The organism is Prevotella melaninogenica (assembly GCF_018127925.1).
In the GTDB taxonomy this organism is placed as follows: Bacteria; Bacteroidota; Bacteroidia; order Bacteroidales; family Bacteroidaceae; genus Prevotella; species Prevotella melaninogenica_C.
In genome coordinates this window covers 1,328,942-1,386,612 of record NZ_CP072347.1, presented here as the reverse complement: position 1 = coordinate 1,386,612, position 57,671 = coordinate 1,328,942, and the positions used below count along the sequence as shown (strand labels likewise).

The following is a 57,671-nucleotide window of genomic DNA, read 5'->3' as shown; positions in this document are numbered from 1 at the left end:
ACATTAAGGTTGATCGGGATATTCCTTGAGGATAGAGAGAGGGGAGTGAGGTCGTGGATTGAAAGGATAAGTATAGGAAATAGTTATAAATTATTATATATAAATTTTTATTATAATATATAATATAATTATATTATATATTATAATAAACTATTAGAATTCCTCCTCCTCTCCGCACCCTGCGTGGGGCTTAATGTAATTTGTAATTTGTAATTTGTAATTTTCAAAAGGGTAGAGTAGGAGAGTTGGGTATAGATTATTCCGTTAGGAAAAGAGGCGTTTTGCTTACCATTGCTTGCTTGTATTGCTTTCGCTATAACGTGGTCGTAGTTTCTTAACATGTTGTAAAATAGTGCGTTAGGTGCGGTTTTGCAAAATTTAACACAGTGTATTTTTGCTTTCCCTCTTGCTGTTGATTAACTTTGCAAACAGAAAAGCCCCACCCGACCTCCCCGAAAGGGGAGGAGGGAGCCTCACCCCCAACCCCTCTCCGAGTGGAGAGGGGAGTGAAAAGCGAGATACCCCTATCGGGATGATAGCAGTTCTTAAACGCAAAGGTAAGCGCTCTTAAACGTAAAGATTAGTGCTCTCAAACTTATAGTATAGCGTTCTTTGTTAATTCTGAATAATTCGGACAGCGTTTTCATCAGTAGGTTACAATTCAAAAATTGTGATTGCTAAATGGGGCGGGACGAGAAAAAGAAAAAGCGTAACCGCATACGTTAATGCTGGGATAACACGGTGTTTACTCCCCTCCCTACGGGGGAGGGGCGAGGGGGAGGGGCTGGCTGTTTGTTATTTGTTGTTCTATTAATTTCATTCAAAGTTAAAATACTATGATTCATTACAAAATTTATCAGGACAAGCGTAAGACCAGTAAGCGTAAGGGATATTGGTATGCGCGTGCGGTGGTCGATCAGACCTACGATTTGGAGAAGTTGGCGGAGTATATGTCTGCCCATAACACGCCTTATTCTAAGGGTGCTATTGCTGGTGTGCTGACCGATATGGTGGCTTGCATCCGCGAGTTGGTGCTGGAGGGTGTGGCAGTGAAAATCCCCGACTTGGCTATCTTCTCGGCAGGCATTCGCAGTCAGGGTGTGGAGAAGTTGGAGGACTTTACTCCGGCAAGGGATATCTATCAGCCTCACTTGCGTGCTCGTGCTTCTGGTTCGCTGATGACGGCTCGCTTGAAGCATTCTGTGCGCCTGCGTGAGTACGATAAGTACGACCAGTCGCTTAAGGATAGCAGGAAGGGTAATAAGAAGGGTAAGCACCCAGCCAGTGGGGCTACGCCTTCGGGACCTGAGCCTGGCGAGTCTACGGCGACGAGTGAGGGTGGACATGCGTAAAGCCCCTCCCGACCTCCCCGAAAGGGGAGGAGCAGCCTCACCCCCAACCCCTCTCCGAAGGGCGAGGGGAGTGATTAGCGAGATACCCCTAAAGTTCTATTCAAGGGTCAAAGGGGGATTACGAATTACTTAGCAATAATTTTAGCGTAATTAGAGAAATTCGTAGTCGCAAATCATAAAGTTCAAACCTCAAAGTTCAAACCTCAAAGTTCGAAGTTAATATTTGAAATCATAAAGTTCAAAGTTAATAGTTCAAAGTTAATAGTTCAAATCATAAAGTTCAAATTTCAAAGTTAAAAGCCTTATGAAACACGAAAAATGGAAAACAATCATTAATGTGATTATCTCTGTGCTCACTGCCATTGCTACAACGCTGGGTATGTCGAGCTGTTTGTAAAGCCTCCCCCGCCCCCTCCGAAGGGAGGGGAGGCAAGTTTGCAAGTATTTCGCAGAAATTATCTGAGAAAGAGCCCTGAGTCATTATCCCTCGTGTGCGCATAGGCACTCCCCTCCCTTCGGAGGGGCTGGGGGAGGCTCCTCCTCCCCCTTCGGGGAGGTTGGGTGGGGCTTCTCCTCCTCTTTTGGGGAGGTTGGGTGGGGCTTTTTCTCTTTATATAAAAAATATAACTAAAAACGCTTGCATAATCGGTTGGAAAATAGTAACTTTGCACGCGTTTAGCGAATTTAAACACATTAAAATAGTTGAATGAAGAATGACAAAATGAAAATGAAGTACCGCGTGAACGAGCAGATTCGCGTTCGGGAAGTACGTGTGGTAAGTGATGATGGAGCTGAGGTTATGCCTACGCGAAAGGCGTTGGAATTGGCTCAGAAAGAGGGAGTTGACCTTGTGGAGATTTCTCCTAACGCACAGCCACCGGTTTGTCGTATCATCGACTATTCTAAGTTCCTCTACCAGCAGAAGAAGCATCAGAAGGAGATGAAGCAGAAGCAGGTTAAGCAGGAGGTGAAGGAGATTCGTTTCGGTCCTCAGACGGATGAGCACGACTATAAGTTTAAGCTCAAGCATGCGCAGGAGTTCCTCAATGCAGGTAATAAGGTACGCGCATACGTGTTCTTCCGTGGTCGTTCGATTCTGTTTAAGGAGCAGGGCGAGGTGTTATTGCTTCGTTTCGCTAACGATCTTGAGGAGCTTGCAAAGGTAGAGCAGCTTCCGAAACTTGAAGGCAAGAAGATGTTCCTCTATCTTGCACCTAAGAAGGCAGGTGTTGCCAAGAAGAGTCAGCAGAAGCGCGACCGTGAGGAGGCAGAGGCTGGTGCGAAGGCTGGTGCTGAGGGCGTCAGCGAGGAGCCAAAGACGGATGGCGGTTTGTTTGCCAACGCTAAGAATGGTGCTGACGCATTGAAGAAACTGAATATTGACTAACGCCCGTTGGGTGTCTCCTCGTTATGAGGGGCGACATGGGCAACCTGTGCGTAACGTCCTGGTATATACGTTGCCACAGATGAATATAAATAACAATTTTAAATTTTACAAAAATGCCAAAACAGAAGACAAATTCCGGCGCAAAGAAGAGATTCACGTTCACCGGTACTGGTAAGATTAAACGTCATCACGCTTACCACAGTCACATTCTGACTAAGAAGACAAAGAAACAGAAGAGAAATCTTGTTCACCAGACGCTCGTGGATGGTACAAACTTGAAGCAGGTACGCGACTTGCTCAGACTTCGTTAATTCATTAGTCAAACAAATTAAAAGGAAAGAAAAACTATGCCAAGATCAGTCAATCATGTTGCTTCAAAAGCAAAGAGAACAAGAATTCTGAAGCAGACTAAGGGTTACTATGGTGCCCGTAAAAATGTTTGGACGGTAGCAAAGAATACCTATGAGAAGGGTTTGACTTATGCTTATCGTGACCGTCGTAACAAGAAGCGTAACTTCCGCGCATTGTGGATTCAGCGTATCAACGCTGCTGCTCGTCTTTATGATATGAGCTACAGCCAGTTGATGGGTGCATTGCACAAGGCTGGTATCGAGATCAACCGTAAGGTGCTCGCTGACCTCGCTGTTAACAATCAGGAAGCTTTTAAGGCTATTGTTGACAAAGTAAAGTAAATTAATGACGCTCACGGACGTGGGCACTCGTTATAACGGAATGGAAGCTGTCGCCTGAAAGGGTGGCAGCTTTTTTAAGCACAACAACAACTGGCCCCTCCCCCTTGCCCCTCCCCCAAAGGGAGGGGAGTGAACAGCGTGTTATCCCTATATAATTAGATGATTCTGTGGTAAAAATGAAAAAAGCAAAGAAGAAGTCCCTGAACATAGGGGTATCTCGCTATTTACTCCCCTCTCCTTTCGGAGAGGGGCTGGGGGTGAGGCTGGGGGTGTCTCAGTGCTTACTCCCCCTCTGCATTACCTTTCTTCGGTCAGTGACCGTTGGTTCGGAGAAGGGGGTGGGGCTCTTGTTCAGATACATTGTGGCGATTCTGCTGCTCGTTGTAGGAGTGGGGCAGGAGGCACATGCGCAATATGTGATGACGAAAGAGACTGCGAGGTGTCTGACGAAGCAGGATTCTTTGTTGTCGGATAATTTTGGGCAGAAAGTTGATGGGCAGCTTAAGAGTTCTTATCGTGCTGATACTGTAAGTCTTATTGATAAATACTTTCGTAGGGGTATGTCGAGAAGGGGCATACTGATGATTCCTAAGGGTAAGCGACCTGCACCCGAAATCTATTTGAAACGAAGATATATAAGGCGACATCTGAAGAATTTTAAGGCAGGTGCATCGTGTATCGTTTCGAAAGAATTGTTAGAACGATATCATGGCGACTCTATCGGTAAGGCTGATAATAGTCAGTTTATCATGATGAAGTCGGAGATGGATAGTGTATTGATGAGAAGTCATGGCGACTTGTCGCGCATCGAACATGAATTGGGAATCCCTGCAGGTGCGTGGAAACATCGGGTATTAGTAAGGGTTGACGTCCCCAAACCAAAGAAACTCAAGTTGAGGATGCCGTCGGGTAACGAAATCGGAGCGAATGTGTTATGGCTTCCAGGTGGACTTCTACCTACTGGATATAAAGAGGCGGTGATAGATAGGATTCCGAAAGGAAAATATAAAGCCTCGCTGATTGAGATTGTCAAATGATAATATAGAAAGAATCTTAAAATTAAAGGTTGTTGCTTATACTTTTTCTGATTTAAATGTAGTAAATGGTGAATACTAATATGAAATAAAAGCTTAGTAAATTAGACCTATTCGCCAAAGAGTTTTTATTGCTAAAATGGTTATAAGAAGGCAAAAGATGCCTGCAATTATATAGGATACTTTGCGTTGTTCCCAATAGTAGGTATTATTATTAACGAGTGTAATGGGTCTTGATTTCATTTTTATTGTGAGATTTTGATAGCTTAGGTTGTCTTCCTTGTCACCATTTTGTAGGTTGAAGATGAAGTAGTTTCCATCAGCCCCTTTTCCTATGACAGAGTCTCCAACCACTTGTATATGTGTAATCCCATCAATAAGGTTTTCTTTCAACAGATCGTTTCTGCGATTGATGTTAGCATATTCGGGCGTATCAACTGAGGTAAGTTCATAACCATTCTTTAGTGGCATAGACCAGCCATCACCTATACCAATGTCAGAACCAAGAATGATAGCAATGATAAGCATACACACAAAACTACTTGCAGCGTATATCCCAATAAATATTCCTGGTGTGAGGAATGATAGAACCATCTTCCTCTTCCTTTGCCTTTTGCAAAGAAAGTAAGAGAAAGGTAACGTTATCAGTCCTAATATGAGGGATAGGATTATAAGAGCGATTGCCCAGAAAATAAGAACAAAAAGCATTCCCATAGATTTCATTGATTATTTTAAAGGGAGGAGATATATCTTCCCTTGATATACTTAAAAATAAGGTGTATTGCTGTTGAGAGGATGTATATGAGGTTAAGCACAAGAAGATAAAACCACCATGTGAGACCTGCTCCATATTCTGAATGAAAGAAGAAGAGGTAATAGAGTGGGAGAGAGTAACCTAATAATACAATAGCTGATAAGATACCTGCTCTTTTCTGGCGATTGAATATCTGATAGATTGTGAGGAGTGCGCAGATAATAGAGCTGATGTATAGTAATATATCTTCATCCATATTATAGAGCTTATTACTAACTGTTGGGAGTTGTTAATTGTTATGGCTTTTGATGTTTTACCATGTTCAGTCTGCATAGCGTAAGTGCTTCCTCAGCTCGCCCATCCATCATATAGGCAGGGAAGGAGTAGAGGGCGCTGATAGTCTTGAGGTTATACTCCATAGTCTTGCGTTTTATCCATGAAGATTCGTTTGCGATAACCTTTTCAGGGTCTTTCATCTGAATGGTTATCAACCTGTTACCTTTAAAACGTATTAGGGAGAAGTCGGCAATCTCGTTCCATAATATTTCCTCAGCTCCGCAGATAGAGATACCTCTATCGGTAAATTCTATTTCTTTCTTATGGTTTATGAGGAGCTTTATCTTTTTATAAGCCATAAACAAACCGCCACCACCAAAGAAGATGATGGAGAGGATGCCAGCAACTCTTATCTCCCAAAGCGAGTTTGTTGTGGTGGAGTCTTCTACGGTAAGGAGCCATACGCCCAAGGCGGTAAACGCGATACAACCTAAGTACGCAAGGATTTTCTTTGTCTGATTCATTTGTTTTATTGTTTTATATTCTTCATACTCAATGCGATACGTTTGCGACGCATATCGACTTCGACGACACGGACGCGAACGTGCTGGTGGAGGCGTACGACTTGTGTGGGGTTGGTGACAAAGCGGTCGGAGAGTTGAGAGATGTGGACAAGACCGTCTTGATGGACACCGATGTCAACGAAGGCTCCGAAGTTGGTGATATTCGTCACGATGCCAGGGAGTTCCATTCCTACGATGAGGTCGGCGAGGGTGTGGACATTCTTGTCGAATTCGAATACTTCAACCTCTCCACGGGGGTCACGGCCAGGCTTCTCAAGTTCGGTGAGGATGTCGTGGAGGGTAGGAGCCCCACCCGACCTCCCCGAAAGGGGAGGAGACAAACTTGCAGATACTTCGCTGAGGTGTTGGGGAAGATTTAAAGCGCCCTTATCCTCTCGTGTGCGCATAGGCACTCCTCCCCTTTCGGGGAGGTTGGGTGGGGCTCCTCCCCTCCTTTCGGAGGGGTTGGGGGAGGCTTCTCTCCCCCTCTCTGAAGGAGAGGGGGTAAGGGGGGCGAGGCTGGTTGGGGTGAGGTACCTTTTGATATCAATTTCTGCCAAGAGTTTCTTATTGCCAATGAGATCCTTTATCGTACATTTCAAGTCCTTCGCCATCTGCTCAACGATGTAATAGCTCTCGGGATGAACGGCGGAGTTATCGAGTGGGTTCTTGGCATTGGGAATGCGGAGGAAGCCTGCGCACTGCTGGAAGGCTGTATCACCCAAACGTTTCACCTTCTTGAGCTGGGCACGTGAGGTGAAAGGACCGTGCTCACGTCGGTAATCAATGATATTGCGGGCAAGGGCAGGACCGAGTCCGCTGACGTAGGTGAGTAGGTGGAGGGAAGCCGTGTTGAGGTTGACTCCCACCTGATTGACACAACTCATCACTGTCTGGTCGAGTGAATGCTTAAGTTTTGATTGGTCGACATCGTGCTGATATTGCCCAACACCGATACTCTTCGGGTCAATCTTCACGAGTTCAGCGAGTGGGTCCATCAGTCGTCTACCGATAGATATGGCTCCACGTGTGGTTACATCCTCGTTGGGGAACTCTTCGCGAGCCACTGGAGAAGCAGAATAGATAGAGGCGCCGTCTTCACTTACCACATATTTTAAGATATTTCCAAAGTTATTTGCCGAATTTTGGAGAATATTACTAATGAATGTTTCAGACTCCCTGCTTGCCGTACCATTACCAATGGTGATAGCCTCAATCTTATATGTGCGTATCATCCTCTGGAGGGCTTCCGTGGCTTGTCTTACCTGATTGCGTGGTGGATGCGGATAGATAATCTCGTGATGAAGGAGGTTACCTTGTTCGTCAAGGCAAGCAATCTTGCATCCGTTGGCAAAACCGGGGTCGAGGGCGAGGACACGCTTCTGACCGAGTGGGGGAGAGAGGAGAAGCTGGCGGAGGTTTTCGGTAAAGACTTTGATTGCCTCTTCGTCGGCACGCTCCTTACTCAAGGTAGCAAATTCGTTTTCAATGCTCGGATTGATAAGACGTTTGAAGGAGTCTTCAACGGCTTGGCTGACGAGGGTCTGACAGACTCCGTGTCCACGTACAAATTGTCGGATGAGGCGTGCGATACATTCTTCACCGTCAATCATGATGCTTACACGTAGGATGCCCTGTGCCTCTCCACGACGCATAGCAAGCAGTCGGTGACTATTGCAACGGCGGAGAGGTTCGGAGAAGTCAAAGTAATCAGCGAACTTCTGCGCCTCCTCGGTATCTTTCATCTTCTTGATTACCTTCGACGTAATGACAGCCCCACGCTGATAAGCTGTGCGGACAGTATTGCGTGCTTGCTGGTTCTCGGAGACAATCTCGGCGATGATGTCCAAAGCCAAAGCCTCCCCCGACCCCTCCGAAGGGAGGGGAGACAAACTTGCAAATACTTTGCTGAGGTGTTGGGGAAGATTCAAAGTGCCCTTATTCTCTCGTGTGCGTATAGGCACTCCTCCCCCTTCGGGGAGGTCGGGTGGGGCTTCTCCCCTCCTTTCGGAGGGGTTGGGGGAGGCCCCTTTCATTATCGCCAACGCTAACGGCTCCAATCCCTGTTCACGAGCAATCTGCGTACGTGTACGGCGTTTGGGTTTATATGGTAGGTAGATGTCCTCTAACTCTGTGGAATCCATACAAGCTCGGATTCTTACTTCTAATTCCGTTGTAAGTTTCTCTTGCTCGCGGATAGTCTTGAGTATGGTCTCCTTACGTTTGCCGAGTTCCTTCAGACTGTCATAAAGTTCGCTGATATCAGTTATCTGAACCTCATCAAGCCCCCCTGTTCGCTCCTTACGATAGCGGGAAATGAAGGGAATTGTACAGCCCTCATTTAGTAAGGTGATAACTGCCGATACACTTTGGAGGGGAAGGGATAGCGAGTGGGAGATGAAGGAAGCGTTAGAAGCCCCCTCCGGCTCCCCCGGACCAACGGTCACTGACCGAAGGGAAGTAAAGGGTGGGAGAGCCCTATTTGCTGAGTGTTCGCTCTTATTCTTAGGCTCGTTGTCTTTGCTGTATGGTGTTTGTCTAATCATTTGTTAGATACTGATTTATGTCTTGTCTTTGTGGAATCGACATACTCCACTTTCATTTACTTTTCCTCACATTGCTTTTTCGGTTAGTTCCCTTTGGCTTTGGAAGGGGCTGCACATTTTGTCTTGATTACGATTGTCGGATGTTTCTCTTGCCGTGGATCGTTTATATAAGTAAGGATGTCGGCAGAGAGGATGTCGGTGGGTTTGATACCCCTTGGCAAAGCCTCTGTTATAAGCTGGGGTGAGAGTTTGTAATCAATGATAGTCAGCTTCTTTCGTGGTTTCTTTAGTTTCCCGTTTATTACCCATTGTAGTTCTGCAAGCGAGTTGGTTCGTATGATGATAATATCTGCGGGTGATTTACAGAATGTGATGTTCTTCCTTTGCTTTATTTGTTCTTCTGCTGAGAAAATCTGTATGGACTCGATGGCGTAGGGCGGAATAAGTCCCAGTCTTTTTGCCACAATCTGTTTAGCCGAATCCGACCGCATCTCGTCGATGGTGACGTCCAGGAGGGAGTCGGGAAGGGGTGTGCCGTCAATGACGCATAAGGTCTGGGCACGTGTGGTGAGAGTAAAGAAGAAGATAAAAAAGAGAAGAAGAGAGAGCGCCCCTCTCCCTTGCCTCTTCCCCGAATCAACGGTCACTGACCGAAGGAAAGTAATGGAGAGGGGAGTGATATGTCCTGTTGATTGTGGTTTGCTCTTCATTGCTGTTTTTATTTTTTTGCAAGTGTCGGTAATCACTCCCCTCTCCATTCGGAGAGGGGGCGGGGGTGAGGCATTACATCCCCCTCGCCTTGAGCAATCCCTTTGTATCGGGTGCTTTGAGACCAGTGAAGTCAGAGAAGATCTGCATCAAGTCGCGGGTATTACCACGTGAGAGAATCTTCTGGCGGAAGTCATCACCCACCTTACGTGTCAGTGCCCCGTGAGCCTCGAAGTAGTCAGCGATGTTAGCGGCCAGCACCTCACTCCACAGGTAGCTGTAATAACCAGCTGCGTATCCTCCGCCCCAGATGTGGTTGAAGTAAGAGGTAGAGTAGCGTGGAGGAATCTGATTGTTAAGCAAACCCATGTCAGCCAGCACCTTCTTCTCAAAAGCTGGAGCCTTCTCAGCTGTCGGAACCTCAGAAGGTGAGAGGCAATGCCAAGCCAAATCCACAGAGGTAGCAGCAAGGTTCTCGCCTAATGCGTAAGCCGAAAGGAAGTTGAGCGAACCCAACATCTTCTCACGCAGGGCATCTGGCATCGGTTCGTTGGTCTTGTAATGGCGTGCATAGTGGTTGAAAACCTCTGGTATGCTTGCAAACGACTCATTGAACTGTGACGGCATCTCCACGAAGTCACGTGAAACAGCAGTACCGCTCAGTGTGTTATACTTACAGTTAGAAAGCATACCGTGCAGAGCGTGTCCGAACTCGTGGAACATCGTCTGAGTCTCATCCCAAGTAAGGAGCGTTGGCTGACCTTCTGGAGCCTTGGCATAGTTACATACGTTGAAGATGAGCGGTTTCTGCTGACGGTCGCTACTCTGCTTAAGGAAGGCACTCATCCACGCACCACCACGCTTTGTTGGACGGCGGAAGTAATCACAGTAGAACAGCGCCAGCTGCTTGCCGTCAGCATCCATCACGTCAAACACCTTCATGTCTTTATGATAGGTAGGGATATCCTTACGCTCGCGGAAGCTAAGTCCATAGACACGATGAGCGGCATAGAAGATACCATTTACGAGTACGGAATCAAGATTGAAGTAAGGCTTCACGTCATCATCTGAGAAGCTATACTGGTCCTTCTTCATCTTAGCCGAATAATAGAAGCGATCGTAGGGCTGGAGAGCTGTAAACGAGTTGACAGGTTGACTTGTAGACGAGTTATTTGCGTTAAGTTGTTCACCTGTTAACTTGTCTACTTGTCCACTTGTTAACTTGTTAACTTGTTTATTCATATACTCTTCAATCGCCTTTGTCTGAGCCTCTGACTTAGGTTTGTAAGCCTCAATCATCTGATGCAAGAAGGCATAGACGTTATCCGTATTCTTTGCCATCGTCTTTGAGAGCGAGTAAGAAGCATAGTTCTTGTAACCCATCAGTTGAGCCTTCTCCGCACGCAAGCGAGCTATCTTCACGATGACAGGGAAGGTATTGTAAGCACCTGTACCGTCTGTGCGATGAATAGAAGCGTTGTAGACACGCTCACGCAAGCCACGGTTTTCAAGACTTGCAAGGATAGGCTGTTGAGTGGTATTCGTAATCACGATACAGTAAGGTGCCTTTCCACCACGGCTCTCAGCATCTTTCTTACACTGAGCGATATCCGTCTCGCTGAGTCCTGCTAATTCCTTCACGTCGCTGACCCATACGGTAGCCTCATTGGCAGCCTTAGGAAGCATATCGCCAAACTCCTGCTGAAGCTTTGCCAACTCCTTGTTAATTTCCTGCATACGTGCCATCTTCTCTTTTGGAAGTAAGGCACCAGCGTGGGTGAAGTCTTTGTAAACCACCTCTAACAGCTTCTTATCCTCGCCCTTGAGCGTCTTGTACTCATGGTCATAGACATATTTGATACGCTGGAAGAACTTCTGGTTGAATTTTATTTCATTCTCAAACTCCGTCATCAGTGGTACGATACTTCCCTGTGCCTTCTCAATCTCAGGAGTCTTGTCAGCCGATACCAGCGCATAGAAGATGTTTGAGATACGTTCCAAGTCCTTTCCGCTCCGCTCGTAAGCTAAGATGGTATTGGCGAAGGTAGGTTTCTGTTTATTGTCTGTAATCTTCTTTATCTCAGCTCTCTGCTCAGCGATAGCCGCTTTGATAGCAGGGAGATAGTCTTCACCCTTGATACGGCTGAAATCAGGGGCGTTGAAAGGTAATGTACTCTGTTTCATAAGCGAATTGCTGACCGTCTGTGTGGTCTTAGGTCTTGCTTTCTGTGCCTGACCTGTAAGTGCTGTGCAGGCGAGTCCTGCGGCAAGCACAACATTTTTAAGATTCTGTTTCATGTTCATAATATTGGTGGGTGATAGGTGTTGGGTGTTGATGGTGTGTAGATTATAGTAATCATCAACACCTATCATCTAACACCTCTCACCCCTCACCTATTTTACCGCAAACTTACATAAAAAAACGAGATTATGAAATTAATGGGGTGGGAAATGATGGGTGTTGAATGTTGGGTGTTGAATGTTGGGTGATGGTGATGTGTGGATTTACAATGAACTTTATAGAAACCATTAACACCCACCACTCAACACCCAGCACCCCTCGAAATATATTGACAAAAATGCAAAGGAAACGTGGGGAAATGGGTGAAAAAACGATTTGATTAAGGACCTGCGTAAGTTCTTTGTTATCAAATAGTTGTAGATGCGGTTTTTAAAAGGTGCTTTGTAAGGGTTCAAAAGGGCGTTACTAAGGCGCTTAAAGGGCATCTTTTGCAATCCAAAAGGGCGTTGTTTGCAAGCCGTTTGGTGGTCTTTACAAAATCAGTATGTGAAAAAATAAGACAAAAAAAGTACTTTCAGAAGTTTGAAATTAATAAGTTTTACCTTTTGCATTTAGGATCTTAAAAATGTCGGTTGACAATTACCTACGCTGAATAATTACGTAAATGATAACAGGGGCACCGATGAGTGGGGTGACAGCATTAAGTGGGATTATACCTGATTCGCCAGGAAGATAACAAATAAAGTTGCAAAGTAAAGCGATTACAGCACCGCTCAACACTGTTCCTGGAAGAAGTATCTGATGATTCTCAGTACGGAATAAGAGGCGGGCTATATGTGGAATAGCTAACCCGATAAATGAAATAGGACCACAGAAAGCGGTTGTGATGGCTGTTAGCTGACCTACAACTACTAATAGTATATTGCGAATCTGGCGTGTGCTAATCCCTAAACTCTCTGCATATTGTGGTCCTAAGAGTAGGATGTTCAGTGGCTTCACCAATAGAAATGATGCAATAATACCTATTAAACAAAGAATAGAAAACAGAGGGATATGATTCATTGATACACCTCCAAAATTACCCATTCCCCATACCATATAGCTTTTCACACCTTCTTCTGATGCAAAGAAATTCAAAAGAGAAACAGCAGAAGAGGAAACATATCCCACCATGATACCCACTATCAGTAATAAAACACTGTTGCGCACTAAAGTGGAAAGGAACAAGATGAGTGCTGTTACGGCGATTGCTCCAATGAAAGCTGCGGTAAGAATGGCAAGAAAGCCTGAAACAGTAAAGATAGAAGTAGAGACAGTCCCACCCAATAGTAGCATCACCAAGGCAACACCTAACCCTGCACCAGAACTGATACCAAATACATCTGGACCTGCTAAAGGATTGCGAAAGGCTGTTTGAAGCATTAAACCACAAACTGACAACGATGCTCCACAGAGTATGGCAGTGAGTGTTTGAGGGAGTCGGTTCTCTAAAATAATATATTCCCAGCTTTCTTTTCCCGCAAAACGATCACACAGAATATCCAACACATCAGCAAAGGGTATCTGAACAGAACCTGTTGTAAGGTTCAATCCAAACAGAAGTAGGATACTTGTTGCTAAGCATATAAAAAGAAGAATATTCCGTTTCATTATCTTATCGTTTCGGTTCTATCAATCTTCTAACTTCTGATAGTAACGTAGTGGGGCAATCTTCAAGTCGGGATGGAAAAGTTGAATCAAGTCTGAGAGCAACCAATCGGGACGCCAGCTGACCTCCTCAAAGTAGGGTTTACTATCTACCTTACAGCCATATATTTCCTTTGTTTGATAAGGTTTTAGCTTTGCGTAACCTTGATATTCAGACAATAAGACTCGGCGATTGAAGTTACCATTATAACTTAATATCCAAAAATCACTTTGTGCGAACTTATCCAAGATTGTTTCAAAAGGCATTGCAAGACTTCCACTATGCTTATCATTTGAATAAGCATAACGTCCATGTGCATCTTTATATAGTAAACCCACACTGCTCTCGCCACCCGGTAGATACCACACGGCACCCACTTTTCTGTCAGGTAAGACACTGCGAGTAATCTTACTTTGACTTGCCTTTTGGCTTAAAGACTTATAGTTTTGTTTAACAATAGCAAATAAGGAGTCGGCTTCTTGCTCCCGCCCAAAGAGAATACCATAAAACTTCATCCATTCAGCACGCCCTAAAGCAGAACGTTCCATGTAGTCGGCACATTCAATGATGGGTACTCCTATCTGTTCTAAACGACCATAACCACCATTGTTTTCAAAGGGAGAAAGTAGTATTGCATCTGCATTTAGATCTATAATTTGCTCTACATCAGGCTTCATCGCATCACCACAGTCAACAATACCACCCTTTATTCTTGCGCGTTTCTGAATATCAGGGATAATCATATACTTCAAATCAGCAACACCAGCAATCGCTTTCTGTGCCTGAAGCATCTCAACAAGGTTTGCATGGGCTGTCGTGAAGATAACACTCTTGCGAAGGGGAATGACAACTTTTGTTCCGTCGTCAGGAATGTTTACATCCTTTCCGCGTTCAATAAGGTAGTAAGTATGTAGAACGGTTCCCGCTTTCCAAGGATTCAACAAACGTACAACCACATAATCTTTCGTACGTTCGATTGTAATATTTCGAGCATACTGTAGTTCTATTTTCTCTCCTTTCTCTCTTTTCTCGCTTTTATCAGCCACTTGCTTTTGATGATTACCACACGATAAAAACAATAAAATGGAGAGGGTAAATACTAATAACTGCCGCATAAACAAAGATTTATCATGCAAAAATACAAAAAAAGAAAGATTCTTTTGCTTGATAAGAATATTTTTTATACTTTAGCCCACAAATCTATTAATTAAACAATCTAAATCTATTAAACTAAACAACTAACACCATGGCAGAAGAAAAGACTAACGAACTTGGTAATCACATTGAGATGAAAAAAGTCTGGGAACTTTTGGCTATCTTCGTGGTTACAGCTATCATTTGGAATCTTCCCACAAGTAGCTTTGGCATTGATGGGTTGACCGTAGTACAGCAACGCATTATTGCAATCTTCGTGTTTGCCACCTTGTCGTGGCTAACAGAGTGTATCCCTGCATGGGCAACGTCGCTGAGTATCATGTCTATCATGTGCGTCACTGTATCCAAGAATGCTTTTGGGGTATTCAAAGGTGACGGGATTGGTGAGTTACTTGACTCAAAGGAAATCATGGCATCCTTTGCTGATCCTATCATTATGCTCTTCCTTGCGGGCTTTATCTTAGCGATAGCGGCATCGAAGTCGGGACTTGACACGCTCTTGGCACGTAATCTTATTAAGCCTTTTGGTAATAAGAGTGAGAATGTTCTTTTGGGATTCCTACTTATTACAGGACTCTTCTCTATGTTCATCTCAAATACTGCAACAGCGGCATTGATGCTTACTTTCCTTACTCCAGTCTTTGCAGCGCTACCTGCTAATGGTAAGGGACGTATTGCCTTGACAATGTCTATTCCTATTGCAGCCAATCTCGGTGGTATGGGAACACCGATTGGAACACCTCCTAACCTTATTGCCCTTAAATATCTCAACGACCCAGCTGGTCTTAATATGAATATTGACTTCATGCACTGGATGGCTTTCATGGCACCGCTTGTGATAGTTCTGCTTTTGTTGTCATGGAGAATTATTCTTTATTTCTTCCCATTCACACAGAAGACTATTCATCTGAAGATTGATGGTGAGGTACACCGTGGATGGCGCATGTGGGTTGTTATCGTAACCTTTATTGTAACAATCCTTCTATGGGTAATTCCAAAGGATGTCACAGGTATTGACACTAACACCGTTTCAATGATTCCAATGGCAATCTTCGCTATCACTGGTGTTATCACTGCTAAGGATATGCAGGAGATTAACTGGAGTGTCATCTGGATGGTTGCAGGAGGTTTTGCTATTGGCTTGGGAATGAACGGTTCAGGCTTGGCAGATGCTGCTATTGAGAGTATTCCATTCGGCAATTGGAGTCCTATCGTTATCCTTGCTATCTCTGGTTTGATTTGTTATTTCCTTTCTAACTTCATTTCAAATACAGCAACTGCTGCGTTGTTGGTTCCAATCCTCGCTGTAGTATGTCGTGGTATGGATCATAATCTCGATGGTATTGGCGGTACAAGTACTGTCCTCATCGGTATTGCCATTGCTGCCTCTACTGCAATGTGTCTCCCTATCTCTACACCACCGAATGCGATTGCTTACTCAACAGGACTTGTGAAGCAGAATGATATGCTTAAGGTGGGTCTGACCAGCGGTGTTGTTTCCCTTATCTTGGGTTACATCTTACTTTATTTCATTGGTCAGATACACTTCCTTGGATAAGATCTTTGCTCCCTATAATCATATTTATATCAGAATATTATGAGCAAGTTGTTTAATTACTTAGCACTACTCTTGGTTGTATTACCTTTCGCGAGTTGTCAAGAAAAGAAGGCGGAGGCTAATGTTCCAAAGTGGATTCTTTCTATGGTAAGTGATAGTAAGAACACAAGTGTTGTGGCTGACTTCTCAAATATATTGTCTGACAAGAGCGTTCCTTACATTGGTTATATTGGAACGGACTATCAGAAGTTCTCAATAGACATTCAAAAAGTGCAACGAACGGATGATAATCAATACAATGTCAGCGGTATTACCGTTGTCAAGAACAATCGTTGTAACTTTCGTGGAACCATTGATATCGTTGAGAATAGGGAATTTACACATCCTACGTATGGTGTAGACGACTCTATGAAAGGGCAGTTCAGGCGTCGTGGGTGTAGTATTGCGAAATATAATTTAGAAGAAGAAACCAGCCAAACAGGAAGCGGTGTCTTCACTGGTTATCTGCTGTTCTATTGGTATGAAACCAATGATGGTAAGTTCGTTTATGACGACATTGATAGCCATTCGGACTCCTATTCTAATAACCAATATGCAGGAACATGGAAAAGTAACAAGACTAAAAAGTCTAAACCATGTGCATGGGGGCAATACCGAGTGCCGAACAGCGGAGATCTTGACATAGGGGCAGGGGAGTTCTCTGTCAATCCTAAGTACGCTAAGAACGGCTGGGAAAAGTAGTAAGGGGTAAGTAAGCAAGTCGGAATATTATTCGCTTGGGCTCTACTACAACCAATAAAGCTTGTATAGACGACGTCACACAAAGATAAGACGTCTATCTGTAGATATCCTATCAAAAGGGGGTACACGCTCTGTGTACCCCTTTTTCATTTCTCAGATACACGTTATTTACAGGCTAATTCTTTGTTTTCAGAAAATAAATACGTATGTTTGCAGCAGTTTTCTATAACATTTAGTAAATCCAAGAACATGATAATAGCAGATTTAAGCGCATGCCATCGCTACTTTGGACTACATCCAAGAATGAAGGAAATGCTGGAGTATATCCTCCAACATGATTTCAGCCAACAAGAAGCAGGACGCATATCCCTCGATGCTGACGACCTCTTCATCAATTTAGACGAGGTAGAACTGAAGCGTAAAGAAGCGCAACGATTAGAGTTCCACAAGAACTATATTGATATTCAAGTACCCTTATTACAGGATGAGACAATGGGCTGGACAGCTTTGTCTGACTTAGGTGATCCTGATATTGTCTATAATCTTGAGCGAGATTGCGGCTTTTATACACAAGTTGCAAAGGAATACTTCTGTGTTAAGCCAGGGCAATTCACCATCTTTTTCCCAGAGGATGCCCATGCACCTATCATTGGAGAAGGGAAACAAAGAAAGTTAGTGGGGAAGATTAGGGTGTAGGGGAGCCTCCCCCAACCCCTCCGAACCAAAGGTCACTGACCGAAGGGAAGTAATAGGAGGGGAGTTCAGCTGGATACACGCTGCGCACATGTGGTGCTAAGGCTCATCACACATGGTGTTAAGGCTTAACACGAGTAGTGTTGAGGCTTAATCACATTATTATATAATGTTTATAGAAGAGGATATTGACGTTTGGAAGGGTTTATATTGCCAATAAAAACAATTGACCTACAACTAAAGTGCGAAGATTCATGCGCTTTAATTGTAGGTCAATTACTTTTAAATAAATGGGTTACGAGCTAATGTCTTACATCTATAACCTGCCTATTTGATTTTTCAAAAACAAGGAATGAAATCTTAATAGTCTATACCAAGCCTTGTCCTATTTGCCTCCCCTCCTTTCGGAGGGGTCGGGGGAGGCTTTTTTTCATTAGAAATGCACCCTAAAGTCTACACCCATTTGGAATGGATTACCCATCTGAGCAAAGGTGTAGCGTGTACCAGTAGCAGCACTCTGAACAGCAAAACTGTTGTATTTTGTATCTGTCAGATTACGCACCCAGAGGTTGACATGCAGCGGACCGAAGTCAGCATCGGCATGAGCACCTAAGACAGCATAGAAGTTCTGACCGATAGAGTTCTGTTCATCCCAGTAGGTCTTACCCTGCGCAGAGAGGTTGAGTCCTACCGTGACACTACGCAAATGGAAACGATTTGATGGGTCAAGCAAGGCTGCAGGGTCAACGTCTATACGATAATCAGCATTGGCACCCAGTGTATGCTGTGGCACGAAAGGAACACGCTTATCCTTATAATCAACTGTTCCTACTCCTGCGATAGAGTCCTTATACTCATCAAACTGAGCACTTGTAAAGCCATAGTTAAGACCATAAGTCAGTTTGTTGTCCAAGGCTACACCACGGAGTGTTGCCTCCAAACCACAAGAATGACTGCGGCCTGCATTTGTCATCACACGTCCGAAACCATAGTTGCCAGCCATTACAGAGAGTTGCTGATTGCGAATCTGCATATAATAAGCAGCGAGGTCAAGATGAAGTTGGTTGTTTAAGAGATTGAGATGCGCTCCCACCTCATAGTTCCAGCTTGTCTCTGGCTTATATTCGATTGTCTTTGCAATGCGCTCATAGTAAGCCTCATCATGTGCAATATCCACATCAGCACGTGCCTTATTGGCTGCTTGTGAGGTCTCAGTCTGAAGTACATCAGAGAACATCTCAAAGTTATAACCGCCTGCACGATAGCCCTTTGACCATGTCGCATAGACATTGCTACCATCCTGAAGACGATAAGTCAAACCAAGTTTTGGAAGGAACTGTTTGAAATTATCATGCTCACTATGCTTCAATGCTGAAGTAATAACAGGATTAATGGTTATGCCCATCACACTTTCCTGCAATGCTACACGTGCAGATGTCTCATAGTCAATGCTTACGCGCGAATAATCATAGCGTAAACCCAAGGTTGCCATCAAGCGATCAGTAAGCTCAATATTACTCTCATGGTAAACACCTAAGTTGAGGGTTGGCGTACGGAAGATACCCGGAACAGGGTCCATTGTCATATTTATATTGACACCACCTGCCGCAGCAATTGCTGCAGCCGTGCTTGCACGTGCCGTTTTGTTGGCAAGTTCCTCTGACATTCCACCTGCAATCAATCTCTGTGCCATACCCCTTGCCATTGCATTGAGCATACCATTATAAGCATAGTCGGTAATCTTCTTAGACAGGTAGCTGTTCATGTCTTGATCGAAATAAACAGGAGCCGTCGTCTTCAACCACTGATAAGAACCAAAAGCACCGAAGGTCCAATGCCACTTGCTATTATTACGGCTCTTGATAGAAAGTTCCTCTGTCAACGTATTCCCTAATTGACGCTGTGTAAGGTGCATGAAGTCCTGCGGACGATAGTCTATATCCATGAGCATATAGTCACGGAGGAACTGCCAAGAAGTCATCGAATTGATATCAAATCCGTTTCCTGCATATTTAATACCCAGTCCTGTATTGATGATATTACGGCGGTAATTGCCTTGACGATTTTGGTTAGGCGATTGCGTGCCAGCCTTCAATCCATAAAGCGGTGAGGTGATTGTGGCAGAAGATAGTTCGTCTTCTGTCACCACCTGACCATATGGAAAGCCATTCTGACGAGTATATTGATAGTCAGTAATGAAGTCAAAGTTAAGTCTGTCTGTTGGACGCCAAAGGAAACGGCCCTTACCACCAAACTCATTGATAAGGTCGGCATGTGAGCCATCATATTGATTACGGAAGAATCCATTTTGTCCTCCATAGAAGCCAGCTACCGAGAATGCCATCTTATCATTCAGTTTCTCATAATGACTTGCCTCAATCTGACGATGCAGTTTTGTACCAATCGAGAGTTTTACATCCGTTCCTTGATATTGGAAGGGGTTACGACTATAGAATCGAATCAGTCCACCTTCGGTATTCATACCATAAAGTGTACCCTGCGGACCATGAAGAACGTCGATGCGGTCGATATCATATGTGTGGAAATTAAACGCACTCTTGCTTAAGATTGGCATACCATCTACATAAATACCCACGGCTGGTGAGTAGACACGTGAGCCGATACCGCGCATATATATAGAAGATGTGTAACGGCTTCCGTACTCAGGCATAGAGAATGATGGGACAAACACAGAGAGATTACGAACATCCTGCACATTGAGACTACGAATCAAATCACCATTGAAAGAAGTGCTGCTCAATGGTTGCTGGCGCAGACGGAAAGCCTCCTTTGGTTGGTCTATGACGACAACTTCGTCAATATCATAGACACGGGAAGTATCTCCGCTTTCGATAATGTTGTTAGCTTGCATTCCTATAGGCAAAGATGCCGCCATTAAAAGGGCAATACTAAGTTTAGACTTAATCATATAATCTTATTTCTAATGTTTTTATAAATCGTTAATGATGACAAAGGTAAGCATAAAAAACATAATAAACAATCCTAATTTATTAGGAATATTACAAATATTCTGTTGGGATACAGCCATATAAGTGGGACTGGATAAGAAGTAAGAAAGGGCTTATTCTATCAGCTACTTCATATGAATATGTCAGGATTTTATCATTATGTAAAAATCAATACATGATGAATTGGACTCGAATAGATGCCCTTTAGGCTTCTTAAAGACGCTCTATTGAAGCCTTACTAACGCCCTTTTGAAGTCTAATTAGGCACCTTTTATTTTGCTGTTTTGTAACTGTCTGATTGCTTGCTACTTATAATGGAAATAAAAATAGCCGTTTTTACCCTAAGAATAAGGTAAAAACGGCTATCAAAATGTAAATAAAATTCTAAACTAATGGAGGTCTATTTCTGATGTAATGTCTGTTCAAAGTTCTATCTAATGCGTACTTTTTATTACTCATTCACAGCTCCACAGTGTGGACATCTTCCTTTTCTATGTAGGCGTATACCACAGTTTCCGCAATAATAAGTCTCACTGCTCTTGCGTAGATAGATGCGGAAGGCATAATAGATATAGGCAATGAGAAGTGGATAACCTATATAATATAAAGTGAGTACAGAAAAAATGATGTAATTGACGGCACATACTGCACCTAAACCGCTAAGATAGAGTAGGGCCTCTCCCGACTTCAATAGTCTTCGTACATCGTCAATCGTAGCGATACCGATGATGAGCATAGCCCAGACAAGAACTAAGAAGATATTGAGTAATATGGGTTGTGAGAAGGGATTAAGGGAAGGGTGGAAGTAGAACTCACGCCATGTCTCGGGTGCAAAGAGCTGAATGCTTGCATAGAAGGCTGCAGAAAGCGCCACGATGACGGCTAACAGCGTGGGATAAAACGAACTAATGTCATTAAAATGTACGATGTGTGCGTTCTTCTTCAATATCTTACGTGCTAAATAACCTACAGCCATGATTGAGATAACAATCAAGAATATGAGTAAGTGAATGTTTGAGAACGTAGCGATAAACTGCGAAATCGGGTCTGCTGGGTCTACTTGTTTTAACAGACGAGACTCATGAATCCAGCCAAAGGCATAGTCTTCCGTTGCAATCTGCACCCAAACAGAATCCTGCTTATCAATGGGAAGTATACGAATATCAGCCACAACAACCTCTTTTCCATTCTTCACAGCAAAGGAATCTGTTTCCATCTTGTTTACAGCCTCTTCTGGTTGTTGACGAAGAAGCATCAATGAATCTGCCGTTACAATAAAGTTAAACCCTTGCGAATAATGGTGTTTTACACGAAAAGCCAGGGAGTCTACCTTGCTTCGTGTGCCACTCCATTCTATATCATCACTGTCATTATCTTTCAAAATGGAGTCGCCTTCTGCTTCTATTCGCCGAGAAATCTGTGCCTCTTGAATGCTATCAGGCAAGCGGAAAGACGAAGGAGTCTTCTTATGATAACAGCCTGTAAATAAGAAGCTAAGTAGTAAGAGGAGGATTCCTCCAACGATACCGCAGCGTAGCCCAGCACAGCTGTTAGTCTTCTTTGTTATTGAAGTCTGCGCAGGTTCTTTTCCCTCGGGATTCCATTTATTCGTAATCATGATGATAAACTATGGGTTATGATTTTCATTTACGTAACGTTGCACACATTCATCTGACAGTTCTTACAGTCGAACTCTAAGCGGAAACGACGCTTATCAGGGAGTTCGAGGAAGAGCGGTTCACGCCAAGTAGGTTTCTGTCCACCACGTTTAACACAATAGCCGAGCGAATAACGAATGCAATGACGGCACTGCATTAACAAGTGAGAAACCACTTCTTTATCTCCCTTGATAGAGAATGCCTTGTTTGATGAGTCAGAACCATTGGTGGCACCTGTAGGATATTGAATCTCAAAAGCAGGTTCTGCTTTGGGTAATCCCTGCTGTTCATAGAACTTGCGGGCAGCATCATTGGAGATGTTATACAGATAAGGTAACTGCTGATATTGGGATGGATTCACCATCGATATATGTGGTTTATGGTCAGACACCTTATCCACCGATTTCCGATGAATCGTCACACGCTGCATATTCAGTATCTGTTTGTCAAGTTCCTCTACCACCATACGACGAAGTTCGGCAAGAATACTGCTTGGGATGAAGTATTTATCAGCCCCGTCAACTATCTCTACCTCAGAACATTCATATACCGTATTGCCCAATTTAGTGAGCTGACGTATGATGTTATCACGTTGAGGCTTTTGGGCAAGTTGAAGACCACACCCAGCCCCTCCAAGGGGAGGGGAGAGCCTAACGGGATGTTCGTTGGATATTCGTTCGTTAGATGCTTGATTTGGATTAGCCCTGCCTATCACCTCTGCTTTTGCCCATATTGTCCCATGACTATCTGTTAGGCACTCCCCTCCTTTGGAGGGGTTGGGGGAGGTCCCAAACCAAATCTTAATCGCAATCTTACGTTCAGCAGTTTTCCCACTTAACTCCTTATCAAATGCTTGATCCTGATTACGATACAGTTCCATACCCGGCTTTAATCCTCTTGGCATCTTAAAAGGATAGAGCCTATTCTCAACAGCACGGTTCACACGGAATCCTTCCAAACGTGTTGACTGACTGTCAGTGTCACGTGATAGGAAACACAGACCGTCACCATTGGCAAAGTTTGCAGTACTTGATACGTTAAAACTATCTCGTCTTATCTCCTTTACACGACCAACAAACTCACCCAATGCCTTAGGGGTATCGGGTGAGAAGATATCTGCCTGTCTTCCCTTGAGGAAGTAATTAGTATAACCACGGTTGAAAGTCTTCTTCAAATCAGGTGTAAACGAATAGCGCACACGTCCCAAAGAAGCACGACGGAACTCGCCTGGATGCTTGCTGATAATCTCATCAATGCGCTTACTATAAGCCGAAACGACATTCTTCACATAGTTGATATCCTTCAGTCTTCCCTCTATCTTAAAGGCACAAGCCCCTGAACGCATCAGTGTTTCAAGGTTATCTATCTGACTCATATCCTTCAGTGAGAGAAGATGGCGCTGATGTTCGATGGTTTTTCCATCTGAATCTTTCAAATCAAACGCCAATCGACAGAACTGTGCACACGCACCACGATTGGCTGATCGACCGAAACTATACTGGGAAACATAACATACACCACTATAACTTACGCATAATGCACCGTGTACGAAGGCTTCCAACTCAAGCTCTGGCAAACGCTTATGGATGTCATTTATCTCTTCAGCAGACAGTTCGCGAGCAAGTACGACACGGTCAAAACCCTGCTGACTCAGCCATTGAGCCTTCTCCCATGTGCGTGTATCACATTGTGTACTGGCGTGGAGAGCTACCGTATCAGGCACTATCTCCCTTACCTTACTCATCAAACCCATATCCTGCAGGAGGAAGGCATCTACACCAACGTCCACCAATTCACGTACCAAATCAAGTGTCTCTTCAAACTCATCGTTATAGATAATCGTATTGATGGTCACGTGAACCGTGGCACCATAGCGGTGAGCATACTCACATAGCTTGCCGATATCCTCCACACTATTGCCTGCAGACTGACGTGCTCCGAATCGGGAAGCACCGATATATACGGCATCTGCTCCGTGTTCTATAGCAGCCATTCCACATTCAAGGTTCTTGGCTGGGGCAAGGAGTTCGATTGTGATGGGTGTTGGGTGTTGAGTGTTGGGTGTTGATGATTGCATATTGTTGGGTGATGGGTGTTAATTGTTGGGTGATGATGAAGTGTTTATAGGGTGGTGAGTGTTGGGTGTTAATTGTTGGGTGATGATGAAGTGTTTATAGGATGGTGAGTGGTGAGTGTTAATTGTTGGGTGATGATGATTACATTTTGTTTGAGTGATAGATGCTAAGCAAAACAACTATTCATCACCACCTATCATCCAACACCAAACAGCCAAGACATCACCACCTATCATTCACCACCTACCACCCAATTTACCCAATTCATAAACAGTAAATTAGCGTGTGAACGCCAAGTGACAAGTGGACCTTTCGTTGGATTATCCTCACGGTAATAATACTTCGGGACTTCAACATCGTCACGCTTACCAAGGTCACGGTGATATTCTGTGTCGAGTGTGTTGGGGGCATACTCCAAATGACCTGTAATAAAGAACTCACGTCTACTACGTGACCTTACGATAGAGACTCCACTCTCCTCCGATTCAGCAATGATTTCGAGGTCGTCAACCTGCTCAATGTCCTCACGCCTTACCTCAGTATGACGGCTCTGAGGCATACGGAAGACATCATCAAAGCCACGGAAGAGAGGCTGTTCGGGTTTTAAAGGAATCGTAGGGAAGATACCAAACATCTTCTTAGGCAAAGGATATTTTGGAATATCATAGAAATGATAGAGCCCAGCCTGTGCCGCCCAACAGATGTAAAGCGTTGAACGCACATTATCACGTGTCCAATTGAATATCTCCTGTAGTTCTGTCCAATAGTCTACCTCCTCGAAAGGAATTCCCTCGACAGGAGCACCAGTGACTATCAATCCGTCTATCTTCTCCTCACTGAGTTCTTCAAGCATATGATAGAAACGGTCAATATGTTCCGCAGGCGTATGGCTGGAAGTATGACTCTTGAGCTTCATAAAGCTGATATCCAACAATAGCGGACTATTGGAAAGAATACGTATGAAATCAGTCTCAGTCGTAGCTTTGAACGGCATAAGATTGAGTATGACAATGCGGAGTGGATGCTTATCCTGCATGTACGCATATGAACTATCCACTACAAAAATGTTCTCACGCTTTAATATTTCTATGGCTGGAAGTCCGTCGGGTAATCTTAGAGGCATAATTCCTGTTCTTCTATTAAGAGCTTTCCTACTCCTATATCACTTACAAAAAATCAGATACAAAGATAATGATTAATTACTGATTGAACAAATACATCAAGATAAATCTTGAAACAGAAAGAACAAGAAGCAGAATGACTCTAAGAACATATCTGAGTCTCCAAAATAATGATATATTCCTCAAAGAAAGATTAACAAAAAAGTAGAGACAGACATCCTTGTCTGTCCCTACTTCCATATACTCTATTAGTTACTTCCTCCCTTCGAAAACTAACCATGCTTCAACCTCTCCTAGCAACCTGCGCATATTACTCCCCTTGGAGAATCATTTGTGTTTAGGGTCCCCTCCCTACTGGGTCGGGGTCGGGGGTGGGGCGTTATCCCGCCACTGGTCCTCCTCCTTCTTTCTCTTTCTTTTCCTTTTCCTTTTCCTTCTTCTTCTTATCCTCCTCCTCTTCTTCTTCTTTCTTCCTCAACGATTCATAGGAATTTGCAGTCAGTTCACGTTTCAATTCTGTTCCTGGCGTAAAGACCACACGCGGCTTAATCGTCTCAGTCTTAAAAGCCTTTTCCGATTCCGCCCCTTTGCTCGACAACGTGACACGCATTGAACCGAACTCGCCCAACTGAATACTAAAACCATCACGGAGATAATGGGGCAAACAATCAATGAAGTTATACAACACGTTCGATATATCACCACGTGTCAGCGATGAGCGACCCGAAATGTCACGCGCAATATCATCCAACGTTTTACGGCCCACGTTTACTGGATTAGCATAAAACTTCACTTCCTCCCGCTTCTGCGGATTTTTCTTTGGTACTAAACGAATTTTCATAATTTTTCGTGTTTAAAGTTATAAAATTAGGTTACCGTTTATCATAGTATAGGGCAGCACGCCTCTGCAGCTTCTCTCGGTGCATCTTCATGCTGCCCCATTCTATTTTCTTAATTTATTTTCCTCCTCTCACCGTTTCATTTTTTGCTCTTTCTGTATCCCCCTCCTGTCAGATGCGTATTGCCTTGCTGCCGAATACGTATCTACGTGCTGGTAGATGCGGTGAGCGTTGCTGCTAGATACGTATCTAGCGACTGCGCAATGCGTATCTACGAGTTGCTAGATACGTATCCGCCAGCGTGTAGATACGGTGAGCGCAGCGACGGAATGCGTATTCAGCAGAAATTCTGCCCGTTAGACTCCCTCCCCCTTACTTCCCTTCGGTTAGTGACCGTTGGTTCGGGGAGGTTTGGGGTGGGGCTTTTAGGACTACTCAAACCCGCCGACTCTGAGCCCCCAGAAGCGGGGGTAGCGGTCCAAGCCGATGTTGCTACTGTCGAAGAACAGGAGGTACGCATTGTCGCTGTACCACGGCTCAGCACTAGACGACCAATATTTGGCGTAGCTGCCAACGTCATTCAGTTGACCAGAGTTGTAGTAACCCAAGGCGGGCAGGTAGAAATAATTACCTGCGTCGGCAGCGGAAGGAAGGATATTAGATACGGGCCAGCTATTACCGTGTATATATGTGCGCCAATCGTTGCCGTCAACAGCGGTGTTAGCCTTGAATCCGCTTATCTGTGACTTCTTCTTTAACCATATGCCGCCTTTATATAAATGACCCATTGTTGTCCATAATTCGTCTTTGTCCCAACGGGGATCGCCCTTAGCAGCGTACCACGTCATCTCGTTTACGTTGGGGAGGTCTTTACATGAGGTGTGAGTAGCGGGGTTATCTACGCCATAAGTAAATGCTTCGTTGTACCAACGATTGTTTGGGTCAGTGTTGCTCTGGGCGTAATCACCTGATGTTGTTGCCCCTGTAAGACCTTGGTTGAGGGTTGGCTGGCTGCCACCCTGATTCCATTCGTGACCTTTCCAGTATTGTTCCTGAGCATCCCACATATAGTAATGGTCGCCGTCGTAATCCTTTACGTCAAGTTGTGCGGTCATATCGTAGTAGGTGTTGGAAGCGTATGCTGTGGCAGGAAGAATCTTCGTAATAGTACCCTCTACGTTGGTAGCTACGTCCTTTACCCAGTAACGCACCCTTAAGGTATGAGTGCCTGGCTTAATCACCATGTATGCACCGTTAGTTGTTACGTTAGCTGCGCTGTTAGTCAGTGGGAAGCCGTTTGGATTGCTACTACTGCCCTTTGTTGTCAAAACGATTTGTTTGCGACCTGCTGAGCCTGTAAGGGCACCCGTGCTTGTGTTGACTGTATAAGTCTCGGCAATATCATTGTCAGAGCTTACCTCCACCTTTGTTAAGTAACAGCTTTGCAGAATTGTGTTACTTGTGTAAGGCTGGAAGACAAGGTAAGCTGGCTGATGCTCTAACTGAAAGCTAAAGATGCTACCGCCTACTGCTCCTGTTGCCGTAGCTGTACCATAGTCGCCTGCGGTGCCGAAGTGCTCGGTGTTGTCAGGAGCTGTTTGGCGCTGGTTAGTTGAGATAGTCACAGAACTACCGCTGCTGTTCTTGCCCAAGTAATAAACTTTATAACTTGCACTTGCGCCAAACTTGCCAGGTACTCTATAACGGAACGAAGCTACCTTCTGAGTTGGAGCGTTGCTACTCTTCTGCAATACGCCATCATCATCCTTTACGTAGATATAGTCGCCTGCCTCCCAAGAGAAGTCGCTACTGTTATAATCCAATGACGTGCGAGTCTTTGCCTCGTCGCCTGCTACGAAAGTTGTTAGGTTCTTGTCGTTATCGCCCTCTTTGTTGGTTGGGTTCTGTGCCACCTCTTCCTTAGCACAAGATGCGAAAGTCAAGGCGATGCCGAACACGACAGCCAAAGACTTTAGTTGCGATGCAAATGAATATTGTTTCATTGTTTTCTTCATCATTTATTCGTTTTACTTTGTTCTTTTAGTTAATAACTCTCTATTAGTCTTCCCATGGTGTAGGGGCTTCGTCTTCGAAGTCTTTCTCATCCCATTGACTTGCCTTAGCAGCAGCAGGACCAGTAGCCTTATTTGCCTTCCTGTGCTGGCTAGGGAACGACGTGTCCATCAAATAAGTGGTTTCGCTTACTTGAATTATCATGCAACTTGGTGCAGAATAATTCTTCTTTTCTTGTTTCTTTCTCATTGCTTTTTTGATTTGATTAAAAATAGTTGTTATCTACTCTCTATGTGTGGCTTTATTGCTCACCTTTTATTATATACATCCTGATAACCTTTTCGTCTATCCCTCCTAACCATCTACCCGTTTCCCCTCTACAGGCAGACAGCGCGTTATCGCTGCCTGCCAGAGAAATCAACGAGAGAAAACAAAATATTACTAGAGAATTACAAGTATCTTTTGTGGTAAAATCAATACTTAAAACGTCCTTATTTTTCCTTTTAGACAGCTCGCAAATGGACACAAAAAGCGAACAAAGGAAACTCCGAAAAGTCCTTTGTTTACAGCGTTTGCACGGCACGCCTCGCGCGCGTATGCGAGAAGAAAAAAGTGGGGAGATTAGGCCTGGCCTATATGAGAGAGAGAGAGAGAGAGAGAGAGAGAGAGAGAGAGTACAAAATTATTTGGAACTACCAAAAAATTTGCAATATTTTTTTCGTCTTTTTTGCTCTCAGTACTTAATGATTCAGCTACAGACACACCACAATCAACACCTTTATTATATAAGGCGCTGTTCGTTGTGGTTTTAATATTTATTGTCTGAATCATTGTCACTATTCTCTTTTTCGGCTGCAAAAGTAACAAAAGATATTAATACAGCAAAGAAAACTACAGAGAAAAAGACAGAACGAACTAAAATTATTAAAAGAGAAAGAAGTATTTAAGAAGACAGAATAACAAATAACATGTTTAAAGATACAACGAAGAATATGACATTTAGAAAACATGTCTTTATGTCACTCTGTCTTCAAATAATGTATTGTATTAGTTTACCACAGCTTCAAACGCTCATTCTCAGGAATGAAGAGCTTATCACCCTCCTTCACGCCGAATGCCTTATACCACGCATTGATATGAGGCAGAGCGCCATTCACACGCCACTCGCCAAGAGAGTGAGGATCACTCTTCACACGACTGCGGATTTCAGCCTCAGTGATATTGTTTGCCCATACGCCTGCATAAGCGATGAAGAAACGCTGTTCTGGAGTAAAGCCCATAATGACCTTGCCCTTCTTTGCCTCTGGTGTCTTCTCAAAAGCATTGAAAGCCACCTCAAGACCACCGTGGTCAGCAAGGTTCTCACCCAATGTGAGTTTACCATTTGCATTGAGGTCAGGCAATACCTTGATAGCACTAAAGAAGTCAGCATACTTACCCGTACGTGCCTCGAAATTCTTACCATCCTCTTCTGTCCACCAGTCTGTCATATTACCATCCTTGTCATAATGGCGTCCCTGGTCATCGAATCCATGTGTCATCTCATGACCAATTACCACACCGATGGCACCATAGTTAAAGGCATCATCAGCCTTAGGGTCGAAGAATGGATACTGAAGGATACCAGCAGGGAAGCAAATTTCATTCGTCGTAGGGTTATAATAAGCATTCACCGTCTGAGGAGTCATCAGCCACTTATCCTTGTCTACTGGCTTACCAGCTTTCTCCTTGATAGCATCCTCTGCCCAGAACTTCTGGCAGGTCTGCACATTTTCATAATATGACTTTGAAGGGTCAATCGTAAGCTGGCTCAAGTCCTTCCATTTGTTAGGGTAACCCACCTTTACATAGAAGGTAGAGAGTTTCTCAAGTGCAGCCTTCTTAGTAGCCTCACTCATCCAGTCCTGAGCCTTGATACGTTCAGCAAGACTCACCTCAAGGTTCTTGATGAGGTCTTCCATACGCTTCTTGCTTGTGGCTGGGAAGTAACGCTCACAGTAGATTCTGCCGAGCGCCTCACCCATCTGCTTCTCCACCTGCTGTGTAGCACGCTTCCAACGAGGATAGTCTTCCTTTGTACCACGCATCGTCTTACTGAAGAAGTTGAAGTATTCCGCACGCACATCATCACTCAGATAGTTAGCTGAAGCAAGGATTGCGTTCCATTCCATACGTGCACGGAGTTCGTCAGCAGTCTCTGTAGATGTCAGTTTGTCAACACCTGCAAGGAAGGCTGGCTGACATACAACCATCGTCTGGATATACTCGCTCTTAATACCTTCAGCGTTTGCCAACTGCTCAAGTGGGATATTAGGATACTTCTCCTTAAACTCGCTGAGTGTCATCTTGTTATAGTTAGCCTCCACGTCACGTAACTCCGTACGGCTCTTTGAGATCAAAGCCAACATTGTCTCATAACGCATCACAGCATCACGCTTAGCCGCAGCCTGTGTATCAGAGAAGCCATAGAGGCGGAACATATTAGCAATGAACTGGCGGAAGGCATTACGGATGTCTGTCGTAGCCTTATCATTATCAAGATAGTACTCCTTTTGTCCGAGGCTCAGTCCGTCCTGATAGATAAGGAGGATATTCATCTTCGCATTCTTCTCGTCAGCCTCAAAAGAGTAGCCCATTGGCACACCATAGCCGAAGCTTGCATACTTCAGCTGAAGGGCACGAAGGTCAGACAGAGTCTTTGCATTCTCCATCTCACTGAGCAGAGGCTTAACAGGACTTACGCCTTCCTTGTTACGGCGCACTGAGTCCATAGCGAGCTTATAGAAGTCGCCTAACTTTCTTTCTGTTGACCCTTCCTTACCCTGCTTCTTTAGCAGATCAGTGAGGATTGTGTTGATACGCTTGTTGTTGTTCTCCTGTAGCTGATCGAACGAGCCGAAGCGTGAGAAGGCACCAGGAAGTGGATTGAGTTTCTGCCATCCACCTGTGGCAAACGTGAAGAAATCGTCAGCCGGACGCACCGACTTGTCGAGATTCTCTGCCTTGATACCTGCTTGTCCCTGTGCCATAGCGGTAAAGGGAGCAGATGCAAGGAGCATCATTGGTAAAAGTTTTTTGATACGCATAGTAAAAAATATTTGGTTTAATTCATAATTCAAAATTCAGAATTCATAATTATGATTACCGATGTAGGCAATGTTCAATGTTCAATGTTCAAAGCTCAATGTTCAAAATTCAAAGTTCAAAGTTCAATGTTCAAAGCTCAATGTTCAAAGTTCAAAGTTCAAAGTCTCAAGCTCTTCTGAGAGCACCATCCATCGTTCGTTTTCCTCATCGAGTTCACGCTGAAGGTTGGTATATTCCGTCACGAGTTCCATATTTGAGGCATTTTCGGGAGCCATCAGGAGTTCATCAAGTTCGCTCTTACGTGCTTCCAACTTTGCTATCTTAGCCTCAGACTCGTCCACAGCACGCTGAGCCTTACGAATCTTCTTCTGTAGCTCTTTGCGTTCAGCGTAGGATAGGGCCTCACCCGAAGCCTCCCCCGACCCCTCCGAAGGGAGGGGAGAAACATTTTGGTTATTATTAGATTTTGATGATGTTAGTGAGAGGTTCTCTGCACTCTCCCCCTTTCGGGGGAGTTGGAGGGGGCTCCTCAACCAATCATAGATACCCCCTAAATGCTCTCTCACCTTACCACCACCGAACTCATAGACCTTACTTACCAGTCCATCGAGGAACTCACGGTCGTGGCTCACGATGATTGCCGTACCGTCAAAGGCCTTAATGGCCTCCTTCAACACTTCCTTTGAGGCTATGTCGAGGTGGTTAGTAGGCTCATCAAGGATAAGAAGGTTTACTGGTTCAAGCAATAGCTTAATCATCGCTAAGCGCGAACGCTCACCTCCTGAGAGTACTTTAACATACTTCTCTGACGTCTCTCCACCAAACATAAACGCACCGAGGAGGTCGTTTATCCTCAGACGCATGTCTCCTGTAGCCACCCTATCGATAGTTTCATAGATCGTAAGGTTCTCGTCTAACAGTTGTGCCTGGTTCTGTGCGAAATAACCAATTTGCACGTTATGCCCTATCTTCAGCGTACCATCAAATGGTATCTCACCCATGATACACTTCACGAAGGTAGACTTTCCCTCACCGTTCTTACCGACGAAGGCCACTTTCTCACCTCTTTTAATAATAAGGTCGACACCCTCAAAGACCGTCTGACCCGGTCCGTCACTATGCAGTCTACTTGGATAAGTCTTCCCCAAGCCCTCTGCAATGACTGGATAGTCTCCACTTCTCAGACATGGAGGAAACTTCAGGCGCATAGCCGAATTGTCCACCTCATCCACTTCTATGGGTACTATCTTCTCCAACTGACGGATGCGTTGCTGCACCTGTACGGCTTTCGTAGCCTGATAACGGAACCGTTCGATAAACGCCTTAGTGTCGGCAATCTCCTTCTGTTGGTTCTCATAGGCACGAAGCTGCTGTTCGCGACGTTCTTTCCTAAGGACAAGATACTCGTCATACTTCACCCGATAGTCTTCCACATGGCCACAGGTTATCTCAAGCGTACGGTTCGTTACATTATTAACAAATGCTCGGTCGTGACTAACCAGTACTACAGCCTTAGCACTTTGGGCAAGGAATTGCTCCAACCATTGAATTGACTCAATGTCAAGGTGGTTCGTTGGCTCATCTAATAGGAGTACGTCCGGACGACGGAGAAGAATCTTCGCCAGCTCGATACGCATACGCCATCCGCCAGAGAACTCACGTGTAGGGCGATCGAAGTCATCACGGCTGAATCCGAGACCCGTCAGCGTACGCTCTATCTCAGCCTCATAATTCTCTCCTCCCATCATCATGTATCGTTCATGCTCAGTTGTAAAGCGTTCCACTAACTCTGCGTATCCCTCACTCTCATAGTCAGTTCGCTCAGCCATTTCCTGCTCCATCTTCTTGAGTCTCTCTTCAATCTTCGTCTTGTCAGCGAAAGCCTTACGCGTCTCTTCCTTCACGGTCGTATCGTCAGAAAGCTTCATCACCTGTGGGAGATAACCGATTGTCGTATCGTTCGGTACAGACACAACTCCGCTCGTAGGCTTCTGCATCCCACAGAGAATCTTCAGCATCGTTGACTTTCCCGCACCGTTCTTTCCCACCAAGGCTATCCTGTCTCGTTCATTGATGACGAATGAAACATCCTTAAACAATGGCTTCACACCGAATTCCACCGTTAGTCCGTCTATTGATATCATTTTCTTTTTCTTTCCTAAATGTTCTTTGCAAAGATAATATTTTATTTTTGAATAAGAAAGTTCCTAAACAGCCTTATATCAAAGAATCAAGAACTGTTTTAAACTCCTTACAAACCATATCTTTGGCTTATTTAAGCCAAATCGCTCGTCAGACCACAATATGTATAGGTTCTAATGACTAATGTCGGTTTAAACCTAAGTTTTCTCTGCATTATATGTAATGCACAAAGTTAGTAAAAATAACACAAAGAAGCAATGAAGTTGTGTAATTATCAGCAATATTATTTCTCAAGAATGTTATCATTGCCAAGTTGTTTTCATGAAGACAAATAATTTAATACTTCAAAATTCGGACAAGGCTTTGAAAAAACATTACATAATTTTGAATAAAACCTCTATAAATAGCGGTAAAAATATGTGTAAAAAGCAGGTTTGTAACCTACAGAGAGTCAGTAAGTTATAAAGTAGCGTTGGAAAAGATGCTTAATTGGACTTCAAAAGGGCGTTAGTAAGACTTCAAAAGGGCACCTTTAGCAAGTCAATTAGGCGTCTTTAAGATGCCAAAAGAGCATGTGTTGGTGTCGTGGTGTATGAAAAGAGTTTACAAATAGCGTAATGTGGGGATAAGTTGTTGGTAGAAGGTGGATAGACATCGTGGCTAATTGCATTTCACCTTGTAGTTTATCCCCCCTTTTACGACCATCTAATTTGTGCGTAGTCATACCATGCAAGAGTAAGCCTTGCTTCTATTTTCAAACTACGTATTTAATGGGAGAATCCTTAACCCATATATTTCCCAATAAAACAGATGTTGTTATACTTATCAAGGATGTAATAAAGGAAAGGATGGTCAGCCTTGAAGGTGAACGTAGATGAACTATCCATAGCTGATAATTTGGCGAATAGCATCACTTGAATGGCTTTTGCACTGATTCCTTCCTCGTTAACATTCATGTTTATCTGCTGGAAAACATCGTCAACAGCAAGTGGTTGAGCACTCATTTTACCGAAATCGGCTTCGCGAGAGAATAGATTACCTAAGCCCATCTCACCATAAAGCTGTTTCATAGGAATATTCGCAGAGATGGTAAAGCGTGGAAACAGTACGTTTACATAGTCATACGCTTTGGTGTTTTGAGAGATTTTATGCAATTCTTTGATTGTTAACTTGCGAATGACATCCTGCAAGTTATTCTTCTTTAGAGGTAGGACAGCATAAAAGCTAAAACCGTTTTCTAAAGGCATACGCAGCACTTGATAATCCTTTGTGGTATAACCTTGATACTTTTGCATCGTATCATAGTTTCTCATCATATTGACCTGCTTGCTTTTACCATCCTCAGTGAAGAAAGGCATAGGCTTTGTAATATCTTTATCGAACGGTAACGACCAAGCCGTCTTAAGCGTAACGGCATTGATAAGCTGTGCGGCACGAGGTCCTGTAAGGTTGATAGGTAAGGATTGAATCTCACCTTTGGTGATTGTTTTACAAAGTTTGTTAGCACTTTCTTTGCCCTTCGGAGTGTTGGCAGAGTCGATAATATTGGTAAAATAATAGTGTTCTAATGCTTCTTGAAAATCGGGTAATACCTTTGTTTGCTCGTGTAGCATTAGGAAGTTGGCAGTAATCATATATCCCATCGACTCATTGTTTACGTTCGTCTCCTCCTTTCTCTGACCAATCAGCATTGTTCTGTTAAGTGAGTTAATGGCATCAAGGTCATTAGCCGTATAGCCAAGTGCTTTCGAAATGACCTCTTGTGTCTTTCCGTTTGCACCGTTGTTAATCATGTCCAATGAATAAACGACAGCCATGGGCGATAAAACTATACTCTCCTTACTGTTCTTGTTGGCTAATAGTTGGAACAATTTCAGACTGAACGTGTTTGAACTTGAGACGAACTTTGTCTCCTTTTCAGACAGAACATAATCTGTTTTGGCTTTTTTAGCAGCTTCTTCAAGTGTCAGCTGTGAACTTTTTGTAGCCTCCTTAGCTGTATTTTCAAGTATATGTAGAGCTTTTTTAGATTGTGTGCAACAAACTAATAAAAGTAGGATAGGGACATATAGAAGTTTTCTTGTCATAGCGATTTGTCTGTTTAGATTTAGCCCAAGTTTAACACCCACCTTCGCCTAATTGTTACTGTTACCGTACTTTCCTCGTTTTTCTTATGGGCTCTGTGTCCTACAAATTTTATTCTTTTTGAATGGTGAGTGTTTTAAGTTCAACTTATCGTATATCTGTTTTGCTTGCTTCGAAGGACTACTACATTGGCGCATCTCGATGGTTTCACCTAATGGATTCTTCCCTTTTGTGGTGACGAGCTTTTGAGTGCTCATACGTCGTACTATCTCGGTCCAGTAACAGGATTCTCCTTCTCGTTTTAATTGACAACGGATGGTGTTTACCACCCAGTAGGCTAATAAACCGAAGAAGAGGTGTGCGTCGCTTCGCTCATCTTTCTGATGATAGATAGGACGGAGGTTGAGATCATTCTTTAGTTGTTTGTTCGTACATTCTATCTCACGAATGAGATTGTAGTATTCCCATGTTACACGCTCAGAAAGTGTTCTGACATTGCTGCGGAGGAAATAGACTCCATGCCCAGATTCCATTGCCGAGAGGTCTTTTATCTCCCAGTCTACACGTAGCATCTGCTTGGGTTTCTTCTCGTTTTTTATGTAGCTTATCTGGTAGAACTTCACTATAGAAAGGTACTTCTGTATGGCACGTCCTGTACATTCAACAACCTTTTCATAGGTTTTTGTTCCACCTTTCTTGGAGATTCCTTCGTTTATCCTCTGCAGTTCCATCTCAAAACGCTCTCTCCAGACCCTGTTCATGGACGACTCTGTCATAGCTTTCGAAGGAGATGTTATTTCGAGATAATAATCCTTATCATCTTCTGTCTTAATCTCTTTCAGCGTTATCTTCTGCCGACGGGCATCCATTACTGTAACGCTCTTGTTATCATCACTGAGCGTATAGTCTTTCATTTTCGTACGGGATACGCAGAGATAATTGTAACCCTTTTTCTTTATTAGCTCCAAGTTCTCTTCCGTGGCAACACCTGCATCCATGACAACGAGCGTATCCTTGCTTCGTGATGGATTCCTCTTTGCTAACGTATCAATCATATTGGGTAGAGACTTGGGATCTGCTGTATTACCCTCTAAGATAGAAGAATAACGTATAAAACCTTCTTTATTGATACATAATGCAAGTACAAGTAGCTTACAGTCAGAGCGTTTTTCTTTTGAACGACCGAACTTGGCTTTATCGCTATTACGCTTGCTACCCTCGAAATAGAAGTTGGTTAAGTCGAAGAGCATCAGCTTGTTGTCTATATTAAAGAGATTGTCAGTAACGCTGCACAAATGACGCTCTAACTGTTCCTTTAGTTCATATAACTTGTCAGTGATTTTATACAGAGAATTGATCCCTGGTGTCCAGCCAGGAACTCCACTATAAAGTTCAGCGGCAGCCGAGTTATCGCGCAAATAATAATAAGATGAACGTTCAGAAACAGCATATACCGTGCGAACAATCAATGCTGACAAAGCCGTGTGTATTGCATTTTCCGTCCAGCCGTTTTTGCGCAGGAAACCCTCTAATTGCAGCTTGTCTATTGTCTGCTTGCAGAGCCACTCAGCACCAACATTCCTTGCGTCAGTATAGTTTGCCGTCTCAAGGTCTATGTAGTTCTCATATTTTCTCAGCGACCTCTGCTCTTCCTTATTAAACCGATCGATTCCACCTTCTTTCTCCATACGGCTCCACCATTCGTCAGCCTTTGCCTGTTCAATAGGAGTAAGACCGTCAAGGTATTCTTTGAAAAGCGAGGGTGTACTTCTGTTTTTGAAGCGTTCGGTAAGAGCGTATGCAATTTTTCGAACCTGTACAGCAGTAAGTGAAGGTTCGAACCCGATGTTCAAAAGAATTAGCGAATGTACATGACCCTGCACATCACGATATGACTCCTTGATGCGATAATAAGGAGCCATGTCCCCTGTGGCAGGGTTGAATCGTGTCTGTACATTTGCGTGCATGAGTGCAAAGTAACAAAATAATTTTGATATGACTGTGTCCTACAAATCAGATTTTACTCCTCGTTACAATACCCTATACTTGATTATCAACCATTTATCAAATTGATACTACACAAAACATCCCGAAAATTTATGAAAAATAATTTTGCCGGTTAAACTTGGGTTAGAAAAGATGACTCAAAGATACAAAAAGAATTGCGTTATCATACATAAAGGAACTCTTTTTCTACTTAAAAGTCATTTTTTCTCTTATTTCAACCACAATGACATACATTTTTTATAATTTTGCAAATTGAATGCGTAGCAATACATCTCTGACAAATACCAATAAAAATCATTCTATACATGAGTAATTTACAACTATCGCCGATGCGAAAGACAATAGTGGGAGTGCAATTCCTCTTTGTTGCTTTCGGTGCTACTGTTCTCGTCCCTTTGCTCGTGGGACTTGACCCAGCAACAGCGTTATTCACAGCAGGTTTAGGAACATTTATCTTTCATTTGGTTACGAAAGGTAAGGTTCCTATTTTTTTGGGCTCTTCCTTTGCCTTCATTACTCCAATTATCTCTGCATCAAAGCAGTGGGGTATGCCTGGAACGTTGGTAGGAATAGCAGGTGTTGCACTTGTTTACTTTGTGATGTCAGCACTGATTAAGTGGCAAGGAAAGAAACTATTGGATAAGCTTTTCCCACCAGTTGTTATCGGTCCGGTAATCATTTTGATTGGTCTTTCTCTGTCAAAGGCAGCGGTAGACATGGCGAAAACAAACTGGCTTATAGCCTTTATCTCATTGGGAACGGCTGTGACAGTCCTCTCTATGGGTCGTGGCTTGATGAAGTTAGTACCTGTAATTTGCGGTATTGCTGTGGGCTATAGCGTAGCTGCCCTAATGGGTGTTGTCAACTTCTCAGGTGTAGAGGCAGCGCCTTGGTTCGCTCTTCCACCTGCATTAGCGCATTTCCAGTTGCCACAGTTTGCATGGGAACCATTCCTTTATATGATTCCTGTGGCGATAGCTCCTGTGATTGAGCATGTCGGTGATGTGTATGTGGTAAGTGCTGTGGCGGAGAAAGACTTTACGAAGTCACCAGGTTTGCATCGTACAATGTTAGGTGATGGCTTGGCTTGTTTGGCTGCTTGCTTCTTTGGCGGTCCTCCAGTGACAACTTATAGTGAGGTAACTGGTGCGATGAGCATTACAAAGGTGACTCATCCTCAGGTAATCCGTATTGCTGCTGCAACAGCTATTGTCTTCTCGGTAATCGGAAAATTGAGTGCGCTTCTGCAGAGTATTCCTTCTGCAGTCTTAGGAGGTATCATGCTATTGCTCTTTGGTACGATTGCTTCTGTAGGTGTTCAGAACCTTGTTCAGCATAAGGTTGACCTTAATCGTACACGTAATATCATTATTATATCTATTACACTGACGATGGGTATTGGTGGTGCTGTGCTGCAGAAGGGTAGCTTCTCTATTAGTGGTATTGGACTTTCTGCTATGGTGGGCGTTATCTTGAACCTTATATTGCCACCTGCAAAGGAGAAGAAGAACGAGGAGAATTCATAATTCAGAATTCAAAATTCATAATTATGATTACTACTATAATTTATAATTTATAATTCAGAATTCATTATTATGATTACCATTATAATTCAGAATTCATAATCTATAAGTCATATTCATGGTTCTTCCGTTAAATGTGTGGACGCTTTTCGTATCACTTTAACGGAAGAATCAAAGTTACTCACTAAACAAAAACTTGGCTAAGATAGTCGACATTCTATCCTATTATCATCCTCTGACATTGAAAATTATCTCTTTTTAGACTTCGAAAATATGCAGATGGGTTTTGAAAAATCATTACATAATTCCGAGGAAAACATCTATAACTAACGGTAAAAATACATGTACGAAGTTGGTTTATAACCAACAGAAAATCAATTGGTTATAAAATAGTAAAATAAAAGGTGCTTAATTGGACTTCAAAAGGGCGTTAGTAAGGGTCTTAAAGGGCATCTTTTGCAAGTCAATTGGGCGTCTTTAAGAAGCCAAGAGAGCATGTATTGGTTTTGAGCTGTACGAAAATAGTTTACAAATAAATCAATTGTATGGGAATAAACTGTTTGTAAAAGACAGATAGACGTTGCACCTAATTACATTTGTCATGTAGTTTATTCCCCTTTATAAAACCACCTTATTGGAGGTAATCATACCATGTATGTGGATTAATCTCTAATAGAATCTTTGTATTGTTGCTTTATCTTTTCTTCGAGTTCTCCTAAGGTTTGCTTGCTGTTGAAGAGACTCTTGATAAGGCGATAGCCCAACCATATCAGGATCATGCCAACAAGGGCAAGGAGATATTGGAGTACAATACTGTTGACAATGGTCTTGGTATAGTTCTCGCAGATGACAAAACCTGCTATTAAGATGACATAATCAATCCAGCCCGAACCTTTATAGCTCTGGGCAATACGCTGATACTCTTCGTTGTTGGCAAGAACCTCTTTGCGATTCTCTGCCCATTTCTTTTCAAATTCTTCGTTGGTCATGGGGTTGTGGGTGTTGGGTGTTGGGTGATGGGTGGTGATGAATTGTGGTGATATACTTATACTTTCATTAAATCACTCATAACGGAGTCGCTAACATAGATGCCGTCACGGGTGAGATGGAGCCAACCATTGTCCTCTTTCAACAAACCTTGTTGTTGTAAGGGCTCGGCAAGGCGCATGAGATAAGTATAGTATTCAGCAGAGAGCCTTGAGAGATCTATTCCTTCACATGTGCGGAGGGCGGTCATAATCATGTCATTGTAATGTGTATCTGCATCAATTATCTCCTCCTCGCAAGGGAGTCTGTCTTCCTCAATAGCAGCGATATAAGCCTTGGTATCTGCTATATTCCAACTCCTCTTGCCATTGCTGTAGGAATGGGCAGAGGCTCCGATGCCTATATAAGGGACATTGTGCCAATACGAACTATTGTGTTGAGAACGGTAGGGACTTTGAACTTTGAACTTTGAACTTTGAACATTGAACTTTGAGGTTTGAACTTTAAGTTTGGCAAAGTTACTAATCTCATATTGTTCATAACCAGCTTCGGCTAAGCGGTCGATGAGAGTATCGTACATCTGACGATAAAGTTCATCGTCCATATCCTTGACCTTTCCCGCTTGAAGAAGTCGATAGAGGGGAGTCCCTTCTTCATACATAAGACTATATGCAGAGATATGTTCAATGTCTAAAGCAAGCAGTCGCTCAATGTCTTCTTTCCATTCTTCAAGTGTCTCATTGGGAAAGCCAAACATAAGGTCTACCGATATGTTCTTGATGTTTACATTTCTTAGACGCTTTACAGCCGTTTCTACCTCGTCAGCTGTATGTCTACGATGTAGGAAACGTAGGCGTTCATCAGAGAAAGTCTGCGCTCCCATAGAGATACGATTGATAGGAAGGGAACGTAAGTTCTGTGCAAACTCCTCCGTTATATCATCGGGGTTACACTCCATTGTGATTTCGATAGGAGTCGCTGTGGTACAAGTGTTGCTCTCTGTATCCCATTCTAAACCAATGTGATACACCTTGTTTATCGTCTGGAATATCTTTTGTAGGCTCTCAAAAGAAAGCTGTGAAGGAGTGCCACCACCCAAATAGATAGTTGATAAACCTCCTGTTCTTTCACCAGAGTTTTCGCTGTTCTTCTCCGCACGCAGTTTTATCTCATGGCAGATAGCATTCACATAGCGTTCTTCCATAGAAAGCCTTTCGTCCTTCTTCTTGGCTGGCACAGTAGAATAGAAGCCACAATAAATGCAGCGACTGGCGCAGAAAGGAATGTGAATGTATAATCCTAACATGATAAGTGTATATACGTATATATTAATGTATGCCTTACAAGAACTAATGCAAATGTACTAATAAGTTTTAAAAGAATTTGTTTTTTTCGCAAGAAACTTTGGTGCTTTCGATGAAAATGTATAACTTAGACCGCAGAAATGATGAGCTACGGCTTGTCCCTTGAGACGAAATAAATTATTACTAACAGCTTAAATCTATCAGATATGAGAGTATATCAGACAAACGAGATTAAGAACATTGCCTTGGTTGGCAGTGCCGGTAGCGGCAAGACGACTCTTGCCGAAAGTATGTTGTTCGAAGCTGGTGTCATTAAGCGACGCGGTTCAGTAGAAGCTAAGAATACTGTTAGCGATTATTTCCCTGTTGAACAGGAGTATGGCTATTCAGTGTTCCCAACGGTATTCCATGTTGAGTGGAATAATAAGAAGCTGAATATCATCGACTGTCCGGGTAGTGATGACTTCGTTGGTGGTGCTATTACTGCCCTCAATGTAACCGATGAGGCTGTTATTCTTATCAATGGTCAGTATGGACCAGAGGTAGGAACACAGAACAATTTCCGTTATACCGAGAAGCTCAAGAAGCCTGTTATCTTCCTTATTAACCAGTTGGATTCAGACAAGTGCGACTTTGATAACCTTATTTCCACCATGCAGGAGATTTATGGTTCAAAGTGTGTTCCTGTACAGTATCCTATCGAAACAGGTTCTGGCTTTAATAGTTTGATTGATGTTCTGTTGATGAAGAAATACAGCTGGAAGCCTGAAGGTGGCGAACCTATCATTGAGGATATTCCTGCTGACCAGATGCCAAAGGCAATGGAACTACATAAAGCACTCGTTGAGGCTGCTGCTGAGAATGATGAGGGCTTGATGGAGAAGTTCTTTGAAGAGGAAACACTGACAGAAGATGAGTTGCGTACAGGTATCCGTAAGGGTCTCGTAACGCGTTCTATCTTCCCTGTTTTCTGCGTATGTGCAGGTAAGAGCATGGGTGTTCGTCGTCTGATGGAGTTCTTAGGTAATGTTGTTCCTTTCGTTGACGAGATGCCTAAGATTCATAATACACGTGGTGAGGAGGTTACTCCTGATAGCAATGGTCCAGAGTCTCTCTACTTCTTCAAGACGGGTATGGAACCACATATCGGTGAAGTAAGCTATTTCAAGGTGATGAGTGGTTGTGTGAAGTCGGGTGACGATTTGACTAACTCTGACCGTGGTTCAAAGGAACGTATGGGACAGCTATACGCTTGTGCAGGTGCTAACCGTATTCCAGTTGATCAGTTGAATGCTGGTGACTTAGGTTGTACCGTGAAGCTGAAGGACGTTAAGACCAGTAATACCTTGAATGGTAAGGGACTTGACCAGCGTTTCGATTTCATTAAATATCCTAACTCTAAATACTCTCGTGCCGTTGAAGCTAAGAGTTCACAGGAAACTGAGAAGCTCATGGCTGCTTTATTGAAGATGCGTCAGGAAGATCCAACATGGGTTGTTGAGCAGAGTAAGGAGTTGAAGCAGACTATCGTCCATGGACAGGGCGAGTTCCACCTACGTACTTTGAAGTGGCGTTTGGAGAATAATGAGAAACTTCAGGTGACTTTCAAGGAACCAAAGATTCCATATCGTGAGACAATTACCAAGCAGTCAAAGGCTGAGTACCGTCATAAGAAGCAGAGTGGTGGTGCAGGTCAGTTTGGTGAGGTGCACTTGATTGTTGAGCCATACGCAGAGGGCATGCCTGATCCAACAACCTATAAGTTCAACGGACAGGAGTTTAAGATGAATATCAAGGGACGTGAAGAGCGCGACCTCCCTTGGGGTGGTAAACTTGTGTTCATCAACTCTGTTGTCGGTGGTGCTATTGATGCTCGCTTTATGCCAGCTATCTTAAAGGGTGTGATGGATTGTATGGAGCGTGGTCCACTGACAGGTAGCTATGCACGTGATGTACGTGTGATAGTCTTCGATGGTAAGATGCACCCAGTTGACTCTAATGAACTGTCATTCACTTTGGCTGCTCGTCATGCGTTCTCAGACGCTTTCAAGGCTGCAGGTCCAAAGATTCTCGAGCCAATCTATGACTTAGAGGTGTATGTTCCTGGTGACTATATGGGTGACGTAATGAGCGATTTACAGGGACGTCGTGCCATGATTATGGGTATGGACTCTGAGGCAGGTTATCAGAAGTTACAAGCAAAGATTCCTTTGAAAGAACTTGCTAACTATAGTATTTCACTGAGTTCTCTCACTGGTGGTCGTGCAAGTTTCACAACAAAGTTCGCAAGTTACGAGCTTGTTCCAAATGATATCCAGCAGAAGTTAATTGCTGAGCATGAGGCAGAAGTAAAGGATGAGGAAGAATAGTCCTCCTGTTTTAGACTAATATAATTAAAGAGGTTGATTCGAAGGCTACGCAATGTAGTATTAGAATCAACCTCTTTTCTGTTTATTAGTATGTCAGTATTGAATAATGAATATGTGTTTATAGGTTCGTAGTTGTTACAAAGACGACTCTCTCCTCTCATTTTTAGCTATCGTGTTAAGCCTCCGCACATTTCGTGTTGATGCTCCGCACATAGTGTGCTAAGCCTTAGCACCACATGTGCGCATACTAAATACGATACAAAAGAGTTGCTAAGGTTCACCAAACAGCAGTGCTTTACCTTATATAGAAACAGACTGCTATAAAAGAAAGAAGTTTCTTTTAGTGAGTTATAATGTACCGATAGGCTGGATATCCGAATATCGGAGTTAGCAAGGTCATGCAGATGATATAGATCACTTTAATAGGAAACGGCTGTTTCCTGCATAAAAACGGCATGAGAATGAGTGCTATTATAAAAGATAAGCTTTGTATTAGTTCCATTAATCTGATGTTTATTTTATTGCAAATATATATTTTTATTAAGAATAACACAAGTTGTTCACACCCTTTCTATAACACCCCAAACCGTATAGTTCCTACTATGTTAAGAGGTCTCAATTGTGAAGTAGATGAATATATATCAAGACCACTATAGTTAACCCTTGTGTACTGACGCTGATTGAAAAGATTATTAGCTTGCAAGTCTAATTCAATATGTTTCAATTTGTATTTAAACAACATATCTCCAAACCATGTGTGTCTGTTCTTTTCGGTCAAATTATTGTAATTACCTTCTATTGTAGTCGTAAACGTAAATTGCTTAGTGACAAAGACATTAAACTTGATACGCTGAGTTGCTGTTCGAACAGTCTGTGAAGAATTATCATTTATAGCATCAATGGATGACACATTCCATGCATATCCGCTTGTGAAAACAATATTAAGCCATGTAAGAGGAGTGATAGTACCACCGCCCCCAATACTGATTGTTCGAGAATGGAAAGGGTAAAGATTCTGAGCAATGAGGCGCTCACTCTTACTATAACTATAGCCACCAAAAGCACGAATGGTTGATTGTAACCAATCAAAACCTTTGCTGCCATCAAAGCCGAAAGCATAATTATCTGTATATGTTTTTTTATCAATGGCATGTACAACACTGGTTGCACCTCGATATTCATAACCATAAATTTGGTTGTCACGAGTGTGTCCATAGTTACCATTTATACGGAAAAAGGTTGCTGTAAGAGCACTGCGATACCCAACTGATGCACTCGTTGTGAAGCAACTTGTTTCTGACAAATGTTCAACATACGACCGTTGAAATGTTCGGTAGTTGTTCATTATATAGCCACTATAGATACTTCCAGGATCTCCGACATTCTTATAGTATGTTGCATTAATGTTACCACTCCAATCACGCCACTCATAGTTTACAGTAAACGATGGTGTTACAAGCAAACGGGTATATTTATTCTTGTTTTTAGTGATGCGGTCATCAAGAGTTTGTGTGTATAAGTTTAGAGGGCAGGTAAGGGAGAGACGCCAACCTGCCTGCTCGAATTTGTATTGTTGATTTAGCGATAATTCATAAATGTTGTACCATAAATCATTCAATACCGATTGTGATGTGTGATTTTGACTACCATTTGCCGTCAAATTAGTAAAGCCGCTTAAATCTGTCTTTATGCCATGCAAATTGGCATTAGCTAAAACCCCATAGTCTATAGAGAACAATCCTAAGTGAAAGGTAAAGTTAGTGTGGAAGTCACCAGCTATGTTGCGTGACTTCAATTCTTGATTATAATGGACTGATGTTTGTGGTAAAAGAGAATCCACATTAACTATCAATGTGTTAGGGCGCTGAGCATAACCAACAGAGAAATGCAAATCAAGTGTACGTTTACCATAATTCTGGATCAGATTCATAGTATTACTTACTGTTAACGAAGGACGATGGAAATGTTGATAAACTCGATTGTTTCCATAGTTGATGGGGACAGATCCTGTTAGATTAGAGGTGAGTTGGCTTTGTACGTTATCATTATTCCATTCTTCATCTAACTTCAGTACATTGGCTATAAAACCATTTTTACCATTGCGATTGTATCTTAAGTTTGTACTAAGATTATTCATGTGTGTCACAAGTATAAGCGACTCGCTGCTCAATAGTCGTTGATTAGAACTATAAAATCGGTCGGCTTCTGAGATACCTTCTTGTCGTATAGATGTATGGAGATACGACATATTTAAAGTTAGTTCTGATTGTTTACCTATTTTCTCCAAGTGGTTCATTGATACAATGTGTGACTGATTGTCAAAAGTTCGTTTCTGCGGTAATCCACTGCCAGATGGCGTAACAACTCCCAGTGGAGCGAAAGCAACAAGCCCCACATCATTGATACCAGAATAATGTGAAGTTAATTCTTGGGAAACATCATCACCTATATTGTTTCCTTTATAGAGTGTTATATTTTGCCTACGTTTTGCAAAGTACATACCTACAACCTCTGCCGTCCATAATGGATTTCTGCCAATAGGGTTTTGTCCATCAGATAGGGAACGCATTCCGAATCCCCATCCACCAGATTGTTGACCACCACCACCGAGCATTGTGTTTACTGCTACTGTACCTTTAGCAGCATTTTTTAATTTCAGATTTATAGCAACATCATCGGTTGGTGTTCGTCTCTGTAGGGCTTTCACTGGTTGATGGTTCTCGAGCACTTGAACTGAGCCAACATCTTGTGCATTGATATTTCCTGTTGCAAGACCATAGCGACCTTGCAACAAATCCATGTCTTCAACATAAAACTTTGAGATACTTTTCCCATTGAATTTTATACTACCATTATCTGACACTTCTATACCAGGCATACGTTTTAAAACATCGCCTATAGTGCGGTCGCCTTGCTGTTGATATGCGCCAACAGAATAGTTAAGAGTATCACCGTTTTGTCGTATTTTCTTGGCATGAACTTCAACTTCCTTAAGTTGTAGTACCTTTTCTTTGACTCGAAAGTTTAACCGTTGTGAACGGTTAGCAACAACTTTAACTTGTTGCCCTATAGACATACCTGCTGCGGTAATTGTTAAACTATCAGATTGTGAATTTACCTCCAAACGATAGTCACCCTTATTATCTGTCTCAGCAAATGCCAGTACGCTACTATACCCTTTTGCTGTTACAGTTACAATGGCATCTCCTGACTTGCCCTGTGCATCTAACACACTGCCTTCAATGACTGTTTGAGCTTGTATCCTTAAGCAAAAGATAATCAGTAGACTGAATATGGTTGTAGTTTTCATCTATTCTTTTTCTAATGGCTCGTAAGGGTGTGGCTTTGATTTTAATTGTCCCGTTTGATAGTCGCGAGCTCCTGCAGTCCTAAGGTGATCTCGATTTGCGGCTACTTGTAATTTATAAATATGTTCACGTGTATCCTTAACAAATCCTTTATATTCGCTTTTGATAATTGGGAAATTGCCAGATTTTATCTCAACAGCTTCCCATGTATAGAGATGATCTTTATCATATATCTTTAATATTAGTCCAGGTAGCCCACCAAATATCCATGGTCCGAGGCGTGTAGGAATTTTGGTAGTAAACCATGCTTCAAAAGTTCTACCTCTCCATTGGCAAGTTGCTTTTTGGCAATCATACCCCAGTATTGATAGCTGCTCATCAGAAAGCGTCCAATGTTGTTGATACATCGGCTCAGTATAGAAAGCATTATAGCGTTCCATAGCCCATGGCATCGTAGCATAGCAAGTGTATATACCATTAGCAGAGTAAATGTCAGTAAATTGATACTCGCTCCAATACTGACTGTTCCTTCCACCAGAAAAGAATATTCTCGGCATACTATTCGCATTTGGATTTTGCTTAATGAAATCATCACGTATGGAATCGTTTAGTTCTAAGAAACGGCTATAAAGCTTACTCAAACCTTTTCCTATTAGAAGCACTTGAGAGTCTAAATAAGTATGTTCATCGTTAATATCATTAGCATTTAGAGCATATATAACTTTAATTTGAGCTTGCCCAATCACTGAACATTTTCCTATACCTCTACTGTTAGGGCGCATTACACGTCCTTGCTTTTCTTGCGCATGCAATGTTAATGAAAAACAAATAAATAGCAATGTTAAGGTTATCATCGAAAATGTTTTCATAATTCTATTCATAGAGTCATTTTTTAGTTGTATTTATTGATAGTTCAGTGTGTTAGTCATTTGTTAATACAGTTTAGTAGATATTATTGATGAAGTTTAGCTGATAAACTTTATTTACCAGCTAAACTTGCTTCTTTTTGATGTTTACTTGTTAGGTATAGCATACTTGTCACCAGTCTGTTTTACCAGCTCACGCTTAAAGTAGTCGCTGTAACCTGGACGCTGAACACGCTCTCCAAGACCTGTTGAAGTGCGGAGGAACTTGCCATCCTTCTCAGGCTTGATAGCCATATCGTTGAACTTCACAATCAGATGAATAGCCAGCTGGCGCCAACGTGTAATCATTTCGTTGCTCTTCTGAACAGAGTAGTCGTTGAGATACTTCACAGCAGCTGCCTTGTCGGTGGCATAGAGTGCTTCTGCCTTCGCCTCCACACCCTTTTGTGCTGCGAGGAATGCGTTGTCAAGTGAGTCGCGCACCTCTTTCAATGCAGGGAAGAGCTGAGAGTAGCGAGGGTAAACCATGTTGCTAACCCAGTTGCATACCCAGAAAGCATTCTTATCAGAGAAGGTTACTGCATCAGCTCCTGGTGTGTTGAAGCACTCTGCACGCTCTGTATTGCTGCAATAGATTGGTACATAAGCAACCATATTACCATCATCGTTACCGAACCAAAGGATACCACCAATCTCGCGTGGCAACCATGAACGGAGCTGTGCAATGTAAGAGAAACCTGTCTGCTGGGTTGAGATAGGGCGTTCGTTGAAGTACTGCTTGCCATCTACCTCAAACTTTAATGGGGTAGGGCGGTAAGGAGAATCCCATATACCCTGTGCTATGTCCTTATCGAGTGACAGAGGAGTGCCCTCATAGTGGTCGCGCATACAAGCTTCCATCTTAGGTAAGTCGACCTTCTTGTCAGGTGCAATCCAAAGTGGCATATCCTCTGCGTTAGGGTCTTTACCCAACGCCCATGGCAACCAACGTGACATGTCTTTGAAATGATTTAGATAGCTCCATACACGAGCATCGCACCAACGACGGCCACCGAAGTCAGGTGCTGCATAGGTCATCTTCCAGTTGAAGTCCTTATCTTTGCCAGTGAACCAGCCTTTTGAACGTGCAAAACTGATGCAGTTTTTAGAAGTGATGACCTCTGTATTGTAAGTTGAGAATTGACCGATGCGGCTCTGGTTTGCATGGGCAGAAATCATACCATCAGGGATGCGTACAGCAACCCACACAACCTTCTGCTTCTTGTCGCCACCACAACCCTGCATCTCGAGCAACCATACCTCGTTAGGGTCAGCAATAGTGAATGTCTCACCACCAGAGTTATAACCATAAGTCTCAACGAGTGAGGTCATAACTTTGATAGCCTCGCGTGCAGTCTTACTACGTTGCAAGCCAAGATACATCAATGAACCATAATCGATAATACCACTCTTGTCAACCATTTCTTCACGGCCACCATAGGTTGTTTCACCAATACTTACCTGATACTCATTGATATTTCCAATGACATTGTATGTTACAGGAGCCTCTGGAATAAAACCATGGCTCTCGTGAGTGTCATAGTCAATAATCTCACGGCGGTCACCTTTTGCGTGTGTGCCTGCTGGGTAATGACATAGGTTAGTAAACATGCCGTAATCATCAGCGGTGTAAGTAACAAAGACAGAACCGTCTGTTGTTGCTCCCTTTGTAGCAATGAGGTTTGTACACGCATTAGCATACGTAATCATTGTAAGGAAGAATAGTGTTGCAAATGATTTCTTCATACTCTACAATTTAATTGTTAATACTTTATTTTAGTCAGATATTCTTTCTTATTGTCGCGGTTGTCGGTTGCGATAATCTTCAACGTTCGTTCCTTTCCTGTAGGGCGAACGGGGGTGTCTGCGAGGTTACAGAAGAATAGTTCTTTGTTCTTTCCGAACTGCAACAGAATAAACTGCCCATCGAGGTAAGCCTTGTAACCTTGTAAACCGCTGCCTGTGTCAGTTATCTTAAAGGAGAGGTTGCGTGGGTTGAGATTCAACTGTGTAATCGTTGGTGGGGTCTCATCGTAAGCAAGGAAGTAGGCGCTTGCTAACTCACGCATCCGTCCTGTAACCCAACCATTCGCATATGTTCCACCGCAATAGGATGCTGGGGCGTCAGCGTTCAAACTGTTACGCATCGCAACATATAACTTCTTCGGATTATGTATCATACCAGTTGGCTTAATACTTATCTGTGCATAATTGAAGAGTGGATATGCTGCTTTAGAGAAACTATAAGCCATAGACAGCGCGCTGCTTGTATTGCCGTGTCGTAATTGTAGCCAACCGTTCTTAGCAAGTAAGCCCTTCTGGATGTTCAGTCGTACTCCCTCAGCCTCAAAATTATTATCTTTGGCATAATAGAGTGGACTTGTGCCGTCTGGAAGATGAACTATTGGAATAGCTTCTGCCTCGCCCCTCACAGTGAATTCTTTTATTGTTTGATTGCCAAAGACGTCTTTTATGACGTAACGAAGGTGGTAGTCACGTTGCTGGTTGAAGTTGATAATACCCCTGTTAGCTCCTGCATGTAAGATAGGGAGTGTGTTACCGGGTTCGATGTAAGACTTCATAAACCAAATCTTTGTAGAAAGGAAGTGGTCGTAATCGCCCCACGAATTAACCATTCTGTGGCAACTTGTAGGAATATTGTTCACATCAGAGGAGAAAACCAATTTACCATCACAATACAACTGTGTGTATCTTACTCCAAAATTATTATATACAGAGTCCATGTGATCACTGGCTCTTATACCAAAGCCCACCTTTCCCCATGCTTGGAAATGTCCTTTGTCAAATGTGAAGATACGTGAGTCTGAACTGTGTTGGAATACTCCTTCTCCCGGTTGAGGATAGGACTTAAATGAATAAACAGCAGGAGCGGTCTTGTCTTTAACGATAGCCTTTAAGAAATTGAGTGGGTCGTAAAGGTTGCCATTTGTAGTCTTATGCATCTCTAAGTGGATGTGTGGACCTTGTGATGAACCTGTATTACCGCTAAGAGCGATGAACTGTCCTTTCTTTACAGGGAACTCTCCTGGTCGGAATTTAACGTCGCAAGCAAACTGTTGATGCTGGTATTGCCATTTACGTACGGCGGCTTCAATCTGTGGTGTGAAGCGATTGAGGTGGACATAACAACTGGTATATCCATTGGGATGGGTGACTAAGATAGCACGGCCATAGCCATATTTCTCAACGATAGCACTTGAAATATAGCCATCAGCAATTGAATAGACGCCAAGATTTACTTCACGTTCGGTTTTGATATCAATACCTCCGTGGAAGTGGTTAGGTCGAGGCTCTCCAAAGTTGCCTGCCAATTGCACTGGAACGTGAACTGGTGAACCGAAAGGGAGTATGGATAATAAAATATTTAATAACAAGCTCATTGGCTATCAGATTCTTTCTTTTTACAGGTGTGTCTGCAGTCTTCCTCGTGGTAAGACTACAGCATCATTTCAGTAATTGCTTGTCTTTGTAGGCTCTGGGCTTACCATCACTGTCGAGGCGTATGGTGATAGTACCTGTTGTCCATTCCGTCATCGGTTCTTCCTCTATGAATGGATAGGAATTGAGAACAATGCCGTCTTCAATAACGACAATTCCTTGTTCTATAACGCCCATCGAAGTTTCAATGATGTTAGCACCGATACGTCTTATCGACTTTTTCCTGTCGGTCATAACTTATCGGGCTTGGTAGGTATTCCTCGTTCTTTCATTGCGTCAGCAGGTGTTCTTATTGGTGGTCCTACAGGCTGGTTAGGGTCTGTTGGAGGACTGACAGGTTCACCACCAATCGTTCTAATCGGGTCGGACTCTTTCAAAGAATCAGTTGGTTGTGTTGTCTCCTGCTTTCGAACATGCATACGGACAAGATGGATATTATTGAGGATAAGCATCTTGAAAGTAGTTGTAGGCTGTTGTCCCTTCAACATTAGGAAGTAGCCACGAATGTTCTTGATGCGCAAAGAATCCCCAGCATCAATCGTCATCGTATTGTGGGAGTCTGACGTAATATGCTGGTACTGTGTGACGATACTATCATTTGAATAAGTAACAGCCATCATGATAATCGCATCACGCATACCATCTTGAATGATAAACTGTGAATCGAAACTCAAGAGGAGTCGGTCGCCCTTGTGGAAGGCTGTGTCTGCTTTCATTTCAAAGGACTCACGGTCTACGGGAGCATATGGAGAGAGTATTAATGTACGGTTACCACGCCAGATGTCAGTAGTATCTCCCTTTGAAGTAATATCACCATACTGAGCCAACTCACTCTCTGATGCACCCTGTGCACGCGCCTCACTTTCCAGTCGTTTGCTGAGTTCAACATAGATGTCATGTAGCTTCTCGGTATGTCGCATGTAGTATTGAAGAGACTTATCGAACTTCTCTTCCGATACGTCATACTTCTTCATCACAGCGAGTTTAAAAGCTTGTTGTCTGACATCTGTATAGCCTTCACGATTGGCTATTGCCATAGAGAGGTGGTAATCGTAGAGCATATCCTCCATCTCTGAAGGTTGGATATACTCTGAAGGGATAGAAGGTTTACAGCTTACAACGAAGAATGCAAGCAGTAACCAACAAAGAGTGGCGAAGAAACGAACCAGATATTTACTTCTCATTATCTATCTACTGATTATCAGTAATGTTTTCTTTATCAGCAACCTTCTTGTCCTTAGCTGGTACCCAACCATTGAAATCCTTTCGAAAAGCAAGGATAATCGTGATGACACCTACAGAGATGCAGGAGTCTGCAAAGTTGAATATTGGTGAGAAGAAGGTGAATGACTCTCCACCCCAGAGTGGGAACCAGTCTGGGAATGTGCCGTGGAAGAGTGGGAAATAGAACATATCTACCACCTTACCCATCAGTACAGGCGCATAGCCTTCTCCCCACGAGACGAGGGTAGCTGGTGTGGCTCCTTCTATGTAATAGGGTGTAGAGGCAGTAAAGAGCTGACCATAGAAGAGAGAATCAAAGATATTACCCGCAGCACCCGCAGTTATCATAGACAAGACAACGATATAAGCCATTCTTGCTCCGTGTTTGATACGATTAGAAATGTACCAAATAAGGAAGCCAATGGCAACGATACGGAAGACGCTAAGGAAGAGTTTGCTTCCTAATTCCATACCCCATGCCATACCATTGTTCTCGATAAATTGTATCTGGAACCAATCGAAGATATGGATAGATTCGCCTAAATTCATATTAAGCTTGACAACAACCTTGATAATCTGGTCTATCACAATCAATAGAATAATTAGCAAGGTGGCTATCAAGCTTTGTTTTTTCTGTTTACTCATTAGTGATTTTTATTTGCCATCTTGGATGCTACGCTCAGTGTTGCATGTGGTACTATGCGCAGTCTTTCCTTTGGAATAAGCTCTCCAGTGATACGGTCAATGCCGTAAGTCTTATTATTGATTCTGACAAGTGCAGCCTGAAGAGATTGGATAAACTTCTGCTGACGTTGTGCCATCTGTACGAGTTCTTCCTTAGTCTGATTAGAACTGCCTTCTTCCAACGCCTTGTAAGTTGGTGATGTGTCATTAACGTCATTTGTATTCTGGTTCATCAGAATCTTCATCGTCTCATCGTAGTCAGACTTGGCTATCGCCAACTTGTCATTTACTATCGTGCGGAACTCCTCGAGCTCCTCATCGGTATAACGCTTCTTAGTTTCCATAAAGTAAAGAATTGAATTAGGTTATGAAATTAATCTGTAATATTTTGAGGTTGTCGAAAGCCTGATAATAGGGACGTGTACGAAACACGTCCACTATTGTTCTTAGCTTATAGATGCACGACTCGTACACCCCAACGATGTATTTAGTTCTTTTTGATTTCTATATGGAGGTTGAATTCGTCAAACTCAACATTTGTTCCATTGTTCTCTGCAAGTGTAATGTCATTAGCGAGAACCTGTGCTTTAATCAGTTCGCCGAATGACTCTACAGCTGCTGCTGCCTCTGCTTGTGGCTCAATAATGACAGAGATGCGGTCGGTAATCTCAAGACCAGTCTCCTTACGGAGGTTCTGGATACGATTGATTAACTCACGTGCCATACCCTCACGACGGAGTTCTTCTGTCAGTTCAACTTCAAGTGCAACGGTCAAGTTACCCTCGTTGCTTACCAACCAGCCTGGGATATCTTCTGAGATGATTTCAACATCTGCAGCCTCTACCTTGATTGGCTGACCTTCTAACTCGAAGTTGAATTCGCCTGCAGCTTCCAATGCAGCAATCTCTTCCTGTGAAAGAGCATCCATTTGGGCTGCAACCTGCTTCATTAGCTTACCGAACTTCTTACCCATGACACGGAAGTTACACTTCACTTTCTTAACAAGGATGCCCTGACCCTCAACGAAAGTAAGGTCTTTAACGTTCACCTCGTGCTTGATAAGGTCTGCTACAGCTTCGATGTGTTTCTTCTGAGTTGCATCGATAGCAGGAACCATAATCTGTGCCAATGGCTGACGAACCTTAATATTCACCTTACGACGCAGCGCGAGAACCATTGATGTGATGCGCTGTGCCATATCCATGCGTGCCTCAAGGTCTGCATCAATAACAGACTCGTCTGCTACTGGCCAGCGATCCAAGTGGATGCTTTCTGATTTACCACCTAAGTCTGAATGGAGTTGGTCAGCATAGAATGGAGCAAATGGAGCCAAGAGACGTGCAACGGTCATCAAACAAGTGTACAATGTGTCGTATGCACTCTTCTTGTCAGCACTCATTTCTTTACCCCAGAAACGTTTACGGTTCAGACGAACGTACCAGTTACTAAGGTCGTTGTTCACAAATGAGTCGATAAGGCGACCTGCACGTGTTGGGTCGAAATCCTCTAACTCAGCAGTTACACCCTTGATGAGTGAGTTAAGTTTAGAGATAATCCAACGGTCAATCTCTGGTGCCTCAGCTTTCACCGCCTCACATGTCGTAGCATCATAGCCATCAACATTTGCATAAAGAGCAAAGAAACTATACGTATTATATAAGGTACCGAAGAACTTACGGCGACACTCGTCAACACCTTCTGGGTCGAACTTCAAGTTATCCCATGGTTCGCTGTTCGTCATCATATAGAAACGTACAGGGTCAGCACCATACTTATTCATCATCTCAAATGGGTTGGTAACGTTACCCACGTGCTTACTCATCTTGTTACCCTTTGCATCGAGCACAAGACCTGTTGAAATCACGTTCTTAAAGGCAACTGAGTCAAACACCATTGTTGCTATTGCATGGAGTGTGAAGAACCAACCACGAGTCTGGTCAACACCCTCGTTAATGAAGTCTGCTGGGAAGAATGCTGGTGGAACAGCTATACCCTCATAGCATGAGTGTACCAACTGGTCACGATATTCAGCCTCAGTCTTACCCGTAGCCTTCAAGCCTTCAGCATTAATCTCACCCTCAAATGGATAATGGAGCTGCGCATATGGCATAGAACCACTATCGAACCAAACGTCAATGAGGTCTGATTCGCGATGCATTGGCTTTCCTTCATCATTTACGAGGACGATATCGTCAACGTATGGACGGTGAAGATCAATCTTATCATAGTTCTCTTGGCTGAAATCACCAACAACGAAGCCCGCCTCTTTCAGTGGATTCTTCTCCATAATACCCGCAGCAACAGACTTTTCAATCTCGTTGTAAAGTTCCTCTACAGAACCAATACACTTCTCGCCACGGTTTTCATCACGCCAGATAGGCAATGGAGTTCCCCAGAAACGAGAACGGCTGAGGTTCCAGTCATTCAAGTTCTCAAGCCAGTTGCCAAATCGACCAGTACCAGTTGATTCTGGTTGCCAACGGATAGTCTTGTTTAACTCTACCATGCGTTCCTTCTTAGCAGTGTCCTTGATAAACCAGCTATCGAGAGGGTAGTAGAGGATAGGCTTGTCTGTACGCCAGCAGTGAGGATAGTTGTGTACGTGCTTCTGAATATTGAAAGCTGTACCTTCCTGCTTCATCTCCATACAGATAATGATGTTCAGGTCTTCTTTCTTCTCTGAAGCCTTCTTATCCCATACGCCATCAGGGTTGAAACGTGGGTCGTATGAGTTCTTTACATAGTCGCCTGCGTGGTGACCATATGCTTTCTCATTTACACAAGCCTTAACGAAGTTCTGGTCTAACTCGTCGATAGTAAAGTATTTACCCTGCAAGTCAACCATTGGACGAGTCTGTCCCTTCTTTGAAATCAGATAAAGTGCTGGGATATTTGCATCCTTTGCCACCTTAGCATCGTCCGCACCGAAGGTAGGAGCAATGTGTACAATACCAGTACCATCATCTGTTGTGACGTAATCACCAAGGATGATACGGAAAGCCTCGCTCTCCATCTCCACAAACTTATCACGACCATCTTCGCTTGTAAACACCTTCTCAGGGTGAGCTGCAGCATAGTCGTTCACAAACTTTGGTGCAAAGTCACCTGTCTGCTCAACAGGCTTTACCCAAGGCATCAACTGCTGATAGTGTAAGCCTTCAAGTTCTGTACCCATCACACGACCTACGATACGATAAGGAACATACTTGTCACCACGATCGTAGGCTGGTAATTCGCCACCATCGGTAATCTCACCTTCTGACTTCAGATAGGCAGCTACACGACTTGCAGCCATAACGAGTGTCAACTTCTCGGCATCGTATGGGTTATAGGTCTCAACAATAACGTATTCAATCTTTGGACCAACACAAAGTGCAACGTTTGAAGGCAATGTCCAAGGGGTTGTTGTCCATGCAACAAAGCAAGGCTTACCCCATGTCTCCTTAGGTAAATTAGCCTTTTCTGCCAATGCTTTCCAGTCTTCTGTAGGGATAGCAAACTGTGCTGTGACGGTAGTGTCCTTTACATCACGATAGCAACCAGGCTGGTTCAACTCATGACTTGACAAACCTGTACCTGCACCTGGTGAATAAGGCTGAATGGTATAGCCCTTATACAGCAAACCCTTGTTATAGAGTTGCTTGAGAAGCCACCACAGTGTCTCAATATATTTATTATCGTAAGTAATGTATGGATGCTCCATATCAACAAAATAGCCCATCTCCTCTGTCAACTGCTTCCATTCAGCAGTAAACTTCATTACATTCTCACGACACTTATGATTGTATTCCTCTGTTGAGATATATTTGTCTGATGCGTGATTGTCGATATCTTTCTTTGTGATACCCAACTCTTTTTCTACACCCAACTCTACAGGCAATCCATGAGTATCCCAACCCGCCTTGCGATGCACTTGGAAACCTTGCATAGTCTTGTAGCGGTTGAAAGTATCCTTAATTGCGCGTGCCAATACGTGGTGAATACCAGGATGTCCATTAGCTGATGGAGGTCCCTCGAAGAAGATGAACTGTGGTTCGCCCTTACGCTCATCAATACTCTTGAGGAAGATATCTTTCTTCTCCCACTCTTTCAATACTTCCTGATTTGTGCTAACAAGGTCAAGTCCCTTGTGCTCGGCGAATTTCTTTGCCATACTATCTAATTGTTTTGCTTATTTTCTAAATACCTGCAAAGATACAAATAACAACTGAAACTACCAAACTTTTTATTATATGAAAGACAATGCACTTTCTTTCATGCAAAGTATCAGCTTGAATTACATTTCTTGTGTCCTAATGTGTCTATTGCTATACAAGGTGTGTTTTGTCGTTTTGGGGCGTATAGTGTAATGATACTAATAATAGGTATGGCTTGTCATCTTTACCGTTTATATGTATGCTAAGCCCTCACAGAGACCATGTTAGCCCTCTTTGAAATAATAGATGAATTCGATTAGGTGTAAGATAATATCTTCTCTCTATTGCACTTCCTTGGGCGAGAACTTTATTGTTGGTCCTTAGCTAA

At 43.2% G+C, this 57,671-nt stretch carries 43 protein-coding genes (1 of these 43 cut by a window edge); 11 read left to right on the top strand and 32 right to left on the bottom strand.

Annotated elements, in window-relative coordinates:
• Positions 1-836: 836 nt before the first annotated feature.
• The 6 genes from J4861_RS05260 to J4861_RS05235 all read left to right on the top strand — a co-directional run bounded on the left by J4861_RS05260 (position 837) and on the right by J4861_RS05235 (position 4,468).
• Positions 837-1,352 carry an HU family DNA-binding protein gene (locus tag J4861_RS05260; protein WP_004360282.1) on the top strand — a complete coding sequence of 172 codons (516 nt, stop codon included), beginning with the start codon at positions 837-839 and terminating at the stop codon, positions 1,350-1,352.
• A 304-nt stretch (positions 1,353-1,656) separates the two neighbouring features.
• Complete coding sequence (locus J4861_RS05255) at positions 1,657-1,749, top strand: smalltalk protein (protein ID WP_155716391.1); 93 nt, start codon at positions 1,657-1,659, stop codon at positions 1,747-1,749.
• A 309-nt stretch (positions 1,750-2,058) separates the two neighbouring features.
• The gene (gene infC / locus J4861_RS05250) at positions 2,059-2,739 is read left to right on the top strand and encodes a translation initiation factor IF-3 (RefSeq protein ID WP_009436028.1); all 681 of its coding nucleotides are present in this window, start codon (positions 2,059-2,061) and stop codon (positions 2,737-2,739) included.
• Between the two features lie 113 nt (positions 2,740-2,852).
• Entirely contained in the window at positions 2,853-3,050 is a 198-nt protein-coding gene (gene rpmI, locus J4861_RS05245; protein ID WP_009436018.1) for a 50S ribosomal protein L35, read from the top strand.
• A 36-nt stretch (positions 3,051-3,086) separates the two neighbouring features.
• Positions 3,087-3,431 carry a 50S ribosomal protein L20 gene (gene rplT, locus J4861_RS05240; RefSeq protein WP_004383393.1) on the top strand — a complete coding sequence of 115 codons (345 nt, stop codon included), beginning with the start codon at positions 3,087-3,089 and terminating at the stop codon, positions 3,429-3,431.
• Positions 3,432-3,769: 338 nt separating this feature from the next.
• A complete protein-coding gene (locus J4861_RS05235; RefSeq protein WP_211816655.1) occupies positions 3,770-4,468 on the top strand; it encodes a hypothetical protein in 699 nt (232 codons plus the stop codon).
• Positions 4,469-4,561: 93 nt separating this feature from the next.
• Here J4861_RS05235 and J4861_RS05230 read toward each other — a convergent pair whose 3' ends face one another.
• The 8 genes from J4861_RS05230 to J4861_RS05195 form a co-directional block, all read right to left on the bottom strand.
• Complete coding sequence (locus J4861_RS05230) at positions 4,562-5,059, bottom strand: hypothetical protein (RefSeq protein ID WP_249110746.1); 498 nt, start codon at positions 5,057-5,059, stop codon at positions 4,562-4,564.
• 137 nt (positions 5,060-5,196) lie between these two features.
• Positions 5,197-5,475, bottom strand: coding sequence for a conjugal transfer protein (locus tag J4861_RS05225; protein WP_211816098.1), 279 nt, complete (start codon positions 5,473-5,475; stop codon positions 5,197-5,199).
• Between the two features lie 40 nt (positions 5,476-5,515).
• A complete protein-coding gene (locus J4861_RS05220) occupies positions 5,516-6,019 on the bottom strand; it encodes an STM3941 family protein (RefSeq protein ID WP_211816097.1) in 504 nt (167 codons plus the stop codon).
• Positions 6,020-6,024: 5 nt separating this feature from the next.
• Complete coding sequence (locus tag J4861_RS05215) at positions 6,025-8,604, bottom strand: Tex family protein (protein WP_211816096.1); 2,580 nt, start codon at positions 8,602-8,604, stop codon at positions 6,025-6,027.
• An 83-nt stretch (positions 8,605-8,687) separates the two neighbouring features.
• Complete coding sequence (locus J4861_RS05210; RefSeq protein WP_249110745.1) at positions 8,688-9,314, bottom strand: 50S ribosomal protein L19; 627 nt, start codon at positions 9,312-9,314, stop codon at positions 8,688-8,690.
• Positions 9,315-9,387: 73 nt separating this feature from the next.
• The gene (locus J4861_RS05205) at positions 9,388-11,610 is read right to left on the bottom strand and encodes a M3 family metallopeptidase (RefSeq protein ID WP_211816094.1); all 2,223 of its coding nucleotides are present in this window, start codon (positions 11,608-11,610) and stop codon (positions 9,388-9,390) included.
• Positions 11,611-12,193: 583 nt separating this feature from the next.
• Positions 12,194-13,204: an iron ABC transporter permease gene (locus J4861_RS05200; RefSeq protein ID WP_211816091.1), complete on the bottom strand. Its 1,011-nt coding sequence runs from the start codon at positions 13,202-13,204 to the stop codon at positions 12,194-12,196.
• Between the two features lie 21 nt (positions 13,205-13,225).
• Positions 13,226-14,356 carry an ABC transporter substrate-binding protein gene (locus tag J4861_RS05195; protein WP_211816090.1) on the bottom strand — a complete coding sequence of 377 codons (1,131 nt, stop codon included), beginning with the start codon at positions 14,354-14,356 and terminating at the stop codon, positions 13,226-13,228.
• Positions 14,357-14,487: 131 nt separating this feature from the next.
• Here J4861_RS05195 and J4861_RS05190 point away from each other — a divergent pair, with 131 nt between their 5' ends.
• From J4861_RS05190 to J4861_RS05180, 3 genes are all read left to right on the top strand, one after another.
• Complete coding sequence (locus J4861_RS05190; protein WP_211816089.1) at positions 14,488-15,954, top strand: SLC13 family permease; 1,467 nt, start codon at positions 14,488-14,490, stop codon at positions 15,952-15,954.
• 39 nt (positions 15,955-15,993) lie between these two features.
• Positions 15,994-16,695, top strand: a complete 702-nt coding sequence (locus tag J4861_RS05185; protein WP_211816088.1) for a hypothetical protein — start codon at positions 15,994-15,996, stop codon at positions 16,693-16,695.
• Between the two features lie 249 nt (positions 16,696-16,944).
• Positions 16,945-17,391, top strand: a complete 447-nt coding sequence (locus J4861_RS05180; protein WP_211816087.1) for a NanQ anomerase/TabA/YiaL family protein — start codon at positions 16,945-16,947, stop codon at positions 17,389-17,391.
• 430 nt (positions 17,392-17,821) lie between these two features.
• Here the strand turns inward: J4861_RS05180 and J4861_RS05175 are convergent, their stop codons facing one another.
• The 12 genes from J4861_RS05175 to J4861_RS05120 form a co-directional block, all read right to left on the bottom strand.
• On the bottom strand, positions 17,822-20,317 hold the full coding sequence (locus J4861_RS05175) for a TonB-dependent receptor (RefSeq protein ID WP_211816086.1): 2,496 nt from the start codon (positions 20,315-20,317) through the stop codon (positions 17,822-17,824).
• 491 nt (positions 20,318-20,808) lie between these two features.
• Positions 20,809-21,975, bottom strand: coding sequence for a zinc ribbon domain-containing protein (locus J4861_RS05170; protein ID WP_249110744.1), 1,167 nt, complete (start codon positions 21,973-21,975; stop codon positions 20,809-20,811).
• Positions 21,976-22,004: 29 nt separating this feature from the next.
• Entirely contained in the window at positions 22,005-24,092 is a 2,088-nt protein-coding gene (locus J4861_RS05165) for a peptidase U32 family protein (protein WP_211816085.1), read from the bottom strand.
• Positions 24,093-24,322: 230 nt separating this feature from the next.
• The gene (locus tag J4861_RS05160) at positions 24,323-25,213 is read right to left on the bottom strand and encodes a homoserine O-succinyltransferase (protein WP_211816084.1); all 891 of its coding nucleotides are present in this window, start codon (positions 25,211-25,213) and stop codon (positions 24,323-24,325) included.
• A 377-nt stretch (positions 25,214-25,590) separates the two neighbouring features.
• Positions 25,591-26,052 (bottom strand): HU family DNA-binding protein, encoded by a 462-nt coding sequence (locus tag J4861_RS05155; RefSeq protein ID WP_211816083.1) that lies wholly within the window; start codon positions 26,050-26,052, stop codon positions 25,591-25,593.
• A gap of 429 nt (positions 26,053-26,481) precedes the next feature.
• Positions 26,482-28,065, bottom strand: a complete 1,584-nt coding sequence (locus tag J4861_RS05150; protein ID WP_211816651.1) for a hypothetical protein — start codon at positions 28,063-28,065, stop codon at positions 26,482-26,484.
• Positions 28,066-28,108: 43 nt separating this feature from the next.
• Positions 28,109-28,312, bottom strand: a complete 204-nt coding sequence (locus J4861_RS05145) for a hypothetical protein (RefSeq protein ID WP_211816082.1) — start codon at positions 28,310-28,312, stop codon at positions 28,109-28,111.
• Positions 28,313-28,684: 372 nt separating this feature from the next.
• The gene (locus J4861_RS05140; protein WP_211816081.1) at positions 28,685-28,894 is read right to left on the bottom strand and encodes a hypothetical protein; all 210 of its coding nucleotides are present in this window, start codon (positions 28,892-28,894) and stop codon (positions 28,685-28,687) included.
• 221 nt (positions 28,895-29,115) lie between these two features.
• A complete protein-coding gene (locus J4861_RS05135; RefSeq protein WP_211816080.1) occupies positions 29,116-31,149 on the bottom strand; it encodes a M13 family metallopeptidase in 2,034 nt (677 codons plus the stop codon).
• A gap of 144 nt (positions 31,150-31,293) precedes the next feature.
• Entirely contained in the window at positions 31,294-33,294 is a 2,001-nt protein-coding gene (locus J4861_RS05130; RefSeq protein ID WP_211816079.1) for an ABC-F family ATP-binding cassette domain-containing protein, read from the bottom strand.
• A gap of 780 nt (positions 33,295-34,074) precedes the next feature.
• Positions 34,075-35,379: a serpin family protein gene (locus tag J4861_RS05125; RefSeq protein ID WP_211816078.1), complete on the bottom strand. Its 1,305-nt coding sequence runs from the start codon at positions 35,377-35,379 to the stop codon at positions 34,075-34,077.
• An 84-nt stretch (positions 35,380-35,463) separates the two neighbouring features.
• Positions 35,464-37,344 (bottom strand): IS1634 family transposase, encoded by a 1,881-nt coding sequence (locus tag J4861_RS05120; RefSeq protein ID WP_211816076.1) that lies wholly within the window; start codon positions 37,342-37,344, stop codon positions 35,464-35,466.
• A 345-nt stretch (positions 37,345-37,689) separates the two neighbouring features.
• On the opposite strand from J4861_RS05120, the gene J4861_RS05115 reads away from it, so the two are divergent.
• Entirely contained in the window at positions 37,690-38,910 is a 1,221-nt protein-coding gene (locus tag J4861_RS05115) for a uracil-xanthine permease family protein (protein ID WP_211816074.1), read from the top strand.
• 659 nt (positions 38,911-39,569) lie between these two features.
• On the opposite strand, the gene J4861_RS05110 is transcribed toward J4861_RS05115, so the two are convergent.
• Complete coding sequence (locus J4861_RS05110; protein ID WP_211816072.1) at positions 39,570-39,896, bottom strand: Fis family transcriptional regulator; 327 nt, start codon at positions 39,894-39,896, stop codon at positions 39,570-39,572.
• Positions 39,897-39,952: 56 nt separating this feature from the next.
• Positions 39,953-41,200, bottom strand: a complete 1,248-nt coding sequence (gene hemW, locus J4861_RS05105) for a radical SAM family heme chaperone HemW (protein ID WP_211816070.1) — start codon at positions 41,198-41,200, stop codon at positions 39,953-39,955.
• A 204-nt stretch (positions 41,201-41,404) separates the two neighbouring features.
• On the opposite strand from hemW, the gene J4861_RS05100 reads away from it, so the two are divergent.
• Positions 41,405-43,567, top strand: a complete 2,163-nt coding sequence (locus J4861_RS05100; RefSeq protein ID WP_211816069.1) for an elongation factor G — start codon at positions 41,405-41,407, stop codon at positions 43,565-43,567.
• A 571-nt stretch (positions 43,568-44,138) separates the two neighbouring features.
• On the opposite strand, the gene J4861_RS05095 is transcribed toward J4861_RS05100, so the two are convergent.
• The 10 genes from J4861_RS05095 to J4861_RS05050 all read right to left on the bottom strand — a co-directional run.
• Positions 44,139-46,877, bottom strand: coding sequence for a TonB-dependent receptor (locus tag J4861_RS05095; protein ID WP_211816067.1), 2,739 nt, complete (start codon positions 46,875-46,877; stop codon positions 44,139-44,141).
• Positions 46,878-47,756: a GLPGLI family protein gene (locus tag J4861_RS05090; protein ID WP_249110743.1), complete on the bottom strand. Its 879-nt coding sequence runs from the start codon at positions 47,754-47,756 to the stop codon at positions 46,878-46,880. It abuts the gene before it with no gap.
• A gap of 132 nt (positions 47,757-47,888) precedes the next feature.
• The gene (locus J4861_RS05085) at positions 47,889-49,526 is read right to left on the bottom strand and encodes a dipeptidase (protein WP_211816065.1); all 1,638 of its coding nucleotides are present in this window, start codon (positions 49,524-49,526) and stop codon (positions 47,889-47,891) included.
• Between the two features lie 17 nt (positions 49,527-49,543).
• Entirely contained in the window at positions 49,544-51,181 is a 1,638-nt protein-coding gene (locus tag J4861_RS05080) for a M23 family metallopeptidase (RefSeq protein ID WP_211816063.1), read from the bottom strand.
• A gap of 64 nt (positions 51,182-51,245) precedes the next feature.
• Positions 51,246-51,473 (bottom strand): hypothetical protein, encoded by a 228-nt coding sequence (locus tag J4861_RS05075; RefSeq protein ID WP_211816061.1) that lies wholly within the window; start codon positions 51,471-51,473, stop codon positions 51,246-51,248.
• A complete protein-coding gene (locus J4861_RS05070; RefSeq protein WP_211816060.1) occupies positions 51,470-52,423 on the bottom strand; it encodes a DUF4296 domain-containing protein in 954 nt (317 codons plus the stop codon). The genes J4861_RS05075 and J4861_RS05070 overlap by 4 nt, the downstream gene beginning before the upstream one ends.
• Before the next feature lie 7 nt (positions 52,424-52,430).
• Entirely contained in the window at positions 52,431-53,108 is a 678-nt protein-coding gene (locus tag J4861_RS05065; RefSeq protein ID WP_211816059.1) for a lipoprotein signal peptidase, read from the bottom strand.
• Entirely contained in the window at positions 53,108-53,491 is a 384-nt protein-coding gene (locus tag J4861_RS05060) for a TraR/DksA family transcriptional regulator (RefSeq protein WP_211816058.1), read from the bottom strand. Before J4861_RS05060 ends, J4861_RS05065 begins: the two co-directional genes overlap by 1 nt.
• A gap of 143 nt (positions 53,492-53,634) precedes the next feature.
• Positions 53,635-57,300, bottom strand: coding sequence for an isoleucine--tRNA ligase (gene ileS / locus J4861_RS05055; protein WP_211816057.1), 3,666 nt, complete (start codon positions 57,298-57,300; stop codon positions 53,635-53,637).
• Positions 57,301-57,650: 350 nt separating this feature from the next.
• Positions 57,651-57,671: the 3' end of an RloB family protein gene (locus J4861_RS05050; protein WP_211816056.1), read on the bottom strand. Its footprint extends 633 nt past the window's final position; the window shows 21 of its 654 coding nt (coding positions 634-654); its start codon lies beyond the right edge, outside the window; it ends in the stop codon at positions 57,651-57,653.

What these genes read in the sequence shown, in the direction of transcription:
- J4861_RS05075 (WP_211816061.1), bottom strand. Translation starts at nt 51,473, where the DNA reads ATGACCGACAGGAAAAAGTCGATAAGACGTATCGGTGCTAACATCATT.
- J4861_RS05060 (WP_211816058.1), bottom strand. Translation starts at nt 53,491, where the DNA reads ATGGAAACTAAGAAGCGTTATACCGATGAGGAGCTCGAGGAGTTCCGC.
- J4861_RS05205 (WP_211816094.1), bottom strand. Translation starts at nt 11,610, where the DNA reads ATGAAACAGAATCTTAAAAATGTTGTGCTTGCCGCAGGACTCGCCTGC.
- J4861_RS05210 (WP_249110745.1), bottom strand. Translation starts at nt 9,314, where the DNA reads ATGAAGAGCAAACCACAATCAACAGGACATATCACTCCCCTCTCCATT.
- J4861_RS05255 (WP_155716391.1), top strand. Translation starts at nt 1,657, where the DNA reads ATGAAACACGAAAAATGGAAAACAATCATTAATGTGATTATCTCTGTG.
- J4861_RS05135 (WP_211816080.1), bottom strand. Translation starts at nt 31,149, where the DNA reads ATGCGTATCAAAAAACTTTTACCAATGATGCTCCTTGCATCTGCTCCC.
- J4861_RS05185 (WP_211816088.1), top strand. Translation starts at nt 15,994, where the DNA reads ATGAGCAAGTTGTTTAATTACTTAGCACTACTCTTGGTTGTATTACCT.
- J4861_RS05095 (WP_211816067.1), bottom strand. Translation starts at nt 46,877, where the DNA reads ATGAAAACTACAACCATATTCAGTCTACTGATTATCTTTTGCTTAAGG.
- J4861_RS05150 (WP_211816651.1), bottom strand. Translation starts at nt 28,065, where the DNA reads ATGAAGAAAACAATGAAACAATATTCATTTGCATCGCAACTAAAGTCT.
- J4861_RS05190 (WP_211816089.1), top strand. Translation starts at nt 14,488, where the DNA reads ATGGCAGAAGAAAAGACTAACGAACTTGGTAATCACATTGAGATGAAA.
- J4861_RS05100 (WP_211816069.1), top strand. Translation starts at nt 41,405, where the DNA reads ATGAGAGTATATCAGACAAACGAGATTAAGAACATTGCCTTGGTTGGC.
- J4861_RS05225 (WP_211816098.1), bottom strand. Translation starts at nt 5,475, where the DNA reads ATGGATGAAGATATATTACTATACATCAGCTCTATTATCTGCGCACTC.
- J4861_RS05125 (WP_211816078.1), bottom strand. Translation starts at nt 35,379, where the DNA reads ATGACAAGAAAACTTCTATATGTCCCTATCCTACTTTTATTAGTTTGT.
- J4861_RS05065 (WP_211816059.1), bottom strand. Translation starts at nt 53,108, where the DNA reads ATGAGTAAACAGAAAAAACAAAGCTTGATAGCCACCTTGCTAATTATT.
- J4861_RS05170 (WP_249110744.1), bottom strand. Translation starts at nt 21,975, where the DNA reads ATGATTACGAATAAATGGAATCCCGAGGGAAAAGAACCTGCGCAGACT.
- J4861_RS05230 (WP_249110746.1), bottom strand. Translation starts at nt 5,059, where the DNA reads ATGGTTCTATCATTCCTCACACCAGGAATATTTATTGGGATATACGCT.
- infC (WP_009436028.1), top strand. Translation starts at nt 2,059, where the DNA reads ATGAAGAATGACAAAATGAAAATGAAGTACCGCGTGAACGAGCAGATT.
- J4861_RS05140 (WP_211816081.1), bottom strand. Translation starts at nt 28,894, where the DNA reads ATGATTCAGACAATAAATATTAAAACCACAACGAACAGCGCCTTATAT.
- J4861_RS05200 (WP_211816091.1), bottom strand. Translation starts at nt 13,204, where the DNA reads ATGAAACGGAATATTCTTCTTTTTATATGCTTAGCAACAAGTATCCTA.
- J4861_RS05155 (WP_211816083.1), bottom strand. Translation starts at nt 26,052, where the DNA reads ATGAAAATTCGTTTAGTACCAAAGAAAAATCCGCAGAAGCGGGAGGAA.
- J4861_RS05215 (WP_211816096.1), bottom strand. Translation starts at nt 8,604, where the DNA reads ATGATTAGACAAACACCATACAGCAAAGACAACGAGCCTAAGAATAAG.
- J4861_RS05070 (WP_211816060.1), bottom strand. Translation starts at nt 52,423, where the DNA reads ATGAGAAGTAAATATCTGGTTCGTTTCTTCGCCACTCTTTGTTGGTTA.
- J4861_RS05260 (WP_004360282.1), top strand. Translation starts at nt 837, where the DNA reads ATGATTCATTACAAAATTTATCAGGACAAGCGTAAGACCAGTAAGCGT.
- J4861_RS05085 (WP_211816065.1), bottom strand. Translation starts at nt 49,526, where the DNA reads ATGAAGAAATCATTTGCAACACTATTCTTCCTTACAATGATTACGTAT.
- J4861_RS05115 (WP_211816074.1), top strand. Translation starts at nt 37,690, where the DNA reads ATGAGTAATTTACAACTATCGCCGATGCGAAAGACAATAGTGGGAGTG.
- J4861_RS05175 (WP_211816086.1), bottom strand. Translation starts at nt 20,317, where the DNA reads ATGATTAAGTCTAAACTTAGTATTGCCCTTTTAATGGCGGCATCTTTG.
- J4861_RS05165 (WP_211816085.1), bottom strand. Translation starts at nt 24,092, where the DNA reads ATGCAATCATCAACACCCAACACTCAACACCCAACACCCATCACAATC.
- J4861_RS05130 (WP_211816079.1), bottom strand. Translation starts at nt 33,294, where the DNA reads ATGATATCAATAGACGGACTAACGGTGGAATTCGGTGTGAAGCCATTG.
- hemW (WP_211816070.1), bottom strand. Translation starts at nt 41,200, where the DNA reads ATGTTAGGATTATACATTCACATTCCTTTCTGCGCCAGTCGCTGCATT.
- J4861_RS05160 (WP_211816084.1), bottom strand. Translation starts at nt 25,213, where the DNA reads ATGCCTCTAAGATTACCCGACGGACTTCCAGCCATAGAAATATTAAAG.
- J4861_RS05180 (WP_211816087.1), top strand. Translation starts at nt 16,945, where the DNA reads ATGATAATAGCAGATTTAAGCGCATGCCATCGCTACTTTGGACTACAT.
- J4861_RS05120 (WP_211816076.1), bottom strand. Translation starts at nt 37,344, where the DNA reads ATGCACGCAAATGTACAGACACGATTCAACCCTGCCACAGGGGACATG.
- J4861_RS05080 (WP_211816063.1), bottom strand. Translation starts at nt 51,181, where the DNA reads ATGAGCTTGTTATTAAATATTTTATTATCCATACTCCCTTTCGGTTCA.
- ileS (WP_211816057.1), bottom strand. Translation starts at nt 57,300, where the DNA reads ATGGCAAAGAAATTCGCCGAGCACAAGGGACTTGACCTTGTTAGCACA.
- J4861_RS05110 (WP_211816072.1), bottom strand. Translation starts at nt 39,896, where the DNA reads ATGACCAACGAAGAATTTGAAAAGAAATGGGCAGAGAATCGCAAAGAG.
- J4861_RS05090 (WP_249110743.1), bottom strand. Translation starts at nt 47,756, where the DNA reads ATGAATAGAATTATGAAAACATTTTCGATGATAACCTTAACATTGCTA.
- J4861_RS05145 (WP_211816082.1), bottom strand. Translation starts at nt 28,312, where the DNA reads ATGAGAAAGAAACAAGAAAAGAAGAATTATTCTGCACCAAGTTGCATG.
- rplT (WP_004383393.1), top strand. Translation starts at nt 3,087, where the DNA reads ATGCCAAGATCAGTCAATCATGTTGCTTCAAAAGCAAAGAGAACAAGA.
- J4861_RS05195 (WP_211816090.1), bottom strand. Translation starts at nt 14,356, where the DNA reads ATGCGGCAGTTATTAGTATTTACCCTCTCCATTTTATTGTTTTTATCG.
- rpmI (WP_009436018.1), top strand. Translation starts at nt 2,853, where the DNA reads ATGCCAAAACAGAAGACAAATTCCGGCGCAAAGAAGAGATTCACGTTC.
- J4861_RS05220 (WP_211816097.1), bottom strand. Translation starts at nt 6,019, where the DNA reads ATGAATCAGACAAAGAAAATCCTTGCGTACTTAGGTTGTATCGCGTTT.